50 protein-coding genes (1 of these 50 only partly in view) are annotated in these 57,671 nt (G+C 49.9%); 24 read left to right on the top strand and 26 right to left on the bottom strand.

From position 1 onward, the window contains the following. From IT781_RS04320 to IT781_RS04305, 4 genes are all read left to right on the top strand, one after another. Positions 1-423, top strand: partial view of a sulfite oxidase gene (locus IT781_RS04320; RefSeq protein ID WP_194968905.1) — the 3' portion only. Its footprint begins 897 nt before the window's first position; only the last 423 of its 1,320 coding nucleotides appear in the window; its start codon lies beyond the left edge, outside the window; it ends in the stop codon at positions 421-423. Positions 424-482: 59 nt separating this feature from the next. Further along, positions 483-794, top strand: coding sequence for a hypothetical protein (locus tag IT781_RS04315; protein WP_370526927.1), 312 nt, complete (start codon positions 483-485; stop codon positions 792-794). Positions 795-1,418: 624 nt separating this feature from the next. Further along, positions 1,419-2,027, top strand: coding sequence for a C39 family peptidase (locus tag IT781_RS04310; RefSeq protein WP_228778912.1), 609 nt, complete (start codon positions 1,419-1,421; stop codon positions 2,025-2,027). A gap of 11 nt (positions 2,028-2,038) precedes the next feature. After that, positions 2,039-3,283, top strand: a complete 1,245-nt coding sequence (locus IT781_RS04305; protein ID WP_194968904.1) for a hypothetical protein — start codon at positions 2,039-2,041, stop codon at positions 3,281-3,283. Between the two features lie 181 nt (positions 3,284-3,464). Here the strand turns inward: IT781_RS04305 and IT781_RS04300 are convergent, their stop codons facing one another. The 10 genes from IT781_RS04300 to IT781_RS04255 all read right to left on the bottom strand — a co-directional run bounded on the left by IT781_RS04300 (position 3,465) and on the right by IT781_RS04255 (position 14,150). Continuing rightward, positions 3,465-4,958 (bottom strand): SpoVR family protein, encoded by a 1,494-nt coding sequence (locus tag IT781_RS04300; RefSeq protein ID WP_194968903.1) that lies wholly within the window; start codon positions 4,956-4,958, stop codon positions 3,465-3,467. Next, a complete protein-coding gene (locus IT781_RS04295) occupies positions 4,955-6,217 on the bottom strand; it encodes a YeaH/YhbH family protein (protein WP_194968902.1) in 1,263 nt (420 codons plus the stop codon). The genes IT781_RS04300 and IT781_RS04295 overlap by 4 nt, the downstream gene beginning before the upstream one ends. Before the next feature lie 17 nt (positions 6,218-6,234). Then, positions 6,235-8,157, bottom strand: a complete 1,923-nt coding sequence (locus IT781_RS04290; protein WP_194968901.1) for a PrkA family serine protein kinase — start codon at positions 8,155-8,157, stop codon at positions 6,235-6,237. Between the two features lie 311 nt (positions 8,158-8,468). After that, a complete protein-coding gene (locus tag IT781_RS04285; RefSeq protein ID WP_194968900.1) occupies positions 8,469-8,798 on the bottom strand; it encodes a hypothetical protein in 330 nt (109 codons plus the stop codon). Positions 8,799-8,922: 124 nt separating this feature from the next. Next, positions 8,923-11,334, bottom strand: a complete 2,412-nt coding sequence (locus IT781_RS04280; protein ID WP_194968899.1) for a fatty acid cis/trans isomerase — start codon at positions 11,332-11,334, stop codon at positions 8,923-8,925. Positions 11,335-11,454: 120 nt separating this feature from the next. After that, positions 11,455-12,054 carry an MBL fold metallo-hydrolase gene (locus IT781_RS04275; RefSeq protein ID WP_194968898.1) on the bottom strand — a complete coding sequence of 200 codons (600 nt, stop codon included), beginning with the start codon at positions 12,052-12,054 and terminating at the stop codon, positions 11,455-11,457. Positions 12,055-12,124: 70 nt separating this feature from the next. Continuing rightward, a complete protein-coding gene (locus IT781_RS04270; protein ID WP_194968897.1) occupies positions 12,125-12,523 on the bottom strand; it encodes a 4a-hydroxytetrahydrobiopterin dehydratase in 399 nt (132 codons plus the stop codon). A 63-nt stretch (positions 12,524-12,586) separates the two neighbouring features. Continuing rightward, entirely contained in the window at positions 12,587-12,787 is a 201-nt protein-coding gene (locus tag IT781_RS04265) for a DUF1289 domain-containing protein (protein WP_194968896.1), read from the bottom strand. Continuing rightward, positions 12,784-13,395, bottom strand: coding sequence for a CDP-alcohol phosphatidyltransferase family protein (locus IT781_RS04260; protein WP_228778911.1), 612 nt, complete (start codon positions 13,393-13,395; stop codon positions 12,784-12,786). Before IT781_RS04260 ends, IT781_RS04265 begins: the two co-directional genes overlap by 4 nt. A gap of 2 nt (positions 13,396-13,397) precedes the next feature. Then, positions 13,398-14,150 (bottom strand): endonuclease/exonuclease/phosphatase family protein, encoded by a 753-nt coding sequence (locus IT781_RS04255; protein ID WP_194968894.1) that lies wholly within the window; start codon positions 14,148-14,150, stop codon positions 13,398-13,400. Between the two features lie 190 nt (positions 14,151-14,340). Here IT781_RS04255 and IT781_RS04250 point away from each other — a divergent pair, with 190 nt between their 5' ends. Further along, positions 14,341-15,720: a nodulation protein NfeD gene (locus IT781_RS04250; RefSeq protein WP_194968893.1), complete on the top strand. Its 1,380-nt coding sequence runs from the start codon at positions 14,341-14,343 to the stop codon at positions 15,718-15,720. Then, positions 15,720-16,463, top strand: a complete 744-nt coding sequence (locus tag IT781_RS04245) for a slipin family protein (RefSeq protein ID WP_194968892.1) — start codon at positions 15,720-15,722, stop codon at positions 16,461-16,463. The genes IT781_RS04250 and IT781_RS04245 overlap by 1 nt, the downstream gene beginning before the upstream one ends. 52 nt (positions 16,464-16,515) lie before the next feature. Here the strand turns inward: IT781_RS04245 and IT781_RS04240 are convergent, their stop codons facing one another. Next, positions 16,516-16,779 (bottom strand): DUF2024 family protein, encoded by a 264-nt coding sequence (locus tag IT781_RS04240; RefSeq protein ID WP_194968891.1) that lies wholly within the window; start codon positions 16,777-16,779, stop codon positions 16,516-16,518. A gap of 269 nt (positions 16,780-17,048) precedes the next feature. Between IT781_RS04240 and IT781_RS04235 the strand changes: the two genes are divergently transcribed. Continuing rightward, positions 17,049-17,609 carry a MarR family winged helix-turn-helix transcriptional regulator gene (locus tag IT781_RS04235; protein WP_194968890.1) on the top strand — a complete coding sequence of 187 codons (561 nt, stop codon included), beginning with the start codon at positions 17,049-17,051 and terminating at the stop codon, positions 17,607-17,609. Between the two features lie 256 nt (positions 17,610-17,865). Here IT781_RS04235 and IT781_RS04230 read toward each other — a convergent pair whose 3' ends face one another. The 3 genes from IT781_RS04230 to queF form a co-directional block, all read right to left on the bottom strand. Continuing rightward, on the bottom strand, positions 17,866-18,546 hold the full coding sequence (locus IT781_RS04230) for a PIN domain-containing protein (RefSeq protein WP_228778910.1): 681 nt from the start codon (positions 18,544-18,546) through the stop codon (positions 17,866-17,868). A gap of 468 nt (positions 18,547-19,014) precedes the next feature. Beyond that, on the bottom strand, positions 19,015-19,875 hold the full coding sequence (gene asd, locus IT781_RS04225) for an archaetidylserine decarboxylase (protein WP_194968889.1): 861 nt from the start codon (positions 19,873-19,875) through the stop codon (positions 19,015-19,017). A 116-nt stretch (positions 19,876-19,991) separates the two neighbouring features. Further along, positions 19,992-20,381, bottom strand: a complete 390-nt coding sequence (gene queF / locus IT781_RS04220) for a preQ(1) synthase (protein ID WP_194968888.1) — start codon at positions 20,379-20,381, stop codon at positions 19,992-19,994. 104 nt (positions 20,382-20,485) lie between these two features. Here queF and smc point away from each other — a divergent pair, with 104 nt between their 5' ends. The 4 genes from smc to IT781_RS04200 all read left to right on the top strand — a co-directional run bounded on the left by smc (position 20,486) and on the right by IT781_RS04200 (position 28,112). Further along, entirely contained in the window at positions 20,486-23,995 is a 3,510-nt protein-coding gene (gene smc / locus IT781_RS04215; protein ID WP_194968887.1) for a chromosome segregation protein SMC, read from the top strand. Then, a complete protein-coding gene (locus IT781_RS04210) occupies positions 23,995-24,684 on the top strand; it encodes a cell division protein ZipA C-terminal FtsZ-binding domain-containing protein (protein ID WP_194968886.1) in 690 nt (229 codons plus the stop codon). The genes smc and IT781_RS04210 overlap by 1 nt, the downstream gene beginning before the upstream one ends. A 6-nt stretch (positions 24,685-24,690) precedes the next feature. Next, complete coding sequence (locus IT781_RS04205; protein WP_194968885.1) at positions 24,691-26,637, top strand: helix-hairpin-helix domain-containing protein; 1,947 nt, start codon at positions 24,691-24,693, stop codon at positions 26,635-26,637. A gap of 302 nt (positions 26,638-26,939) precedes the next feature. Continuing rightward, positions 26,940-28,112: an OmpA family protein gene (locus IT781_RS04200; protein ID WP_228778909.1), complete on the top strand. Its 1,173-nt coding sequence runs from the start codon at positions 26,940-26,942 to the stop codon at positions 28,110-28,112. Positions 28,113-28,296: 184 nt separating this feature from the next. Here the strand turns inward: IT781_RS04200 and IT781_RS04195 are convergent, their stop codons facing one another. Continuing rightward, on the bottom strand, positions 28,297-29,319 hold the full coding sequence (locus tag IT781_RS04195; protein WP_194968884.1) for an FAD:protein FMN transferase: 1,023 nt from the start codon (positions 29,317-29,319) through the stop codon (positions 28,297-28,299). 83 nt (positions 29,320-29,402) lie between these two features. Continuing rightward, positions 29,403-29,810: a ketosteroid isomerase-related protein gene (locus IT781_RS04190; protein WP_194968883.1), complete on the bottom strand. Its 408-nt coding sequence runs from the start codon at positions 29,808-29,810 to the stop codon at positions 29,403-29,405. A gap of 113 nt (positions 29,811-29,923) precedes the next feature. Between IT781_RS04190 and soxC the strand changes: the two genes are divergently transcribed. The 6 genes from soxC (at position 29,924) to IT781_RS04160 (ending at position 36,044) form a co-directional block, all read left to right on the top strand. Beyond that, the gene (gene soxC / locus IT781_RS04185) at positions 29,924-31,186 is read left to right on the top strand and encodes a sulfite dehydrogenase (RefSeq protein ID WP_194968882.1); all 1,263 of its coding nucleotides are present in this window, start codon (positions 29,924-29,926) and stop codon (positions 31,184-31,186) included. Then, positions 31,173-31,700 carry a c-type cytochrome gene (locus IT781_RS04180; protein WP_228778908.1) on the top strand — a complete coding sequence of 176 codons (528 nt, stop codon included), beginning with the start codon at positions 31,173-31,175 and terminating at the stop codon, positions 31,698-31,700. Before soxC ends, IT781_RS04180 begins: the two co-directional genes overlap by 14 nt. Before the next feature lie 251 nt (positions 31,701-31,951). Beyond that, on the top strand, positions 31,952-32,641 hold the full coding sequence (aqpZ, locus tag IT781_RS04175; RefSeq protein WP_194968881.1) for an aquaporin Z: 690 nt from the start codon (positions 31,952-31,954) through the stop codon (positions 32,639-32,641). 770 nt (positions 32,642-33,411) lie between these two features. Further along, positions 33,412-34,026: a hypothetical protein gene (locus IT781_RS04170; protein WP_194968880.1), complete on the top strand. Its 615-nt coding sequence runs from the start codon at positions 33,412-33,414 to the stop codon at positions 34,024-34,026. Positions 34,027-34,100: 74 nt separating this feature from the next. Continuing rightward, on the top strand, positions 34,101-34,745 hold the full coding sequence (locus IT781_RS04165) for an FMN-binding negative transcriptional regulator (protein WP_194968879.1): 645 nt from the start codon (positions 34,101-34,103) through the stop codon (positions 34,743-34,745). 585 nt (positions 34,746-35,330) lie between these two features. Next, positions 35,331-36,044 carry a WbqC family protein gene (locus IT781_RS04160; protein ID WP_194968878.1) on the top strand — a complete coding sequence of 238 codons (714 nt, stop codon included), beginning with the start codon at positions 35,331-35,333 and terminating at the stop codon, positions 36,042-36,044. Between the two features lie 137 nt (positions 36,045-36,181). On the opposite strand, the gene IT781_RS04155 is transcribed toward IT781_RS04160, so the two are convergent. The 10 genes from IT781_RS04155 to IT781_RS04110 all read right to left on the bottom strand — a co-directional run bounded on the left by IT781_RS04155 (position 36,182) and on the right by IT781_RS04110 (position 50,342). Next, positions 36,182-37,255: a DUF2135 domain-containing protein gene (locus tag IT781_RS04155; RefSeq protein ID WP_194968877.1), complete on the bottom strand. Its 1,074-nt coding sequence runs from the start codon at positions 37,253-37,255 to the stop codon at positions 36,182-36,184. Next, the gene (locus IT781_RS04150; RefSeq protein ID WP_194968876.1) at positions 37,252-37,644 is read right to left on the bottom strand and encodes a DUF2300 domain-containing protein; all 393 of its coding nucleotides are present in this window, start codon (positions 37,642-37,644) and stop codon (positions 37,252-37,254) included. Before IT781_RS04150 ends, IT781_RS04155 begins: the two co-directional genes overlap by 4 nt. Positions 37,645-37,647: 3 nt before the next feature. Further along, positions 37,648-42,126 (bottom strand): MG2 domain-containing protein, encoded by a 4,479-nt coding sequence (locus IT781_RS04145; RefSeq protein WP_194968875.1) that lies wholly within the window; start codon positions 42,124-42,126, stop codon positions 37,648-37,650. 170 nt (positions 42,127-42,296) lie between these two features. Further along, on the bottom strand, positions 42,297-42,911 hold the full coding sequence (locus IT781_RS04140) for a DUF1175 domain-containing protein (RefSeq protein WP_370526924.1): 615 nt from the start codon (positions 42,909-42,911) through the stop codon (positions 42,297-42,299). Next, positions 42,911-44,638 carry a DUF2138 family protein gene (locus IT781_RS04135; protein WP_194968874.1) on the bottom strand — a complete coding sequence of 576 codons (1,728 nt, stop codon included), beginning with the start codon at positions 44,636-44,638 and terminating at the stop codon, positions 42,911-42,913. The genes IT781_RS04140 and IT781_RS04135 overlap by 1 nt, the downstream gene beginning before the upstream one ends. A 218-nt stretch (positions 44,639-44,856) precedes the next feature. Next, complete coding sequence (locus tag IT781_RS04130) at positions 44,857-46,518, bottom strand: glutamine--tRNA ligase/YqeY domain fusion protein (protein ID WP_194968873.1); 1,662 nt, start codon at positions 46,516-46,518, stop codon at positions 44,857-44,859. 196 nt (positions 46,519-46,714) lie between these two features. Next, positions 46,715-46,960 carry a hypothetical protein gene (locus IT781_RS04125; protein WP_228778907.1) on the bottom strand — a complete coding sequence of 82 codons (246 nt, stop codon included), beginning with the start codon at positions 46,958-46,960 and terminating at the stop codon, positions 46,715-46,717. A 67-nt stretch (positions 46,961-47,027) separates the two neighbouring features. Next, positions 47,028-48,851, bottom strand: coding sequence for a Na/Pi cotransporter family protein (locus IT781_RS04120; protein ID WP_194968871.1), 1,824 nt, complete (start codon positions 48,849-48,851; stop codon positions 47,028-47,030). Positions 48,852-48,988: 137 nt separating this feature from the next. After that, a complete protein-coding gene (locus IT781_RS04115) occupies positions 48,989-49,813 on the bottom strand; it encodes an MOSC domain-containing protein (protein ID WP_194968870.1) in 825 nt (274 codons plus the stop codon). Between the two features lie 118 nt (positions 49,814-49,931). After that, on the bottom strand, positions 49,932-50,342 hold the full coding sequence (locus tag IT781_RS04110; RefSeq protein WP_194968869.1) for a PilZ domain-containing protein: 411 nt from the start codon (positions 50,340-50,342) through the stop codon (positions 49,932-49,934). A gap of 98 nt (positions 50,343-50,440) precedes the next feature. Here IT781_RS04110 and IT781_RS04105 point away from each other — a divergent pair, with 98 nt between their 5' ends. The 7 genes from IT781_RS04105 to IT781_RS04075 all read left to right on the top strand — a co-directional run bounded on the left by IT781_RS04105 (position 50,441) and on the right by IT781_RS04075 (position 57,564). Then, positions 50,441-51,619, top strand: a complete 1,179-nt coding sequence (locus IT781_RS04105) for an ABC transporter substrate-binding protein (RefSeq protein ID WP_370526923.1) — start codon at positions 50,441-50,443, stop codon at positions 51,617-51,619. 9 nt (positions 51,620-51,628) lie between these two features. Continuing rightward, entirely contained in the window at positions 51,629-52,591 is a 963-nt protein-coding gene (locus IT781_RS04100; protein WP_194968868.1) for a PQQ-dependent catabolism-associated beta-propeller protein, read from the top strand. Then, the gene (locus tag IT781_RS04095; RefSeq protein WP_194968867.1) at positions 52,588-53,328 is read left to right on the top strand and encodes an ABC transporter ATP-binding protein; all 741 of its coding nucleotides are present in this window, start codon (positions 52,588-52,590) and stop codon (positions 53,326-53,328) included. The genes IT781_RS04100 and IT781_RS04095 overlap by 4 nt, the downstream gene beginning before the upstream one ends. Then, positions 53,325-54,128: an ABC transporter permease gene (locus IT781_RS04090; protein WP_194968866.1), complete on the top strand. Its 804-nt coding sequence runs from the start codon at positions 53,325-53,327 to the stop codon at positions 54,126-54,128. The genes IT781_RS04095 and IT781_RS04090 overlap by 4 nt, the downstream gene beginning before the upstream one ends. An 88-nt stretch (positions 54,129-54,216) precedes the next feature. Next, the gene (gene cysK / locus IT781_RS04085) at positions 54,217-55,125 is read left to right on the top strand and encodes a cysteine synthase A (RefSeq protein WP_194968865.1); all 909 of its coding nucleotides are present in this window, start codon (positions 54,217-54,219) and stop codon (positions 55,123-55,125) included. A 46-nt stretch (positions 55,126-55,171) separates the two neighbouring features. Continuing rightward, the gene (locus IT781_RS04080; RefSeq protein WP_194968864.1) at positions 55,172-56,749 is read left to right on the top strand and encodes a hypothetical protein; all 1,578 of its coding nucleotides are present in this window, start codon (positions 55,172-55,174) and stop codon (positions 56,747-56,749) included. Positions 56,750-57,039: 290 nt separating this feature from the next. Then, entirely contained in the window at positions 57,040-57,564 is a 525-nt protein-coding gene (locus tag IT781_RS04075) for a hypothetical protein (protein WP_194968863.1), read from the top strand. Positions 57,565-57,671: the final 107 nt, after the last annotated feature.

Here is a 57,671-nt window from a genome sequence, read left to right as displayed (position 1 = left end):
TATAAACTGCCATGCCATCCCGTCGAGCCGGGGGAGAAGGTTATGGAAAAGGATATGTGCATTATCGAATCCATGCCGGTCAAATCGCTGATCACGTATCCAAAAACAGGCGCCATGATCAAGGCCGGCCAGAAACTGCCTTTGCGAGGCCATGCCTGGGCCGGAGACTTGAGCGTATCGGCGGTAGATACTTCGATTGATTTCGGCATGACTTGGCAGCGCAGCAGTCTGCAAGCGCCTAAAAACCGGTTGGCCTGGCAGCATTGGCGGACGGAACTGAATTTTCCCGGGCCGGGTTATTATGAGGTCTGGGCCAGGGCGACAGATAGTGCGGGACAAATGCAGCCCATAGTTGTACCGGGCTGGAACCCGAAAGGCTATCTGAATAATGCCTGTCATCGCATTGCTGTTAAAGTGATTTAGGCAGGCGAGGCATGAGATTATTCATTAGGGCTAAAATTTGCTTCCTGCTGTTATGTTTTGTGCCGCAGTTGATGGCGCAACAGAACATAGATGCTGAAACAGGCTTGATCATCGATCAGGGATTTGAAACGGTAAAAACAGAATGTACCGTTTGTCATTCGGCAAAACTGATCATTCAAAATAGAGCGACCCGCCAGGGTTGGCTGGAAACGATCCGCTGGATGCAAAATACCCAAGGATTACGTCAACTGCCTGCGGAAACAGAACGGGAAATATTGACTTATTTGGCAACAAATTATCCCCCCGAACAACAAGGCCGCCGTGCCAATCCGGTTGTCGAGGAATGGTATTGGCTAAACAGGGATCAATAGTTCTCTGGTTTAGTTACATAACTGACGTTACGCACGAATCGATCTATGTTCTATAGTAGTGTTACTGCAAACATTATGGTATTTGAGTCTCGGAGGGCATGGGTTAAGGCAGTCAATCTACGAAGGGAGTGGAATCGTTTTGGGTCGAATGAATTCGACCCTACAACGGCGTAACATCAGTTATAAAGAAAGAAAATATTGGCTAGTGTTATATAACTTATAGTTTCCATTCTTGGTGTGGGAGCCATGAATTAGGTAGGTAGGTATTTACACCTTATAATAGGATTTAAAGTATTGCAAACCATTTTTCCAGGTAAATTCGAGCTTGAATTACCTATAATGGATGAGCCAATTGACTGCGTAATATTGGGTATAGAAAACAATTTCTCCTAACTCTATCCGAAAGCTAAAATGGAAATAACTCAACCAGATATGGAAATGCTTTTTATATAATTATAAAAAAGCGCTTATTATTCAATTTTTCCCAAGATTATTCCTGTTTCGATCTTTATATTTATGCTGAAGCGTTTTGATTCAAATCTCATTTCCCTTAAAAAAAATAGTATCTCTGGTATAAGCCAGCGCATTAAAAAATTAATCACATTGTCATATATGGATTGTTTAATGGCTAAAAAACTGGGATTGTTGGTGTGTCTGATAGGAAGCTTTTCAGGCGCTTCTGAAGCCCGCTCTGTGAAGTCGCTGATAGAAATGCGGCACGAAAATGTTGTTATACAACAATGGGACCTAAGCTGTGGGGCTGCAGCTTTAACAACGTTATTAAATTATCAGCATGGCGATTTTGTAACGGAAAAAGAGGTTGCAAAAGAGCTTATGAACAGAGATGAATACATCAAGAATCCAATATTGGTCAATATTCGACAAGGTTTCTCGTTGCTGGACCTTAAGCGTTATGCGGATGGTCATGGTTATAAAGGGATCGGTTATGGTAAACTCACGCTCGATGACCTCATTAAAAAGGCTCCAATCATTGTTCCGATAAATGTCATGGGTTATAACCATTTTGTTATCTTTCGTGGGATACAGGACAACCGCGTGCTGCTAGCCGATCCTGCATGGGGTAACCGGACAATGCTTGTTGATATGTTTGAAAAGATGAGAATCGATTTTCCTAAAATAGGCAAGGTCGGTTTTGTAGTTACTAGGCTTGATGGAGCTGAGCCGCCCAATCGCTTGCAGCCTCAGCCACACGAGTTTGTTATGACAAGATAATTAGGTAAATAATGGACCCTAAAAATAATAATAATCGAATGAAAGCATCGGAACGCTCCATTCAACAACCCTGGAGAATTTCACCAGGGCTTATCTTGATGATCGGCACAGGGATGCTGGTATCGAGTTGGGGGTATGCGGCAGATAAAACATCGGACTCTAGCCTGCAGGATCAACTTATACAAAAAATCGCTGAACGGGATCAAGTAATCGCTGATCTTCAGCGTAGAGTGCAACTTTTGGAACAGCGCGCCGCAGCCCCTGAGGCCAATCGGCCTGCTGTCGCCAGCGGTCCTGCCGCCACACTGGCAAAGTCGCCTGCAAATCAGGCGCAAGTTCAAAAAGCTCCGGTCAAGACACAACAAGCCAGTGCGGCACCCGGTAGTTTTGAAATTGATGAAGATGCAGCTCAACGTGCATTGGAACGAACATTGGTTCAAACCGGCGCTTTGCTGTTACCCTTTGGTCAGGCGGAAATTCAGCCATTTGCTACCTATACACGAAGAGAAGATGATACGCCTCTTTTAATTAGGTCTCCTATAGGGCCTGTAACAGCAAATCAACGTATCCGCCGGGATGAAATCGATGCGGGTGCAAATATCTTGGTTGGCTTGCCTTTTGAATCTCAGCTTGAGGTGCGTGTTCCTGGCCGGTTTATTAATGAAGATGCGACTTTCTCAGCGCCGGGATTGTTCCCTAGCAATATGAAAGAGAGCGCTTCAACTTTCGGTGATGTCAGTGTCGGCCTAGCCAAAACTTTAATGCATGAAACGGATTGGCTTCCGGATGTGATAGGTCGAATTACATGGGATTCGGCGACTGGCAGTATTGAAGACAATAATATTCTTACGGGAATCGGATTTAATGATTTCATCGGATCACTGACATTCCTAAAACGCCAAGATCCATTGGCGTTCACCGGAAGAGTAGCTTACAAAACATCTTTAAAGGCAGAAGGCATAGAGCCGGGCGATCAAGTTGAATTTGCTGTCAACGCAATTTTGGCAGCCAGTCCACAGACATCTTTAAATATCGGTTTGCAGCAGGCATTTCTTCAGGAAACCAAGCTTAACAATATTAAAATACCAGGCAGCGATGGCGTTGTAAGCGCCTTTACTGCAGGCGCTTCATCAACCATTGGCCGCAACCTGTTTTTCTCTGTATTGGGTGGTGTTGGGTTGACAGAGGAATCACCCGATTATTTTCTCAACGTAACTATTCCGATCAGGTTTGATGTACCTAGATCAAAAATTTAGAGCGTAAGTTTTCCATAAAAATCACAAGGGCTTTCAGGCCGCAGCAGTACGCGCCCAAGCCCTTTCTAAACACATCCTGATGATTGATCGAGTCATCGCGGCAACAAAGCGTTTAAAAATACATGTAGAGCCAGTGGTTATTGCATTGGCTGGCCAAAGTTGATGCGGGATGGAGCTAAAACTAAAGATTGCATTCAAAGGTGGCAAGTACCGAACCATCCTCAGCAAGTGTTTCAAGCCGGGCATCGAATCCCCAGAGCCTGGCGACATGCTTTAGCACTTCATTTGCGCTTTGGGCCAGCGGCATACGGTGGTATTGAGTATGACGTAAAGTCAGCGAACGATCGCCCTTACGATCGACATGATAGACCTGGATGTTGGGTTCGTTACTGCCCAGGTTGTATTGTTCCGACAATGCCTGGCGAATATATTGATAACCTTGTTCATCATGAATGGAAGTCACCTCGATTTCTCTTTCCCTATAGTCATCCATAATAGAGAACAGTTTAAGGTCGCGAATAACCTTGGGCGATAGATACTGGCTGATAAAGCTCTCATCTTTGAAATTCTGCATGGCGAAATGCAGCGTTTTATTCCAGTCGCTGCCGGCCATTTCCGGAAACCAGTGTTTGTCTTCAGGCGTCGGGTTCTCACAGATTCTGCGGATATCGCTCATCATGGCAAAACCCAGCGCGTAGGGATTAATGCCCGAGTAGTACTTGCTGTCGAAGGGCGGCTGATAAACCACATTGGTATGCGATTGCAAAAATTCAATCATGAAACCATCCGTTACCAACCCTTCATCATAAAGCTGATTCAGAATCGTATAATGCCAAAAAGTGGCCCAGCCTTCATTCATCACCTGGGTCTGTCGCTGCGGATAAAAATACTGGGAAATTTTGCGTACGATGCGAATGATTTCACGCTGCCAGGGCTCCAGGAACGGCGCATTTTTCTCGATGAAGTAAAGGATATTTTCCTGGGGCTCTTCGGGGAACCGTACTTCTTCAGCGTCATGGCGCGGCATTTCCCTGGCGGGTATGGTGCGCCATAATTCGTTAATCTGAGATTGCAGGTAGGCTTCGCGCTCTCTCTGACGGGCCTGTTCTTCCTGCAAGGATAATCTGGATGGGCGTTTGTATCGGTCTACGCCGAAGTTTTTCAAGGCATGGCAAGAGTCGAGGATGGCCTCAACCTGTTCTTCACCATAACGCTCCTCGCAGTCCGCAATATAGTTTTTGGCAAACAGCAGGTAGTCGATAATGGAATCCGCACTGGTCCAGGTCTTGAATAAATAGTTCTTTTTGAAAAAGGAATTATGCCCATAAGCGGCATGCGCGATAACCAATGCCTGCATGGTCATGCTGTTTTCTTCCATGAGATAAGCAATGCATGGATTGGAATTGATCACAATTTCATAAGCCAGCCCCATCTGGCCTCTTTTATAGCGCTTCTCGTTTTTGACGAATTCCTTGCCGAACGACCAGTGGCTGTATCCGATGGGCATGCCGACCGAGGCATAAGCATCCATCATTTGTTCGGCGGTAATGATTTCGAGTTGAATAGGGTAGGTGTCCAAACCGAAGTTATTGGCGATTCGGGCTATTTCCGCGTGATATTTTTCTATCAGCTCAAATGTCCATTCCGATGTTTCTGATAGTGGCTTTCTGTTCATGCGCTTTGCTTTTCAAAAAGTTTACGGAATACGGGATAAATATCGGCTACCCCGGCAATACGTTGCATGGCAAAGTTGCTCCATTGACTTTTCAGAGTCAGGTATTCATGCCAGAGGTTCTGATGCCTGTCTTCGGTGATCTCGATATAAGCGTAATACTGCATATAAGGCATGATCTGCTCGGACAGTATTTTTGTGCAGTCTTTTGAATCATTATCCCAGTTATCCCCGTCCGAGGCTTGTGCCGCATAAATATTCCATTCGGAGGTCGGGAAACGCTCCTGAATGATCTTGCTCATCAGATTGAGTGCGCTGGATACTACTGTGCCGCCGGTTTCCCTGGAATAAAAGAAGGTTTCTTCATCCACTTCGCTGGCTTCAGTGTGATGCGAAATAAAGACAACCTGGATTTTTTCATAAGTGCGGGTCAGAAATAGATACAGCAGCATGAAGAATCGTTTTGCCATGTCCTTTTCCTCAGGCCCCATGGAGCCCGAGACATCCATAACGCAGAACATAACCGCTTGCGTGGACGGTTTGGGCCTGTCTATGCGGTTGTCATAGCGCAAGTCAAAAGTGTCGATAAAGGGAATCTGCTCGACTTTTTTCTTGAGCCGCTTGATCTCTTCGCGCAGTGCAATAACCACCGCATCGGTTTCGCTGTGGCGTTTGAGCAAATCCTCAAGTTTAGCTTCGGCTTCTGCGATACTGTTCAGATGCGGCGCGCGCAAAGCGATGCGCCGGCCCAGTGCGCCGCGCAACGAACGGATGACATTGATATTGGTCGGATTGCCTTCGCTGGTATGGCCAGCCCGCACTTTTTTGGTTTCCTGGATGGTTGCCAGTTTGGTCTTGACCAGATTGGGCAGTTCAAGATCTTCAAAGAAGAATTGCATGAATTCTTCACGGGTCAGCTCAAAGACGAAATCATCCAAGCCTTCACCGGTATTAGAAGCTTGACTGCCTCCTTGTCCGGCTCCGCCTTCGGGGCGCTCAATTTTGTCGCCTTTGCGGAATTCCTTATTGCCCGGATGGATGATTTCCCGATAGCCGCCCTGGCCGTGGTGGAAGAAAGGTTCGGAGGTGTCTCGCGCAGGGATAGAAACCTTCTCACCCTTATCCAGATCGGTCACGCTACGCTCGGTTACAGCGTCGGCAACCGCTTTTTTAATCTGGGTGCGAAAACGGCGAATAAATTTCTGCCGGTTAACGGCACTCTTATTCTTTCCGTTCAGGCGTCTATCTACAATTCGAGTCACAAATTTCTCCTCAAGCGTTAAGACGATTTACGTACTCTTAAATACCATTCGCTGAGCAATCGTACCTGTTTCTCTGTATAACCTTTTTCAACCATACGATCAATAAACTCTTCATGTTTTTTCTGATCTTCAGGCGATGCCTTGGCATTGAAGGAAATTACCGGCAGCAGATCTTCAGTGGTCGAAAACATTTTCTTTTCAATCACTGTACGCAACTTCTCGTAGCTGGTCCAGGCCGGGTTTTTGCCTCCATGTTTGGCACGCGCCCGCAGGACAAAGTTCACAATTTCATTGCGGAAATCTTTGGGATTACTGATGCCAGCAGGTTTCTCAATTTTTTCCAACTCGTCATTCAAGGCGCTTCGATCGAACATCTCGCCGGTATCGGGATCGCGGTAGTTGGTATCCTGTATCCAGTAGTCGGCATAGGTTACATACCGGTCGAAGATGTTTTGCCCGTATTCCGAATACGACTGCAGATAGGCGGTTTGAATTTCCTTGCCGATAAACTCTATATATTTCTGCGTCAGGTAGCCTTTAAGATAGGATAGATACCTTTCTTCAGTATCCGCCGGAAATTGTTCACGCTCGATCTGTTGTTCGATGACATACAAGAGATGAACCGGGTTGGCCGCGACTTCGGTATTATCGAAGTTGAACACCTTGGATAAGATCTTGAACGCAAAACGCGTGGACAAGCCAGTCATACCCTCATCGACGCCGGCATAATCGCGGTACTCCTGATAGGATTTGGCATGGGGATCGGTATCTTTCAGATTCTCGCCGTTGTAGACCCGCATCTTGGAGAAGATGTTGGAGTTTTCGGGCTCTTTCAGCCGGGACAACACCGCAAACTGCGCCATCATTTGCAACGTGCCGGGCGCGCACGGCGCATTATGCAGTGAACTATTCTCCAGCAGTTTTTCGTAGATTTTTATTTCTTCCGAGACGCGCAGGCAATAAGGCACTTTGACTATGTAAATACGATCGAGGAAAGCCTCATTGTTTTTATTGTTTCGGAACGCCAGCCATTCCGATTCATTCGAGTGCGCGAGAATAATGCCCTGGAACGGTATCGCCGGAAAACCTTCGGTACCTTTGTAATTGCCTTCCTGCGTTGCTGTCAGCAGCGGATGCAGAACCTTGATGGGCGCCTTGAACATTTCGACAAACTCAAGCAAGCCCTGGTTGGCCCGGCACAAACCGCCGGAATAGCTGTAGGCATCGGGATCGTCCTGTGAATATTTTTCCAGTTTGCGAATGTCGACTTTGCCCACCAGTGACGAAATATCCTGGTTGTTTTCATCGCCTGGTTCTGTTTTGGTGACGGCAATTTGCCTCAGGATGGAAGGGCGGATGCGCACAACTCTGAATTGGCGGATATCGCCATTAAATTCATACAGGCGTTTGGTCGCCCAGGGGGACATGATCGTGTTGAGATAGCGTCTGGGTATACCGTAATCTTTTTCAAGAATATCGCCATCTTCATCAATATTGAACAGCCCTAACGGCGACTCGAACACAGGCGAGCCTTTAATCGCATAAAAAGGCGTTTTTTCCATTAACAATTTAAGCCGTTCGGCCAGTGAGGATTTACCGCCGCCGACCGGGCCGAGCAGATAAAGAATCTGTTTCTTTTCTTCCAGGCCCTGTGCCGCATGCCTGAAAAACGAGACGATTTGCTCGATGACGTCTTCCATGCCATAAAACTCGCGGAATGCGGGATAAATCCTGATGACTTTATTGGAAAAAATCCGGCTGAGCCGGGGATCATTATGCGTATCGAGCAGTTCCGGCTCGCCGATAGCCGCCAGCATGCGTTCTGCAGGGCTGGCATAAGTTAGCGGATCTTTTTTACAGAGTTCCAGATATTCCGGAAGCGTTAATTCCTCTTCCTTCAATTCTTCAAACTTTGAGGTATAGCGTTCAAATATGCTCATTACAACCCCCACATGGTTAGTTCTGTTTTATCAATACGACATCAATATAGACCATGTGTTCACGCATTATCTCCATCGGCACTATTAATTAAAGCTGAACGGGCAGTGCTATGGTTCAACTTGTGTCATGAAAAATGCTGCAAATTCATGGTAGCGGTTATCTAATACAAGAAACAAATCGTTAAAATTCAATTTTTACAATGGTTTGTTTACATTTAAAACTAAAAAAAGTCCAGTCATTAAATAGACAGCCGATTTAGCGGAATAGCTTAAGTTTTTTTTGATGAAAGGACTTTTCTTCAATAATGCGGCTATTTTTTGTCATCCGGGTGTTCGTCGTCATCCAGATATAAGGCTTTAATCAACTCTCTTTCCTCCGGAGCAAGCGCGAGCCACGGGTGTTCCTTTTCATACTGGCTTCGATCGGGAAGTTCCTGCAGCCTACGATCCTCCACACGCCGGTCCTCATTGCTGCGCCTTTCTCCTTTTCGTCGATCAGTCTTTGGCCATGCCAGATGATTTTTCTTTATGTTTTCTACCCATTCCGGCGAACCGAATTCATGAGGGCAGGTGCGTCTATCAGCTTTGCGTCGTTCTTCCGCCGAGCGCCGTTCCCCCCGGCGCATGTCAATTATTTTCATTTCCTATTGCCTTATACTGAACAATTTTTTCATCAAGGACAGGCTGATACTTTAGAAAGTTCAACTTATCCGGGCACGTCTAGCGCCAGGAATAAGGGAAGATCAGCTTGTCGGTTCTTTAAGATTACAAGTTTTCATAACGGTTCATATCAAATAGCCCGGCTGCCCCAGGCTGTTCTTTCAAGTATTTTTGATTGAACCAGTCATAATATAGCCATATTTCCGGATTATTGCGGCGAATGCCATAACGATTGTAAAAAAATTCTTTCTCGGCTTCAGTTCGGGTATGTTTCAGGTGCTCAATAAATTCCGGGAGCTGCCGTATTGGCACACTCAAAAACATATTGGGGTAGCTGCCAAGAAATCCTGGCACAACGGTCAGTGTATCCTGTTCAGGCTCTCGTCTCAGGCTTTCTGCAAAGATAAACGAGACGTTCGATAGTTTTTGATTTCGGATCAGTGTGTAGACGAGATCCTTGTCAGGGTCGGCCGTTTTTATTCGCAGAAATGACACTTCAGGCAAGGCTTCGATTTGGTAGCCTTTTAAACCGGCCAATTGGCGCATCATGGCATCTGCCTGCTGCTGATCGGGAGAACTGTTCGCTCTCATGCACGATTCTTTCGGGCAACGATTGATCAAATCAGGTTCTCCGCCCGCAAGCCCCAAACGTTGCTGGACTCTTTCAAAAAATTCCTTTTTATAGTCGCTGGTCTGATAGCTGATAGCCGTTTCCTTGTCGATGCCATACAAGGGCTTGTCGAAAAAGCCGAACAGCTTGGCATCGACGCCTTGATACCAGGAATCGCGCATCGCTTTTCGATGCTGCGCCGGAATGAACCGGAGAAAATTATTTTCAGCTTCCATGCGCAATGAATCCATGTACAAGCGCGTAGTCACTTGATGTCCGGCCGTGCCGTAGACGTTAAAGCCGGCGACGAGCAAGTAATGGATGCGCTCGAATAAAGGATAATCGACGACCCAAGCCGTCAGCGGCGTCTTGCCCACCAGTCCTTTTACCACCGTGGCATTGTCAAAATGCCGAAAGACCGTTAACAACGCATTGTCATTATGGCCGTCGCCATCCCATATCAGATTGAAATCGACATCGTGATGCCTTAGCAGGGCTTTATGAATGAAAGTTTCTTTTTTATCGACATATTGCTGTTGCAGTCTGTTAACGTCAAGCCATGAAATTAAACCGATCTTTTCGCCTTCGGAAGCGGGCATGCGCAAGTAGTGATTGTTTTCAGCCAGGAATTCGGTGCTTTCCTGCATAAAGTCATTTTGAGGCTTGATGAAGGCTACCCAGAACTGATCGCGGATAACGTTAACCGCAGCCTGGCCCCGGCAGACAGGCCCTTTAATGAAACCTGAAAAGAAGTATTGCGCATCGTCGAGCAGGAACTGATAGCGTGAAATGGCCGGCAACTGGCTGAAGGTGTTGAACGGGTTGGCGGCCGACTGCGGGTCATAGCCGGGCAGCTGAGTGACCGTGTACTCAGGCTTGAGAAACAGTTCCTGCAAGCGCTGCATTTTGCTGTCGCTTAATTCATAAACAAAATGGTTTTTATCGACGATGGTGGAGGTAACAGGGCGTAGCCGATAATAAAACCGTTCGATGCCGGGGGCGTCGAACGGACGAATACTTTTCAACTCTTCGACAGCTTGCCCCGAAGGCGTTTTGGAGCGGACCAGCTTATAAAATTCGTTGGCCGGATGGTCTTTGAAATGCAGATCGCCGATATACAGATGTTCATAAATATAGCGCGCGACCAATTGCTGCTTCAGTGATGGAGCGTTAAGGAACTGTTCCCATTTTTCAATTTCAGCGGTTGCGGCAGGCGACAACGAAGGGTGAATATCGGCTTTAGCCCCATCTCTGAGCCAGCTTAACAGCGTATCTTCCTGATCTTGAGTAAGCGGCGGCAAACCGTAGGGCATGCCCCAAAGCGGATGGTCGTGCTGGTAGTCTTCAAATTCGTCAAGAGTAGGGCATTGCAAGGAACGCTCCAGCTCAAGTTCTATGGATTTCGGCAATTTGCCGTTCGATGGCAAGGGATTATAGCGCTTTAACTGTATCAGCCGTGCGATCAGCGAGTTGTTCAGGTTGTCCTCAGGTGACGAAAATTGTTCATTCAAAACCGGAAAGAAGCCTTTCAACCTCCAGCCGGCGGTTGTGGTTTCATCGATGTACAGCCTGGACGGCTCCTGCGCAATTAGTCTCTCATGATCATAGACGGTCTTTTTGCTGGCGCCTCGGTCTATACCTTCAAAAGAGCTTAATTTCAGCTGGCAAGGGGAGTCATAGCAGGAATGGCAGGCGACACAACGCGAATCCAGGATGGGCTTGACATCGTTAGAGTAGGAAACCTGGCGAAATGGCCGGTTAAGATCGACAGGCCGAAACGCTTGCGGTTTGATGGCGGCCGGATTGTTCGTGCTTGCAAAATTTATCGTGTTATAAGCAAAGACGAGGCAGCTTGCGAGGATAAAAAATAAAAGACTGTATAGCTTTGAGCCAACGATTCTAATCATTATTAAGTCACTGAATTCCGTTATCAGGGCTATTTTTATAAAGTTTAAGTTGGGTTCCACGCAGGAACGCTTGTTATGGCTGGCTGTATCAGTCTGCCGGAAAGGCCAGGCGTGATATAACTAGAGCGATCTCGCCAGGCGATGCAGCGCTTCACCGCCATGATTAAACAACGGCCAGCCGTCGCCGGTCAATACGGCTTTGATACCTGGCAGATCAGCCAAACGTTTGACCGATTGAATAGCTTCGTTCACATCCATCAGCTTGTTTTCCGGCAACATGCATAATTCACCGCCGATGTGGCAACGAATTAAATCGCCTGTTATCAACGTGCTATGCTCCAGGACCAAGGCAAGCTCTCCCGGTGTTTTGGAGCCCTCGAGCTCAAAAGCTACCAGACCGGGAACGACTTCTTCATTATCGTAAAGCCAGCGGTGGCAAGAAAGCGGGAAAGTGTCCTCTTCGGCGGCAGGGCCACAAAGCAGGGCGCCTGTTTCACTGGCAATATGTTCGGCATCACGGCAATGGTCGCTATTGGTGATGACTATGAGGCTGACGCCGCCAAGTCTTTGCAGATGGCTGTGATCATGTTCGGACAAGGGCAAGGGGTCGATCAATACATTGCCGCCATTGCGCACCCACAGCACGCTGTGGAAATCCAGATTTTTTTCCGGATCAAATACAGACCAGCCAAACAAATCTTTTCGATGCAACTGTTTCATGATGGCGCTCTCATTGATCTCTAAGATTCCGGTTGTTGATGGGGCTTATCTGTCCGGTGAGGGCAATGGTTCACCAGAAGTTAATACCCAGGCCTTCCCGGTATTTGTTAAGTGCGTTGCCCTCATTTGTAGATTGGGTAAGCGTATCAGTTTTGGCGGCCATAATAAAATCATTAAGATGCAGACCTTTGATTTTGCGGGTGCACCAGCAGACTGTTACTTGTCCCCACTCCGTTATAATCGTGGGATGGTGGCCTTCCTGCTCGGCCAAGGCGCCGACTTTATTGGTAAAGGATAGGGCTTCTTTAAAGTCGCTGAATCGGAATGTCCGGGACAGATGCCGGACGCCATCCGTCTGGATTAATATCCAATCCTTCAGTTGCGGCATAAGCTCATCGATCTCTTCTTGAGATAATAAGGGCGCACCGGTTCGGCAAGCTTCACATTTTTTTTTCGCCAATTCATTCATTGGAAGTCCTCTTTTTATTGATGCCACCAATAATGACAAGATGCCGTTATATTTGGTTGCGAATTATCGGAAATGATTGCTGTGTTTGTGCAATTGCCGGCGCGTCTCCGCTTTTTTAAAAAATTGATGCCGGGTTTCCTCATCTACTTTCGTCCAACTGACGATTTCATCGAGCGAACGAAAACAACCGAGACAAATATCAGCTTTATTCAGGCAACATTGCCGGATACATGGCGACGGGATGCTTTCTGGCGCGGAATTCATTTACTGTGCCGGTTAGTGTTCTGTGAGGGTTGAGCCAAATGTTTTAAAACGCTCCAGAGAGACGATATGTTTGAGCGTTTTTCGGTAAGTATCAGCGTAATGGCAATTTCTTCAGCGGCGGCAAGCGTGCAAAAAATGGCGGCAAGCCTGAATGGCCAGGCCGGACCTCCCAAAAATAACACATACAACGTCAACGCCATTGCCGCCGCCGCTAATTTGACCGTCCATGTATGATAACTGGTAAAGGAACCGAATTTGATCATGCCTACGATCGATGGCAGCAGGTAGCTGCCGATAATCAGAAGCACATAAATCAGCTCACGGCTGACCACATCGGGCCACAGCCACCATGCGCTGATTGCGATGACTAAATAAATGATGACATCGGCCCAGCTGTCGAGCGTGGCGCCGAACTGGGTTACTTGCCCGGTCAGGCGTGCGGCGATGCCGTCCAGTGCATCGGAAAGAAAGGATACGGCCAATAAAATCAGAAACGGGTTCTTGTAGTCATGCCAAGCCAGCCACAATAGCACCGGTGCGGCCGCGAACCGAAAGCAGGTCAGCAGATTGGGCAGAGTCAATAATTCCGGATTGATCTTCAGATTCATAGTCATAACTGAAAGGTGGCAGAGAGCGGGGCATGATCCGACAGCATGCGCCAGGGCAGCTGCCCCAGCCGACTACAGGAGACCGGCTCAAGCCCCCGGTAATAAATTCTATCCATTGGTAAAAAAGGCATCCAAGCCGGGAAAGTTCGGGCATGACGCCCATGTAGAGTCTGGAACACCTCTTTTAATTCCAGATGATCGTGGAAATGCCGCTCGATCAGCCCCATCCAGTCATTAAAGTCACCGGCTATGACTAATGGCGCATCATGCGGTATATGGCTGTCTATGCGGTTGCATAAAGTTTCGACCTGGCGCCGGCGTTCAGTGCCTATAAGGCCGAAATGAATGCAGACAATATGTACGGTTTTATTGGCCGCGGGAACTCGAATTACGCCGTGCAAAAGACTGCGGCTGGCCCAAGGATAGGGCGAAACATTCACATTCTCCCAGAATTCCAGATCATATTTGCTGAGAATGGCATTGCCGTGATGGCCTTCGCTGTAGATTGCGTTTTTGCCATAGGCATAATACGGCCAGCCGCCGTGGGCTAAAAATTCCGATTGTGAGGCGTCAGGCCAGTCCAATATCTTTTTCTTGTGCAGGCTGTGAGCGCCTTGTGTTTCCTGCAGGAACAGCAAATCCGCGCCTGCGTCAATCAGCGCGTCGCGTATCTGATGCAGAACAAAACGTCGATTGCCGATATTGAAGCCTTTGTGGATGTTATAAGTCATCACACGCAATTGGTTTTTGGTCATACAAACTTAAAAATTAAATACAATATCTGAACATTTACCCTGATTAAAACCAAAAATCAAGCCGGTATTGATGGGAGTCGGTTATATTCGAACTAACGCTGCTTTTATTGTCCAAGGCATTAATACTGAGGGGCTCGCGCAAAAAAATATTGAATTGATGTTATATGGCGTCTAAAGGCAGAGAAAACCAATGATTATGATGAGACAGGCTTTTTTTGTTTTCCTGGTGGTTTTGGCTTTCACGGTACAAGCCGAAGCAGATGACGACAGGCGGCAAAATAAAGCGGAAACTGTCATTCAGCTTGAGATTAATGGCGCGATAGGGCCTGCCATCAGCGACTATATCGGTAGGCATCTCGATAAAGCCGCCGAAGAAGGCGCGGCTTGTGTAATATTTCGCATGGATACGCCCGGCGGGCTGGATACCTCCATGCGCGACATCATCAAGAAAATCATAGCTTCACCGGTCCCAGTCGTCACTTATGTAGCGCCTGGCGGCGCCCGTGCCGCCAGCGCCGGCACTTATATTCTCTATGCCAGCCATGTTGCGGCCATGGCGCCGGGCACCAACCTGGGGGCGGCCACGCCAGTGCAAATGCCGGGCTTGGGTGGTTCTGAGGATGAAAAGAAGGATAAGGATGCCAAGGGCGCTAAAAAAGAAGCGCCGGCCATATCGGATCCTATGACTGCCAAGGCCGTCAATGATGCCATTGCCTATATACGGGGGCTGGCTCAGATGCGCGGCAGAAATGCCGATTGGGCCGAGCAGGCGGTGCGCACGGCAGCAAGCATCCCGGCTGAAGAAGCATTGGCTGAACGGGTTATAGATTTGGTTGCAGCCGATCAGGCTGATTTATTAAAGCAATTGCATGGCCGCAAAATCAATGTGCTGGGTCAGGAGCGGATATTGCTGACCGACGGGGCCGTGATAAAGAAAATAGGATTGGACTGGCGCGGCGAACTGCTGTCCGTTATTACTAATCCCAATATTGCCTATCTGCTGATGCTGATCGGCATTTACGGATTGATCTTCGAATTTTCCATTCCCGGTTCCGTCGTGCCGGGCACTATCGGCGGCATCTGTTTATTGCTCGCATTGTTCGCCTTTCAGTTATTGCCGATCAATTATGCCGGCATGGCGCTAATCCTCCTGGGCATTGCTTTGATGGCGGCGGAAGCCTTCATGCCCGGCGTCGGCATTCTTGGCTTTGGGGGATTGCTGGCTTTTGTTGTGGGCTCGGTGATTCTTATCGATACCGATCAGCCGGGATTCGGCATTAATCCGGCTATTATCGGCGCCGTTGCCCTGAGCAGCGCCGCGTTTTTTATTCTGGCCTTAGGGCTATTGTTCAAATCCAGGCAGGCGCCCGTTGTAAGTGGCAAGGAACAGCTAATAGGTGCGGCAGGCGTGGCGTTGGAGGACTTTACCGACCTTGGCATGATTCGTATTCATGGTGAAACCTGGCGTGCCCGTAGCGGCAGTCCGGTCAGTAAGAAACAGAGAGTGACAGTAACAGGTCTGGACGGCCTGACTTTATTGATTAGCCCGGTTAAAGAGGAGGCCGAGTAATGTTTGCATACTTCTGGTATATATTCATCAGCATTCTTTTAGCTATTTTAATCAGCGCTTTTAGAGTCCTGCGGGAATATGAGCGCGGCGTCATTTTCTTTCTCGGACGTTTTTATGGCGTTAAAGGTCCCGGATTGATTATCGTGATCCCATTGATTCAACAGATGGAACGCGTTGATTTACGTACCATTGTCATGGACGTGCCTTCCCAGGATGTGATCTCTCTGGACAACGTCTCCGTAAAAGTCAATGCCGTAGTCTATTTCAGGGTAATCGAGCCGGATAAAGCCATTATCCAGGTTGAGAATTTTCTTGAAGCGACTAGCCAGTTGGCCCAGACGACACTGCGCTCCGTACTGGGCCAGCACGAACTGGATGAAATGCTGGCGCAACGCGACCGCCTGAACATGGATATACAAACCATTTTGGATCAGCAGACCGATGCCTGGGGCATTAAAGTCGCCAATGTGGAAATCAAGCATGTCGACCTTGATGAAAGCATGATCCGGGCGATAGCCAAACAGGCCGAAGCCGAGCGTACCCGCCGGGCGAAAATCATTCATGCGGAAGGTGAAATGCAGGCATCGGAAAAACTGATGGCCGCGGCGAATATATTAGCTCAGCAACCACAAGCCATACAGCTTAGATATTTGCAAACCCTGACTGAAATTGCCGGAGATAAATCATCGACGATTGTCTTTCCGTTGCCGCTTGATATAGTGAATAATCTTATGAAACAGTAGAGTCAGAACTGACTTTATGCTTTCAACAGCTTAAAAACCCTGCCAGATATTTTTATCTTGGGCAGCCTTCCAGCTTATAAATTGCATAGCCTTGCGTGTCGATTTGCTGTCTTAAGTCGCCAGGGGCTTCCGCGCTGTGGCAAAAACAACAATTCTCCTGCGTGACGATCGCGTCTTCGTGGCCTATGCTTTGCAGCCATTCTTTGGCATAATTCAGCGCTTTTTCCTGGTCTTTCTCATCAAGAACCACATCAAAGTGCATAATCCTGCCTTTGGCTGTTTTTGCATAAGTGTCGAATACATGAGAGATAGGCATAACTTAAGTCCTGTAAAAAACCGGCGGCATAGCCGCCGGAACAATAACTACTAAATAGGATATTATGATTTTCCTGATGAATTGAAACTCCCGAAAGCCAGTATTCATGTTGCCTGGCGGCACACAACCAATGACTTTTATATCGGATGGCAAAGACTCTGGGAGATATTCTACTCAAATTTATTATGGTATCGATTCGATACGGGAGCAAGAATATGTTAAGATATCTTCCGTTGTCAACTTAATTAACGAATGTTTATATAGGTTCTATGGAAAAAGTTGATGTATTTGAGCTGATCGAACGGATGGCCGCGCTGATCCGTTCGGAAGAGCGTAAAAAATGTACGGAATTAGGCCTTCAGCCGGTGCATTTACAAGTGCTGGACTATTTATCGCGCTGCAACCGTTACAGCGATACGCCGGCCGCTGTAACCAATTATCTGGGTATGACCCGGGGGACTGTTTCGCAAACACTGCTATTGCTGGTGAAAAAAGGCTTTATAAAAAAGACGCCTGATGCCGATGACCGGCGCATGGTGCATCTTGGCCTTTTGCCCGATGGCGAAGCTACCCTGAAACAAGCCAGGCCTTCGGAATTATTCAATCAGGCTTCATCAATTTTGAGAGAGATTGATTTCAATATTCATGAGGAGGTTTTTGTTAAAGCGCTCTCGGCGTTGCAAAAAGCCAATAAATCGCAGTCCTTTGGTCTGTGCAAGACCTGTAAATATTTTACGGAAACTCCGGGAGGTTATAGGTGCGATTTAACCAAAGGACCGCTAAGCCAAAGCGATAGTGAAAAAATCTGCCAGGAGCATACTGTTTTATAAGCTGTGAGGGAGTTGAGTGCTGTAGCCCCGCCATGTTCTGTTAGTGCAGGATGTTGGGGAATTGAATTTTTGATAGGGCTGCTCCTGCTGCTAATTTTTACTGTTTCAGGACTTACGCAAGCCTGTGGGGCGACTTCGCCTAGAGCGCCTACTGTTGGTAGTCGCCTTTTATCTGAATGGGCGACTGAAGTCGCCCCCACAGGTTTTAAAACCACTTGTTTCGGCGGTTGAACAGGCAAACTGCTAAGTTCTGTGTTTAATGGTTTGTATTAGCCAGCCTTACTATTCTTTGTTCGTTGTATATAACTTTGCCATTCTCAATTTTGATAGCAGATTGATTTAGCAATAAGCCTAAAATGTTTGTTGCAATAGATGGCGTATCATTAAACTTACTCTTTATACTGTTGACAAGCGAGGCCTCTTTGGTCGGACGATTCTTGCTGTGCGATATTAAATGAGCGCAATAAGCGCTGAGTGGTCCATTGTTTTCACAGACTTTTGCTTGAATCTCTTCTTTCTTTTTACCTATACGTTCAGCAGAACGCTCCTGGCTAATTAAAAGCCTTACCACATGATCTAAATCGCTGTCATTGGACACAATAACAAAATGGGTTTCCTTAGGCAGGCTTTGCATGAGTACGCCAGCGAAAAAGCAGATTCCAAAATCAGCAGAGTTTTTGCCGCCGTTCTCCATTCTGACTATTTTCAGCTTATTGTTGTTGACTGCTGCCGATAATGTAATCAGCCAGTCCAGAGGAATTTTAGGCGTATGGTTCGCATAGCAAATCATGACTTGCTGAAAAGTCGACAAATCTTCTTGTAACTGTTCGATCTGGCTGGGGCAATTTTCAAGATCTATGAGTAAAACCTTGGGACGCAGGTTTGTTTGATGATTGTTATTTTCGGATTCGGTTGACATAAAATCCTTTTCTATCATGCCATTTTTGTATTTTGTTGGGTAAGAGATATTTTTTAGTGCTTTTGGCAGATAATTAACCTGAATTCGGAATAAGAAGAGAGAAACTGTAGGGTCGAATTCATTCGACCTGACGCCCGAGCTCGAGAGATAGAGCGAGCAGTTGCCGTGCGAATGCCTTGGGGCACAAGTGAATTCGCACTACACGAGCATCGGGTCGATTTATTAACATTTCTTCTAAGACTTAAGCCGAACCGAGGCTAATTATAGTTTAGTCTGAATATTTCGCCACGAAGTACGCGTAATATGCGAAGATTTTGAAATTCAAATACTTGTAAATATTGCCTGATGAGCTTCAAGGCGTTATAAGGAGATGATGGTAAACCCGTGATTTTCTTCAGGGGCTTTATGATTTCGGTGAAGTATTCGGATTAATGATGGGCACTTATTTTTCGGTGCCCACCATTAAACTATTCCACTGACTGATGATTAAACCAAAGCCCTGCCAATCTGCTCACCCAGTCTAACCGTCTTGCCGGCCTTGAATTCAGCATCCCACTGAATTTTATCCTTGCCGAACAAAACAATAATTGTGGAGCCCATATTGAAGCGGCCCATTTCTTCGCCGATTTTCAAAGTCAGAGCATCTTCATTGTATTGCCAGCTGCGCACGGAGGTTATGGTGGGCGGCGATACGACGCCGTGCCAGACAGTTTCAATGCTGGAGACAAAAATCGCGCCAACCAGCACCAGCGCCATTGGGCCCACCTCGGTGTCGAAGATAGCTGCGACGCGTTCGTTTCTGGCGAACAGACCCGGTACGGAATTGGTCGTGGCGGCATTGACGCTGAACAGACGGCCTGGAATGTGCACCATTTCTTTTAGCGTGCCGGACAATGGCATGTGCAGGCGGTGATAGTCTTTCGGCGACAGATAAATCGTCGTGAAGGAGCCGTTGTTAAACGGTTCGGCGCGCTCCGGGCTGCCGCCCAGCAGATCCGTGGCGGTAAAGCTTTTGCCCTTGGCCTGAAAGATATCGCCGTCAGTAATCGCGCCCGCCTGGCTGACGGCGCCGTCGGCAGGGCAGGCAATGGCGTTTCTGTCGGCGCAGAAAGTCCGGACGCCCGGCTTGAGCTCGCGTGTAAAGAAATGGTTAAAGCTTTTGAAGGCATTGATGTCCTGCTCCAGTGCTTCATCCATGTTGACGCCGTAATGTCTGATGATCTGTTTGATGAACAGGTTTTTCCAGATCCGGTTCTCAGAATGCGTCAGTACGCTCATCATCTGGGATAAGGTATGATGAGGCAGAGCGTATTGCGGTAATGTCGTCAGGGCTTCTTTTATGTTCATGAAGGTAGTGTCAGATATTTTGCGGCTTATTGCGCTTTGTCAGTCATTTCCGGAGCGATATTGCCGACGCATCATAAAGCGACGGCAATATCGCTAGTGTAATCAGATTCTTCCGATTAAGGCAGATGGACCAGTTCCGGCGCGCGCCAGTCTCTGTTTCTATGCTCTACGACGACGGTCGTATAAATGCCGCCCCGGACGTTGAATTCGGCGCGGATGCGCATGAAATTGGGCGATATGGCTCTGACGATGTCATTCAGGATTTCGTTGGTGACGGCTTCATGAAAAGCGCCTTGTTCGCGGAAAGACCACATATATAACTTCAGCGATTTCAATTCCACGCATAGCGCCGCCGGTACATATTCGATCGTGATCTTGGCGAAATCCGGCTGGCCGGTCTTAGGGCACAGGCAGGTGAATTCTGGAATGTCAATGCGTATCGTATAATCGCGGTCCCGTTGCGGGTTATCGAAAGTTTCTAGGTCTTTGCTGGGTCGTGTTGTCATCGTTGCTTGGTAGATAAAAGTAAATAAAAAAGTCGAAACTCAGCTGAATATCGTGAATAATAAGCGGTTATTTTAATTCAAATACAGGGATATTCATACCAGTTATGAAACTGGAAAAAATCAAGCTTTCAGGTTTCAAATCGTTTGTCGATCCGACGGTCATCCCGATCAACGGCAATCTGACGGCGATAGTCGGGCCTAATGGCTGCGGTAAATCCAATATTATTGATGCGGTGCGCTGGGTCATGGGCGAGAGCTCGGCCAAACATTTGCGCGGCGGCAGTATGACGGATGTGATTTTTAACGGCTCATCCGGGCGCAAACCGGTCAGCACGGCTTCGGTCGAACTGGTCTTTGACAACAGCGAAAGCAAGCTGGGCGGCGAGTATGCGCAATACGACACCATCGCCATCAAGCGCCAGGTCAGCCGCGACGGTCAATCCTTGTACATGCTGAACGGCTCGCGCTGCCGGCGCAAGGATATTACCGATATATTTCTGGGCACGGGGCTGGGCTCCCGCAGTTATGCCATCATCGAGCAGGGCACGATCTCGCGTATGGTGGAAGCCAAGCCCGAAGATTTGAGGATGCATATCGAAGAAGCGGCCGGCATCTCCAAATACAAGGAGCGGCGTAGCGAAACCGAAGCGCGCATGAAGCATACGCGCGAAAATCTGGAACGGCTGAGCGATCTACGCGAGGAAGTCGAGAAACAGCTCAAACATCTGCAAAAGCAGGCCGAAAAAGCCGAAAAATACACCGAACTCAAAAAGCAGGAACGCCAGTTCAGGCTGGAACTGCTGGCGATGCGCTGGAATGCTTATCATCAGGCCGCGCAACAGCTGGAAACAAGACTGCAGGACATTGCGGCCGAGCATAATCGCTTGTTCGTTCAGCTGCGCGATATCAATAACAGTTTGGAAGACAAGCGAGTAGAGCACAAGGTTCAGCAGCAGCATACCAACAGTTCGCAGGGCGAATATTATCAGGTTGTGGCGGAAGTCAGCGGTCTCGAACAGGCGATCAAGCACAATGAAATGAGCCATGAAGAAACCCAGCTGGAAATCAATCGCTCGCGTCAGCAGGCCGAGCAGGCGCTGAGTGAGCTTCAGGCCGATATGCAGCAGTTGGAAGAAATCAGACAGGCGCTGGAAGAGGCCGAAGAAGCGCTGATTGTTGCGGAGGAAAGGCAGGACGAGGTTGTGCAACTCCAGCAGGAATCGCAGCACCAGAGAACATCCTGGCAGCAGCAATGGGATGCCTACCGGACTGAAAGCGCGAAATATAAAGAACAGGCGGAAGTGCACCGTGTAAAAACCGTGCAGCTGGAAAACCAGAGCCGGCAATTGCAGACACGCCTCGATAAGTTGCACGGTGAGCGCGATGAGCTGTCATCGAGCCAGCTGCAAACCGATATCGAGACGCTGGATGCCGGCATCGAGCTGATTGAATCGCAGCGCGCCGATCTGCACAGTCAGCTGGAACAGCTTCATCAGCAAATTCGAGAGCAGCGGCAGCAGGTCAAGCACCTGCATGATGAACTGCATGCGCGCCGTTCGGAAATGCACAGCGTCAAAGGCAAGATCACATCGCTGGAATTGCTGCAGCAGCACGCCATGGGCAAGGACAATAAAAATCTGAGTGCCTGGCTGGAACAAATGAATCTGGTTAAAAATCAGCGTCTGGCCGAATTCCTGGAAGTGGAATCCGGCTGGGAAACGGCCGTGGAAACCGTGCTGGGCAGCTATCTGGAAGCGATCTGCATCGACAGCGCCGATCAAATCATCCCAGGCTTGCCGCATTTGGCAAACGAATCGTTGACACTTGTCGAAACGGGCCGCAGAAAACCGGCTGAAGCAGGCGCGCCATTTGTACGGTTGGTCGATAAAGTGAGGGCGCCGTGGGACTTAAGCGATCTGCTGTCCGGGGTTTACTGTGCCGATACGCTCGAAGCGGCAAGAAACTTGTCAGCCGAGATCAAACCTCATGAGTCGGTCATTGCGCCAGACGGGACCTGGTTCGGTCCGGGCTGGCTGAAAATCATCCGTACCAAGGACAGCAAAGCCGGCGTGTTGCAGCGCGAGAAAGAGTTGCGTCTGTTGAAACAGCGGCAGGAGTCGCTGCAGTTTGAAATCGCAGATTTCGAAGATCAGCTGGAAGCGACTGAGGCGAGCTTGAAAGAAGCGGAAGTCAATCGTGAAGCGATGCAACGTCAGGACAGCAGTCTCGGTTCGGAGCTATCGCTTAAAAATGCCGAATTCAGCGCCTATTCTGCACGCTGGGAACATCAGCAACGCAGGCTCGCCCAAATCAGCAGCGAAATAGAAGATATTGTCCATGAAAATACCGAAAACGCCGCGCTGATCGCAGAGTCCCGCTTACTGCAGGAAGAAGCCGAACAGGCTCTGGCAGAGCTGGAACAGAAAAGGCAAAGCCTGGATTTGCTGAATCAGGAGCTACAATCGCGGCAACATGACGCCGAACAGTCTGTCCATGAAGCCCGGCAGCAGGTCTACAGTATCAGGGCGCAGGTTGAATCGTTAAAGTCTTCGGAAAGCCTGACTGCCAGGCAGATTGAGCGACTGCAGATGCAGCATCAGCAATCGGTTGCGCGCATCGCCGAGCTGGAGAGAAAGTTACAGCAGACTCTGGCGCCGCTGGATGAAGAGAAAAAGCGACTGGAACAGCTCTATTTAAATAAGGACAAGCTGGAGGCAGATCTTAAAACGCAGCGTCAGGCCCAGGAAGAAATCGAATCGGTGATTGCGCAATTATCGGAAGAGCAGGTTCGAGCCCAAAGAGCGCTGGACATGCAAAAGGAGGCGCTTGATAAAATCCGCTTTGAACTGCAGGAAAGCAAGGTCCGTCAGCAGACAGTCAATGAACAGCTCAAGGAAATCGATGCCGATGCCGAGCAGGTGCTGAAAAATCTGTCCGAGCAGGCCGAAGAGCAAAGCTGGAAAAGAAAAGTCGATGATTTATCGGCTCAAATTGAGCGCTTGGGCACGATTAACCTGACGGCCATAGAAGAATACAAATCGCAGTCGGAACGCATGAATTTTCTTAATGAGCAGCATGCGGATCTGATGGAGGCTCTGCAAACGCTGGAGCAGGCAATCAGTAAAATTGACAAGGAAAGCCGACTGCGTTTTAAGGAAACTTTCGATAAAATCAACAACGGCTTGCAGGAAAAATTCCCTAAGTTGTTCGGAGGCGGCCAGGCCTATCTGGAACTGACTGAGCAGGATTTGCTGGAGACCGGCGTCAATATCATTGCTCGGCCTCCCGGCAAAAAGAACAGTTCCATTCATTTGCTGTCAGGCGGCGAGAAAGCATTGACAGCGGTAGCGCTGGTGTTTTCGATCTTTGAGCTCAATCCGGCGCCTTTCTGTTTGCTGGATGAGGTGGATGCGCCTTTGGATGATGCCAATGTCGGAAGATTTTCACGAATGGTTGAAGAAATGTCGGCATCTGTTCAGTTTTTATATATTTCCCATAACAAGGCCACGATGGAAATTGCAAAACAGTTGGCAGGTGTTACTATGAAAGAGCCGGGTGTCTCCCGGATGGTCGCGGTTGATATTGAAGAAGCAGTGAGTTTGGCGGAAAACTAATGGATAAAGAAATATTGAGAATTGTAATTATTGCAACCGGGTTGCTCGTCATAATCGGCATGTTGCTGTGGGCTTACATCAGAAACAGAAAAGCGCAGCATGACATGGAGGGGTATGAGGGTGAAGATATCTTGAAAGGCGCTGATGAAGCGCTGGCATTCCAAGAGGATGATGACGACTTTGATATTGCATCTTCCGATAAACGCGGCGCTCATGCGGCAAAATCAGCGCAATACGAAATTGATGACGATTATTATGAGTCGGATGACGAAGACTATGGCGAACCTCAGTCCCGCTTTGTCGCGCCCAAGATCATCCAGTTCAGCCTGATCGCCAGAGACGAGGAGGGCTTCAACGGCGTTGATCTGGTGAATGCGCTTGAAATGGTCGGCCTTGAATACGGCAGTCTGAAAATTTTTGAACGCCTGGATGCTAACCGGCTGGTCGATTTTGGCGTCGCCAGCATGGTTGAATCAGGCACTTTCCCGTCCAAGAATCTGGACACATTCTACACGCCGGGCATCGTGTTTTTTATGCAGCCTGAAGCGGTAGATAATGCGCAGGCTGTTTTTGACGATTATGTGCAAACAATTCAGTTATTGGCGGCGGAATTGAATGGCGTGATCCGGGATCATCAAAGACAGCCTTTGACCGAAGCTACAATTCAAATGATTCGGCAGAGTTTGTAAGCGCCGATGCTTAACAGTGAACAACTAAAAATCCTGCATGAAGCGGATTTGGATAAAGTGCTGTCACTCGAATTTATCGAGCAGACCGCCGCGCAGGCCGATGCCAGCCAGCTTACGGATGAGCAACTGCTTGAATTTTTGAAAATCTGCAATGCGTTATATCGCGGCGGCGAGCCAATCATTTCTGATTATATTTATGATTCGGTTTTTCTGGCCGAGCTGCAGCACCGGCATCCGCATCATCCTTATCTGGAAGCGGTCGAGCCGGAAAAAGCTTTTGTCGGCAAGACGGTCACTTTGCCAGAGAGAATGTTGTCCACTGACAAAGCCTACAGTCAGGAAGAGATTAACCGATGGCTGACACGCATTGAGAAGGCTGCTGAAGAAATCAATGTCGATCCTTTCTCATTGATTTTCAGAGCTACTCCAAAACTGGATGGTTATGCAGCTTATGATGACGGCAAAATCTTGTACACGCGTGGTGATGGGCGTAAAGGCACTGATATCAGCCGGGTTTTTGAACGCGGGCTGATCGTTGGCGGCAACGGCAAAAGAGGACAGGGAGCAGGTGAAATTGTTGTAGGCCAGGCCTATTTCAATACCTACCTGGCTGATTATTTCGAAAATGCCCGTAACTTCCAGGCCAGCATCATCCGGGAAAAAGAGCTGGAGCCGCATGCTCTGGAAGCCATACAGAATCACGCAGCGGTCTTTTATCCGTTTTCACAACTGCCCGACTGGTATGGATCTGCTACGGAAATTCGGACAAATTTCCATGATATTGTCGAAAAAGTCCATTATCTGGTTGATTATGATGTCGATGGCGTTATTTTTGAGGTAACGCATGATGCAGTAAAAAGGCATATGGGCGCAACACGGCATCATCATCGCTGGCAGATTGCCTATAAAAACAATATCGAGACAGCTATTGTCAAAGTATTAGAGGTTACGCCGCAAACTTCGCGTTCAGGGCGTGTCAATCCGGTTGCTGAACTGGAGCCTACAAGGCTCAGCGGCGCCATGATTTCCAGAGCAACCGCTCACCATTATGGAATGGTCAAGGCTCAAGGCATAGGCCCGGGCACTGTCATTGAGCTGACCCGTAGCGGCCTCGTTATACCCAAAATTGAACGCGTCATTACGCCGCAATCCCCGCAAATTCCCGATAAATGCCCCAGTTGCGGCAGCGAACTGGTCTGGGACAGCGATTATCTGTATTGTTTGAACACGACGCAATGCCCTGCACAAATTGAAAATACGATTGAGCATTTTTTCAGGACCTTGGCCAATGTCGACGGATTCGGCCTCAAAACGATCGAGAAACTGCATGCCGCAGGGATTAACTCGGTGCATGCGATTTATCGATTGAATTCAGATCAACTGCAGAGCATGGGATTCGGAGAGAAAACCGCTCAGAACTTATTGGATCAATTGCAGCGCAGCCGAACCGAAGCGATAGAAGACTGGCGTTTCCTGGGAGCATTCGGCATCTACAGAATGGGGCTGGGCAATTGTGAGCGGCTGCTGCAGCATTACCATCTGACGGATATCTTCAAATTAACGGTTGAGGATATCACCGCTATTGAAGGCTTCGCGGAAAAAACCGCCGTAGCGGTGGTCGAGTCTCTTAAAAAAGTCGAGCATGACTTTATGCAGATTTATCAATTAGGCTTCAATCTGATCCGTACCGCTTTGATAAGGGAGCAGTCGCAGACAAGTAGTCCGGTTGCAGGCAAGACAATCGTTTTTACCGGCACGATGCAGCATGGCAAGCGCGACGATATGAAAAAAGAGGCCAAGCGCCTGGGCGCCAAAGTTGCGGATTCAGTCACAGGAAAAACCGATTATCTGGTGACAGGCTCCGAGGTGGGCGCTTCAAAAGTCAACGCGGCTATGCAGAAAGGCGTCCGCGTGATCAGTGAAGAAGAGTATCTGGCCTTGGTAAGAGGATGATTTTCAGTTTGCATACCCAATAATATTTCTAATTCCAATCCTCAATTATAAGTCTTGGAATTGCATGCATAAATTAATCAAATAAGTTTTATTTTTGCATTGTGTCGTATTTTTGCAACACAGTTTATGTGTTCTTTTGCGTAATTTTTTGGCTGTTGCGCTTAAACTACACTTTATTATTTTTAAACAACGGTTATACTATCCCACAGGAAGAACTACTGGTCGAGCATCGGCATTTGGAGCAGTGCTAGCCGAATAGAAATTAACGTGCAAACGCAAATCAACATTTAAGGATTAAGTCTATGCAAACACAAGATGAAAATAAAAAACAAACGGCGCAAATGCATGAGTTGAGCGTTAAAACTGACGCTGGAATTGCAAATAAAAATGGTAAGATAAAAACACGTTTACTTGCGCTTGCATTATCAGGCATGAGCATTGTATCGGTTGCGCAGGCCGATGATACTCAAGATTACGACTCTACCGTTGATAAACGCTGGTATATTGCGCCTTTCGGTACTTTTATCAAAACCGGCGGTGATCGAGCTGCGAAAGATGGCTGGGGCGGCGGTATGGGCTTCGGCAAAATGTTGAATGAACATTTTAACATCGAGCTGAGAGGCTTTTATCAGGGCTTTGGCGGTTATTCCAATCCTACGACTGGACAAGGCGGACGTTGGGATCTGACCGGCGGCTCAGCTGATCTTCAATATTATTTCTTCCGCGATAAATTCTCGCCTTATGCAGTGGTTGGTTTAGGCGGCATGAACACCAGCGTTCTAGGCGATAGCGGTGCATCCATTACTGGCGAGACGGGTGTCGGTTTTACCTATGAACTGCACGACAACTTCTTGATCCGCAGCGATGTGCGCTACCGTTACAACAACAATTTCAATGCGCATTTGCTTCCCGGCACCGACGAGTACCATGACATGACAGTTAATGTTGGTTTCGTCATGCCGTTTGGCGCCAAGCCGAGATCTGCAGTGAAATCAGAAATACCTGTGGCTCCGCCGGTTGCGGCAGTTCCAGATTGTTCGACCCAGGATTCCGATGGCGACGGCGTCAACAATTGCCAGGACAAATGTCCTGATACGATGAAAGGCAGCAAAATTGATTTCAATGGCTGTCCAATGAGTATCGAACTGAAAGGCGTAAACTTCGAGCACAACTCAGCCCAGTTGACCGAAAATGCGAAAACTGTTCTGGATGGCGTCGCTGCGAATCTGATTGCCACGTCAGATAAAAAAGACATTGAAGTACAAGGTCATACCAGCAGCGAAGGAACCAGTGCTTATAACATGAAACTGTCGCAGAAACGCTCGCAAGCGGTTGCCAAATATCTCAAGAGCAAAGGTGTGACCAACAAATTATATGCTAAAGGTTACGGCGAAGACTTCCCTGTGGCTGACAACAGCACAGAAGAAGGCAAAGCTCAGAACCGTCGCGTTGAGTTAATCTGGATCGGCGATTAAATAAAGTCTTGAATTCGAAAGTTTAGTTGTCTTTCATGTAATAAAAAAACCCGCTGTTAAGGCGGGTTTTTTTTATTATTCGGGAAAATAAATTCTTCAGAGCCCACCTTCACGCACAAGCGCAGCAGCCGTCAACGCATAAACTCCAGGGATATTGATAGTGCTTCAACAGGCAGGTGCCCGGCTACTTCGGTAAATTAACGAAGTGCTCTTGGCTGAGGGCAGGACTGGTGATTTCCTTTAAATTGCCATTTTCGCCATAAATGAAGAACGCTTTCAAACCTTCCGCCGCGGCCAGCTGAGGCCCTTCTTTTTCACCCAGGCATAACAGCGCCGTGGACCAGGCATCGGCCCAGGTGGGGTCGTCGTGCAGCACGCTTACCGATAGGAGATGATGATCAACAGGCTTGCCGGTCGAAGGGGAGACAATGTGGGAATAGACTTTGCCGTCGCTCTCAAAGAAATTGCGGTAGCTGCCTGAAGTCATGATAGCCATAGCGCGGTCAGTCGGTACTTCGATAATGCGTTGCAGCTCATGCCGTCCTCCGGGCACCGGTTTTTCTATCGCCACACGCCAATGAGAGCCATCGGCTTTCTTGCCGCGTACTTTCATTTCACCGCCAATTTCCAGCAGGTAATTAGTGATGCCGCGGCTTTCCAGCAGGGTCGCCACTTGACCAACTGAATAGCCCTGGCCAATGGAGGAGAAATCGATCTGCATGGCGCCGTCTTTTTTGCGCAGGCGTCCGCCCTTGCTGTCGGCTTCGATCTTATCCAGGCCGACTTTGTTTTTAGCGGCGATAATTTCCTCATCACTGGGCATGCGCTCCTCGTGCTTGAAAAAACCCCAAGCTTCCAGCAACGGTTTGACGGTCAGGTCATAGCAACCGTGAGATTTGCCATGCACCACTTGGGCAATGCTGACCAATTCCGGCAGCGCCGGCGAAACCGTCACCCAGTCAGTGCCTTGCTGCTGATTGAAACGGGATGCTTCCGAGTCATCCCGATAGTTGGAAAGCTGCAGGTCGATTTTCGCCAGCAGTGCATCGATTTCTCGATGCACTGCGCTGGCATCAGTATTTTCGGCCGGGACGAACTTGATATGATAGCTGGTGCCCTGAGCCAGTCCTTCCAGTTCAAGCTCGCCAGGCGCGTTTCCGCAGCCGGCCAGCGATAAAGTCAAGATCAGGTTAAGAATGTATTTCATGGCGTGCACTCAAACTAAATATCAGATTCGTATTTACCCGGCAGAACGGCAGCATGGTTCCGTCTCAGAGAAAGTCACCAAGACTACTTGCTGACTTGCGCAATCCAGTCTTGCAGATTGTAGTAGTTGGTAATACGCGCGACTTTGTTATCGCGGATTTCAAAAAAAGCGCCGGCCGGCAGGCGATATTTCTGGCCTTTTGCTTCAGGCAAGCCTTCGTCGGTTTTCAGGTATTCGCCCAATACGACAAATTCAGCTGCGGCGCGGGTGCCGTCCGCAGTTGCCATGATCACCATATCGACGAGCTCTTCTTTGTAACTGTTGTTCATGCCGCCCATGAACTGCTTGAATGCATCCTTGCCGATTTCGCGTCTGCCTTGGTTAATGTCATGGATGACATCGTCAGTGAGCAGGTTTAGAAAAGTATCCATGTCTCCTTTGTTGAAAGCGGCATAATATTGTTCTATCAGTTTAATGCTGTCTTGGTTCATAGTGATCCTATCGGTCAAGTTAAAAATGCCGCCTATTTTATAATTAAACCGCGTTTTTGACTTATTATTTTGCAATAAATTAGTTTTGATTAATGATTGGCAGGAGTTTTGATATGGCTCGGCAAACCGATTTGCAGCCCGTTGCCGGCGGCGGTTTATTGGATCGGCGTTTGTTTTTAAAGCGCGGACTATCTTTTTCGGTCGCTGTCGCTTTAGCGCCTGAAGCTTTAGCTAGCGATGAGGAACGTTTGCCGTGGATGCAGAAACCGGGCGAGCCTTTTTCCAATTACGGCCAGCCCTCTTTGCATGAGCGCAAAACCATCCGCTGGACCATGGGCAACAGCATGGCGCCCGGCAATGGAGTTTCGTGGACGCCGCTACAGGACCTGGAAGGCATCATCACGCCCAGCGGGCTGCATTTTGAGCGTCATCATAACGGCGTGCCGCAGATTGATCCCGATAAACATCAGCTGCTGATTCACGGCCTGGTGAGCAAGGCGCTGATCTTCGATATGCAAACACTGCTGCGTTATCCGATGCAGTCCTGCTACTCGTTCGTGGAATGCGGAGGCAACAGCAACGCGGGGTGGCGCGATGAACCCATTCAGACCGCCGTTGGCTATTTTCATGGCATGGCTTCGTGCAGTGAGTGGACGGGCGTTCCTTTACGGACACTGCTTGATGAAGCCAAAGTCAAGGGCAGGGCAAAATGGCTGATAGCAGAAGGCGCCGATGCCGCTGTCATGAATATCAGTATCCCTCTGGAAAAAGCGCTCGACGATTGTCTGCTGGCTATCTACCAAAACGGCGAGCGCATCAGGCCGGAGAACGGCTATCCCTTGCGCCTGATCGTGCCGGGTTGGGAAGGCGTGCTGAACGTCAAATGGCTGAGGCGCCTGCATGTCACTAACAGGCCGACCATGGCTCGAAATGAAACGGCGAAATATACCGAGCTGTTGCCTTCCGGAAAATCGCGACAGTTTACTTTTGTTATGGAGGCCAAATCGCTGATAACCAATCCATCATTCGGCCACAAGCTCGATAGGAAAGGTTTATACCAGATCAGCGGCCTGGCCTGGAGCGGCCGCGGCAAAATCGTCAAGGTTGAAGTCTCGGCGGACGGCGGCCAGACCTGGGCCGAGGCGCAACTTCAGGAGCCGGTGCTATCTAAATGTTTTACGCGGTTCAGGATTCCCTGGCAGTGGGATGGCGAGAAAACCATATTAAAAAGCCGGGCCATTGATGAGACAGGCTATGTGCAGCCGGAGCGCGATGCGTTGATCGCCCAGCGCGGCCGGCACGGCTATTTTCATTACAACGCCATTGTCAGCTGGGAAATATCGCCGGAAGGGAGCGTCAGCCATGTTTATGCGTAATTTGCTGTTCTGTTTTTGCTTATTGCTCTGTCATGCAGCACAGTCGGCGAATGTCGGCCCCAATCTGGGCAAGCCTGCGCCCGAGAATCTGGTTAAGAGCTGGAACATCGATGTTTTCCCCGATGGGGAAGGGCTCCCTGAAGGCAGCGGCAATGCCGTCAAAGGCAAACAGGTTTACGAAGCTTATTGCCTGTCTTGCCATGGCGTCGAAGGCTCAGGCGGCAGCGCTGACGAACTGGCCGGTGCCCGGCATTCATTGACCGATAATCCTCCCGATAAGACGATTGGTACCTATTGGCCTTATGCGACGACAATTTTCGATTTCACACGCCGGGCGATGCCATTGGATGCGCCTGGCAGTTTGAGCCATGATCAATTGTATGCCGTCACTGCCTATCTGCTCTATCTGAATGGGATTATCACGGAGATTGATGTCATGAATGCCCAAACATTGCCTAAAGTTCAAATGCCGAATAGAGACGGATTCATACGAGATTGGCTACCTCAAAAATAAGCGGTTCTAATAAATTGCCCGCTTCGTTATGTTTCGCTCTGGATGAATAGAATAAAGTTTGAATCGCATAAATTCGCCAGGGAAGAACTGATGATTAAATTCTTGACTTGTGGCGTCTAGAATATAAACTTGGTTTTATTTTTAAAAATAAAAGCTTATTACATGAAATTTAAGTAAATTTCATTACGTTTTCCTTCGTGGCGGCTTAGTTATTGCGTTAAGAAAAATAATCATAAATTAAGGAGAGGAGTATGAAAAAATATATTGCTGAATTCTTCGGGACATTCTGGCTTGTCCTCGGCGGATGTGGCAGTGCGGTACTGTCTGCGGCATTCCCTGATCTTGGTATTGGCTTTCTTGGGGTTGCGCTGGCTTTCGGTTTGACAGTGCTGACCATGGCTTACGCAATCGGGCATATTTCCGGCTGTCATCTGAATCCTGCTGTTTCCATCGGGCTCTGGGCTGGAGGTCGTTTTCCCGCAAGCCAATTACTGCCTTACATCGCGGCGCAAGTCTTAGGTGCTATTGTAGCTGGAGGCATCCTTTATCTGATTGCCAGCGGCAAAGCAGGGTTTGATGTTTCGGCAGGCTTCGCTTCCAATGGATATGCGGAGCATTCGCCTGGCAGCTATTCTCTGTTAGCAGCTTTAGTCACGGAAGTCGTGATGACGATGATGTTTCTGCTCGTCATCCTCGGTGCGACAGATATACGGGCACCACAGGGCTTGGCACCCATCGCTATCGGTTTTTGTCTTACTTTGATTCACTTGATCAGCATTCCGGTCACCAATACTTCAGTAAATCCTGCACGTAGCACAGGCGTTGCAATTTATGTCGGGGATTGGGCGGTTGCTCAGCTATGGCTGTTTTGGCTGGCTCCTATCATTGGTGCGCTGCTGGGTGCAGTAATCTATCGTTTTATTGGCAGTACGGAAGATTAAAAGATTTAATGTCCAGCAATGGCTTCAACGACGCTATGCGTCGCTGAAGCTGCTTCTAGTTCAGCAAGCTTAAAAAATCCTAATCATGCTTTTACGGATGGCTGTCTTAGTTGAACTGATTAAATTCAGCTTGACTTGGTCCTTGTGCAGTTTATTGAGTAATGTGCCGGTTAGTCGGGCAACAATTCCAAATCCATGATTTTTCTTCTTGAGATCATTGGGAATATAGTTACTGGAAATCTCTGGCCTGATGAGGTGTTTTTATTAAGAATACGACAAACAGAACAAATGCCGGTGAGGCTTTTTGTGCAGAATTGAATAGTTTGAAAAATGCTTTATTGTTTGTCTTGTTATTGATACAGCCATCCAGCCAGAATAGCCTGTAGCATAAGGATGAAATAATCTGAGCCGTAAAGTTTTGTAATTTGCCCGGCAACGTAAGCAATCTTTAAATTTGCATGAAAAATTAGTGCACATCTTTGGGGCCGGTCGTCCCATAATGTCGGGCTTCAATCTTTTGATTAACGGATTTTATAAGAAAGAAAATGAACCAAAAATTATCATTGAAACAATCAAGACTCATTGCCGTTCTGGCTGGAGCATTGATTATTTCCATAGCTGTCTCTGTGTTTTTTTACAGTCGGCAAGATGGTCAAGATTCGGCATTTTTGTCGCAAAACCTGTCTGCCGTGCCTGATCATACAGCAGCCTTGAGCGAGTTATTCGGCATTCCCGATTCAGGCGGGAAGGTCAGAATTTCGGCTAATGAATTGAGCAGCATCTGGTTTGAACAATCATTCAGCTTAGGCAACGATGAGCTTCATGTCATTTTCACGAAAACTCAGGAAATCGACCCACAATCCGGCGCGATCGTCAAAGCGCATGCTCAGGGCGTCAAAGTGGGCGCAATCACTTATAAGCAGGTAGATGGACAATGGCAGGCCGTATCGAGACAACCAAAGTTTGGCGATTTTGGGGAATGGGGCGATGTCCCGGAAGTGAAACAAGCTGAAATACTTCAACTGTCGCCCGAAAATATTGCATTTATGATTGATGCCGGAGGCGGCATGGGCGGGTTTTTCGAATCAGGAAAGGCGCTGTTCGCCTACTCGAAAGACAGCTGGCGCGATCTTGGCTATGTTCAAACAAATGCGGATAATTCCGGCGCCTGTGATGAGGCGCCCTCTGATGAAGGCGGTTCGATACCCTGTTGGCGTTATACAGGAACTCTATCCATCGTTCCTGGCGAGAATGCCGAATATCCTGATTTGCTGGTCACCCGCACCGGCACTGAAAGTGGAGAAAACGGCGTTTCCATAGTTCCCGCCAAAAATGTGACTTACGTTTTTAACGGTGAGAAATATGTTGATGCTTCAAAACTATAAGGAACGAAAAAAAATGGTGCGGCTTGGGCAATATGCTCTTGCCTGTCTTTAATGGAATATAAGGGAAAAAATCCATGTACATACCGAAGCATTTTGATGAGCCCAGAATCGAAGTCATGCATGATCTGATTCGGGCCCGGCCACTTGCTACGCTGGTTACGCTGTCCGCAAGCGGACTGAATGCAAATCACATCCCGCTGCTCGTGTCGGCAGAGCCGGCGCCGTTCGGAGTCTTGCGCGGCCATGTCGCCCGTTCCAATCCCATGTGGTTCGATCTGGCAAAAGATGTTGAGGTGCTGGCTATATTTCATGGTCCGGATGCTTACATTACCCCATCCTGGTACGCTTCCAAGCAGGAGACCGGAAAAGTGGTGCCTACCTGGAATTATGCTGTTGTTCATGCTTACGGCAGGCTGCGTGTTATTGATGATGCCTCATGGCTACGTTCCCAGCTCGAGGCGCTGACCACACATAACGAAGCGGTTTTCTCCGAACAATGGGCCGTATCGGATGCGCCTTATGAGTATACGGAAAAGCTGATCGAGGCGATCGTCGGCATTGAAATTACCGTTACAAAACTGTCAGGCAAATGGAAAGTGAGCCAGAATCAGCCGGAGCGGAATCAGGCCAGCGTCATTTCAGGGTTGAAGGCGTGCGACACCTCTGATGCCGCATCCATGGCAACACTGATAGAGACTTTCGCCAAAAACGCGAGTTGATCCTTCATACACATCTCTTTGAACACCTGAATTTCAAGGCGGCGGTTGTACAATAGGTGCCGGATGAGATCGAAAGACTCATGTCCGGCTCTGTAAAGTTGATAAGCGACAAAATTTCCGAGATTAAAAATCTTAAGCAGAACATTCGTAAGCTGAGCTGCTGTGCTGTAAAAACCATCATGGCGCGCAGCGTCATGCCGGACTTATCAATCTAATCTATGACCCCATGGGTTAAAAAATCTTGAACAAAAATTTCCCGCATCAGTCACATCTTGCATAAATGGTTCAAGCGTTTAATCTCGAGGAAGAGGTTTTCGTCCTGTTTCTATCAGGTTCTGCTCAATAATCCGTCAGAGAGGAGATGCCCCATGAAAAAACAGTTTTTTTCTCATAATCACATTTATAGCAATACTTTTTCCTATTAATCTTCACACTGATCACGCTAAAGCGAACGAAGTGTTCATCGAAGCCAACCATCAAAACCAATCCGATTGAAGTTTCGCATCGTAACACTAGTGCAAAAAAGTGATTGAAAACGTCGGCTTTGGTACTTTTCCTTTAGTACATTAAAACGGTGTGTTTAACATGAACGGAAAAAACGTTGCAATCATGCAGCCTTACGTATTTCCATACATCGGCTATTATTGCCTGGTGCAGGCAAGCGATACATTCGTTTTCTATGACGATGTCAATTACATCAAGCAAGGGTGGATTAACAGAAACCGACTGCTTTTAAATAAAGTTCCATACACGTTTACCATTCCATTGAGAAAAAGAAGCTCTTTTCAATTGATTAAGAATATCAATGTACTTGATATTAAAAAATTCAAATCGAAATTCATTAAGCAATTAGAACAATCTTATAGCAAGGCATGTAACTATCAAGTAGGCATGAGTTACGTCGATAAAGTATTGGATACCGATATTGATTTAATCAGCCAATTGGCAATGAAATCTGTGACTGATTTCTTTGAAATGTTAAACATTGAGAAAAGCTTTCTGGTTTCATCCGAACGTTTCGGTGAAACGAAAGGTATCGACAAAGCTGACAGGCTTATTACGATAGTCAAGTCGCTTGACTCTGAAAATTACATAAATCCAATAGGAGGAACGGCGCTCTACAATAAACAATACTTTTCCGACAAGGGTATAAATCTCTCATTCATTAAAGCGAAGTTGGAGAAGTATAAGCAATTGGGAGGCGAAGGATTCGTGGGCGGCCTTTCCATAATTGATCTCATTATGAACAATACCATTGATGAGTTGAAGCCTCATTTAGTGAACTACGAGCTTGTTTGAAGGCAGTATAGGAACCACTGCAGCATATAACTGTAGTGGTTCTGGCTCAATCTTGCACTGTCAGGCCGGGTTCGAGTGGCCTCAGCCCTTCAGCCGAAAATCTCTATGATGGATGTGGCAATTGTTGACGCTCATGATTAGGGATAACTGAACGAGTACACCAGAGCCAAATCACCTGGATGGCGCAAGGGAACCGTGACGGTTTCCATTTTCTCGTCCGGCGTGCCTTCGCCGGTAATCACGGTGATCTTGCCCGTGGTCAGTTGCTCGTCGCTGTCGTAACCTCCGTAATAATTCACGTAGACCAGATAGGCTCCCGGCAGGATTGCGGGCATGGAAAAAATCTCCGGACCGAAGCCTGTGGTCACGTCCACGTCCAGCGCGCCGCCGTTTTCCAACACCCGGTTGCCGTAGAAGCCATGTCCGCCGTCCGGTGTGATCACATGCAGGTCGACATCGGTGCCATCGCTGTCCCAGGACAGCACAACACGGAGTTTAGGACTCGGCTTTTCGCGGTAGGCTTCGTAAAACTGCGTTCGCGCCAGGCTCCTGCCGTCGGGCGCGAGAATTTCAACGCTATTCGAGCCGGCGCCGAAAGCATACGGCCGCTCGAATTCGCCCTGGTCGGTTTTGAGCGGCATCGAGACGCCGTTGACCACCAGTGTTAGCGGCTGTTCAGCATCACCGCCGGATTTCGGGCTGGCGGCGATGCGGCCCTTGATCAGCCCCAGCGGGCTGTCCTCGTCTTCGGCGTTTACGTCCGAGGCCGGATAGGTGACTTTCTGCACGTAGCGCGTCCGTTCACCGGAGGAATTGCGCCAGCCGCCCAAGGGCGCGTCCAGTTCGGCCCGGCCGGGAGCGGCTGGCGCTGCGTCGGTAAAAGCTTTGATCTGGGTTTCGATTTCAGTCAGCCGGCGGCTATAGGCCGAGGCAATACAGGCATTATCCTGGCAGGGATTGCGTTGTTTTTGCAGCCATTCCCTTTGCCCGGCTGCCAATTGCTGCAAGGCTTTCTTATCGCCTGATGCAAGCCAGGCGAGTTGGTCGTAAAGCTCAGCCAAGGCCTCGTCGGCAGCCGAGAGCGTATTATCGGCACAGATTGCGGTTTCGACCGCACTGGCCGCTTTGCTGCAATCGAAGCCGGCCGCGGCGGCGGGCATACCGCAGGCCAGCAGCGCGGTCCCGGCGGCAATCATCTTGAACAATCTCATACGTCTCCTTCGAGGATTTGTCTTGCGGTGGCTTCGATGAAAGCTTCGTCGAGCGCCCGCGGGGAATGCTTGAACGCCAGATGCAGGTATTCGTGCGCCAGACTGCGGCGATCTTCCTCATAATCCAGATAGCGCAGCCAGATCCGGTTGGCGGTATAGTCCGCGCGGGGACTGCCGGACTGGGCGAGGCAGATTTCGATGCCGCCGGGCGCCTCGAATCCGTCGATTACAGCCAGCTGCCTGTTCCAGCGCGGAGTCTGTTTATCCAGCCATTGCTCCATAAGCCGGTTTCTCTGGCACGGCATTTCCTGAGGATCTGCCCAGGCTCCAGCCGTGAAGGCGGAAAATGCCCAGAGACAAAGGCTGCAAGTGTGCTTCAATCTTTTCATCGTCTACCTGACCTTGAGTGTATAAGCTGCCTCGGTCTGCAGCGCTTGCCGGCTGGGATGGTACATCTCGAAATAGCGCGCCCGGCCAAGCTCGAATTCCCCGCGCTGGGAAAACCGGAGCAGGTGCAGGAAGCGGGCATCGCCATTTAACGCTTCGACAGGGACGGTGTATCGATGCGGGAAAGTCTGGTACTCGGTGTTCTCCAGTTCCATAGGCTGGGATTGCGCCTGATCCTGCCCATCTTCCGCTGCTCCGCCGCCAAAACCCGGCCCCGAAATTTTCATGCCCCACGGTGCGGCTTCCACATCGGCTCCCGAAGGCAAGGGAATGTCCACGGCGCCGTAGCGCGCGCCGCTTTCGCCGCTGACGACCACTTCATCAAGGTAAAGGGCCGAGGAATCGATCTCCGCTCCCGGCTGGATTTCTGTGGCGGCATAGACCGGCCCAGAGCTTTCCTCGGCTTCCCCGTTCTCCTCCTGTTCGGTATCCGGCTTTGGCAAGTCCAGTTTATACAGCTTGCGCGTCACTTGGACGTTGGCAAGCGGATTCTTGACCTCTATCTCATGCAATTCATAGCTCAGATAGGCCGCCCCCGGCTTAGCCGCAGAGACTTGAATAGACAGGGGCGTGGAGCCGGCGTCGCGGTTGCCGGCCAGTTTCCAGACCGGCAGGCCGAAGCGGGACTCAGCGGGCTCGAAAGCCGGAGTCGCGGTGAAATCCAGCTTTTCCGCTGCTGCGTAAGGTTCCGCTCCCGCGGCTTTTTGCGCCATGAGCAGCACCAGCGAGCGTTCCAGCGTCGGTATATCCGGGCCGATATCGGCGAGCAGTTCCGAGAGTTGGCCGTCTGCCGGAGGCTGGCCCTTGCGGGCGGCATCCAGCATCAGGGCGGCTTGTTTCAGCCGGCCAGCGCCGGTTTCGGGAATATCGCCTGCGAAGGCATCTACGACCTTTCGGGCCGCCGGATCATAGGCTCCCACATCGCCCAGTGTATCCAGGATCAGCAAGGCCAGTCGTTCGTCCTGGCCCAGCATGGGAAGCCGGGCGGCGGGTGCTTTCTCGTCAAGTTTATCCTCATGCAGGATGTGGGTGAGCAAACCCGGCGTCACGCTGGGCTTGTTCTCGCTGGGCTGCATGATGCGTCTGACTAAAGCGCGTGTCTGGGTTTTGACCGGCAAGCCCATCACGCTGGTCAGCCACAGTGCGGTAGCCTGAGTCAGGATGTCTTCTTTAGCGGCCTGCTGCTTGTACACATCCAGGAGGCTCAGCCAGATGGCAGGCGGCGCGGCGATGCCCAGCGTTTGCTGGGCGTGCCAGTCGGCGAAATAGGCATACGCGGTCAGCAGCAGATCATCCTTGGATTGATTGCCCCACCAGCCGAATGCGGAATTCGGCCCGGCCATTTTGACCAGCCGCAAGCGGGCGCTGGCGATTTCGTCCCGCAGTTCCGCGGTCGTCTTCTGCACGGACGGGTCAGGGCCTAGCGATTTCAGATGACCATAGGCAAGGCTGAGCGGGATCAGCCGGCTCGCGGTTTGTTCGGCGCAGCCGTAGGGGTAATCCGCCAGCGATTCGGCGATGCGCCAGAAGTGCTGCCAGCCTTTCCCGGCGGGCATGAGCCGGATATTGCTGGCACCCTGGGGCAGAGCAACCGTGCTGCCTTCGGGCTTTAGATCCACCGGTCGCTCGTAACGGGTTTGCCAGCCCTTGGGAACCACTTCGATCGTCGTTTCCAGCGCGTCTTGTATTTGTCCGTTGACGGATAGCGCAGTCTTGAATGCGCCGCTGCTTTGGGCTTCGTAAGGCAGTTCCAGATAATTGGCGCCCGGCTTCAATTCCACTTCCCGGTTAAGGTTGATGCCGCCGCCATTGGCCGTGAATGTTGCAATCTGGTTTTTGGCTGTCCGGTTATAGCCTACCAAGGTGATGACCGGCTTTTCGCCGGCCACGAAAGAACGGGGGCCTGTCCATTTAAGATAAATGTCCTTTGCGGAAACCAATTGTCCGACGCTCTGCCCGAACGCGCCGGCATCGGTCCAGGCCCGGCCGGTGATGCGCCAGCGGGTCAGCGATTGCGGCATCCTGAACGAGAAGCTGGCTTTGCCCTCGGCGTCGGTCGCCAGATCGGGCAGCCAGACGGCCGTGTCGATGGCTTCCCGGCGCGGGCGTTCCAGCATTTTCAAAGGCCGGTTGCTGTAGGAGGGCTGCGGCGGGGCGCTGCGTTCGACGGGCAGGGCCATATCGTAGGCATGGAAATTGAGGCTGGATGACGTCCGCACCTGGTTGCGGCGGAGGTGCTGAAAGAAGTCCTGAATGTTCGGCGCAATTTCGGGTTGCAGGCCGTACACCGCTTCATCCACCACGCCCACGGCGAGACGGCTGGAAACGGGGCGGCCATCCAGTTGCGTGCGGACTTCCACCCGCACTTCATCACCGGGCCGGTAAATCGCTTTATCGGCAGTGAAAGCGATTTCGACGGCAGGAATCCGAACCTTGATGCCTTTGTTCTGGAAGGTGTAGCGGCCATTCTTCACGTACAGCACCGAGAACACCCGGTTGGGCGCATAGCCGGGACGTATCGGGATATCCGCCCGCCATTGCGTTTCGCTGATGCGGGTGAGGCTGGCCCAGTCGGTGCCTTCAGTCATGAGTCCCGCACTCTGCACGGAATCCCGTTCCAGCGTGAGCAGGGCGTTGTCCACCGGATCGCGGAAGCTGATGAGGGCATGGGCGGTTTCGCCTTCGCGGTATTCGTCCTTGTCCAGGTCGATCCTGAGTCCGCCCGTTGCCAGTCTGGCGCCATTGCCGGATACCCAATGTTCGGTCTGGCCGACGACTTCGCCGTCGGCGTCCTTGATTCGCACCGTATAGGCGCCGGCCTGAGCGAATTTCACCCGGAAGCGGTCGTTTTTCGCCTCGCCCGTAGCGCGGCTTTGGTCATCCAGCCGCAGTGACTCCCAGGACACGGCCTGTCCCGGTTCCTGCCGAGTGCCCGCCAACGGTACGGCGGTGAAATCGATGCCCTCGCCGGGCTTGGAGATATGGGCGGAAGAGTTGAGTTGATAAAGTTTGCGGCCGCTCTCGATGATGAATTCCTTGACCGCGGTTACCCGATAGGTCGAGCTGTCGGCGCAGGCGACGCGCAGAATGTAATGGCTGGGTTCCTTGGCCGGCGGCAGGTCGAACTCCACCGCGCCGTCGTCACCGGCGATCCGGCTTTCCTGGGCCAGCTTGACCGGGAAATGCACCTGGGCGCCGGTGTAATAATTACTGTAGCCCTCGCCGCCGAGCAGGTTCAGCGCCTGGGTGCGCAGGTTCAGTTCCACGGTGGCGCCCTTGACCGGCTCGCCGCTCGGATAGCGCAACTGGATGCGCGCATGAATGGGCTGGCCGGTTTTGTAGTCCTGCTCGCGGGTCGTAATCTCCACATCGAAATGCGGTTTGGTATAGGCGGCGACCCGGAACGAGCCCATATAGGCCGCCCCCTGATAGCTCAGGTTCAGAGTATAGCCGCCGGCTACGGCTTCCTTGGGCAGGCGGAACTCGGCGTTGGCGCCCTGTTCAGGGGATGCCTGCAATGCCTGAACCGCGACTGGAGTGCCGTTGGGATCGAGCACGGAAAGGGTGACGCTGCCAGCTGCCAGGGGCGAGGAGTTCAGCGCATCCCGGAAGGTTCTTCCCACCAGCTTGACATGGACTTTGTCGCCCGGCTGATAAAGCGGCCGGTCGGTGAAAGCGTAAAGCTTGTCGCCTTCGATTTCGCTGTCGTAGTAGAAATTCTCCGAAACGAACACGCCGCCCCGACCGTCCTGGCCGATGATGTAGCTGCGCTCGGGGACCTTGCGCTGGATCATCAGGAGGCCGCGCGAGTCGGTCTCGCCCTCCTGCATTACGCCCACTCCGTCCGAGAACAGGATGCGGGCCTGTCCTGCGGGACGCCCGGTTTTGCGCTCGGCGGTCCACACCAGCAACTGCTCTCTGGACACCTTGGCGACCGCGATCACATCGGATACGAATACCACCGTTATGGCTCTCTGTCCGCCGATGGCCGCTTCCACCAGGTACAGGCCGGGCGGCAGTTTACCCAGCGGGATTTTCACATCACCCGGTTTGGCAGCGATGAATTCGCTGCTGCTGCCTTCCATGTTCACGGCCGAGTCCTGCTGTATGGGCTTCGCTGCCCAGATCGGATAGCGGAAGCGATCGACCAGCTCGAAGCCGGGCAGGGGCTTAATTTGCGGATCATGGCGGAATTCGGTGTGGTAGCTGTGCGGCGGCGCCTGCTTGAGCGTCGGGATAGCCTCGACCACCTTGGTTCGCGCCTCCTCGGAAAAAATGCGTTGCCAGGCCAGCCGGGTTTTCTTGTACCACACGTCGAAGACATAGTTCAGCGCGTTGGCGATGCCTTCGGGGCGGGATTGCGCCGTCACCTGGATGCGGTGCAGGTTGCGCTGGCTTTTCAGAAACGCTAAGGGGTCGGGCACGCGGTAGATGAGGATATCTGCGTCCTCGTCCGAAGCGCTCGCTGGTCCGTCTAACCTGACCACCGCCATTTCGTCGGAGCCGAACGGGGTTTCTGCGACTAAAAAGAACCTGTCTCCGACGGCTCGTCCATAGCCGCTGGGATCAATGTCGCCCGCCCACGCGATGTTAATCAGCGTGATAAGAACGAGAAACGGTAGATACCGGCAAAGTTGGGATTGTCGGGTCGTGGTTGCCACCGGGTGTCCTTCCAATTCATGAGAGTGTCGAGGGGAACGGCCCGCAGGCCGTTGTCGTTTTTGGCCTTGGAGCCGCGATGGTAGGCGATGTAATCCCCCATCCACACCATAAGGTGCTGACTGTCGCCCTGATCGTAAAACAACAGGTCTCCCGGCAATGCCTGGTTGATATCCGAAGATATGAAGACGCTGTTCTCCTGAACCAGATCAATGGCCGAGGCGTAGGCGCCGCGCTGGCCATCCGCCCGCCTCCAGTGGTTGCGCAGCTCGGATTGTTCGGGCGTCAGTCCGACTTCCGGCGGGAGGAAGCGGTTAGACACCCCGTTGGCTTTGCGCCAGGCCTCGCCATGAGCTTTGAGCGCTTCGCCCACGGCGAACCGGACCAGACCGGCGCAGTCCTGCTGGGCCCAGCGCGGCGTCGGTCCCTGCCGGAGTTGTTCGCCGACGATGCGCACGAACCAGGCGCGGAAAGCATCGGTCTGCCGGGTGTCCAGCACCGGTTCGGCGCAGGCTGCGGAAGCGCCGAGCAGAGCCAGCGCCGCCAGCACTATTCGGACCACTTGAGCGGTTCCCAGGCAGTTTTTCCGGCCGGCGCCGGCAGACGCATGATCCGTCCGTCCTTGAGCTTTTCCAGTTCCGGCAGCAGGCGCTCGGAGACATTGGCCCGGAATATCGGTTCCCGCTCGCCCGGCAGACTATCCAGCAGGGCAGTTGTGACCATGTTGACAAGGCGGTCGGGATACATGACTACAGCGGATTCGCTATTTTCGGGCAGGGCGTCGCCCAGGGCCGGATAGCGTCCTTCTAGGACCGCGATGGCATCATCCACCAGCGCCGCATCCGGCGAGAACAACAGCGTATCTTGCCGCTCTGCCAGGGCGACAGTGAAATAGCGGCCTGAGCGCATGTCTTCACTGTGCTCGCTGTCTTCTCGAGGCCGGATTCCGTAGGGCGAACTGACTTCACGGCGCCAGACCATACCGTTCGCCTGTTTGTCCTCCAAGACTTCGAACGGCGGGTGATAGATGACAACAGGGGGGTCAGCGGCCTCGTCTTCTCCGGCCTGTTGTGCCGGTTTAGCGGCGGACGGCGACTCGGCTTGGGCTTGTACTTCGCCCGCTTCGTGGGTGCCGATGGCGGTCCTGAACAAGCTCTGCAGGGCCGTGTTCAAGCTGGCTTCGGAATTTTTCCGGATCGCCACCAAAGGAGCGTAGAGCTTGGTTTTGTTGTACCAGCACACGGCGGCAGGCGGCTCGAGGGCGTCCGCCAAGCGCTCGGCGTCGTCCGCAGACACCACTTTGGACAGCAGCGCGGCTGTTCGGTCCGGATCGATTGGAACTGCCGCGCATAAGGTCGGATGGTCGGGCACGGCGTTCCATACTTTGGAAGCCGTGGGGAAAGGGTCCGATGCCGAAACCGCCGCAGTCCAGCCGGGGGCATCATAATCGAAGCGCAGCGCGTGCAACGCCGGGAACAGCGCCTGATAGCCCAGGCTGAGGTAATTCGCGGACACCGCGAAAGTATGGACATGGGGTTGAGCTTCCAATTGGAAACTTTGCGCCCAAAGGTCGGCCGGGTTTTCCGCGTTCAGCAGGCGGTTGACTTTCTCCAGTTCCGCCGCCTCTGCGTGCAGCAGGATGCCGGGATCGGAAAAGACCAGCAGGCGATCTCCAAGGCTGGCGAAATATAGCTTCAGGCGGCGTCCATAGCTCAGTTCGAACACTTGGGGGGCGCTGGGGCCGGGGAGCGCGCCGGCGATGCGCAACTGGCTGTCGGCCAGGGCCGTCTTGGCCAGCGCTTCCAGAACCGGCACCAAACCTTCGCGGCGGACCACCGTCAGCCAGCGTCCGAGCCGGCCGTCGCGGCTTTTCCAAAAGGCGATTTGGGCCGGACGGTCGAGAATCGCGGCAAGGAATCGATCGCTCAGGTTGAGCTCGTGCTCAAAGCCGATCCGTCTTAAAGTACCTTCCAGGCTCAGCCGCTCCTCGTTCTCCTGATAATAGAAGAACAGGTCCTCCAGGGCCAGATGTTGCAGAACCGGGGCCATGAGCAGATCTTTCGGGAGTCTGGACAGGCTTTGTGTGTTGAGAAAGGCATCCGGGTTCAGCAGGTTCACCTCGACCGCTAGCGCCGGCTCGGTCCTCGCCCGCGAATACCAATGATATATGCCCGTACCGATGACCATGATGGCCGCCAGGCCAAGCAGGGCCAGCAGTGAATAGCGCCATTTGCGGCTTGCGGCAAGCGCTGATCCGAGGTTGCGCAAGAGAGTCAAGCAATGAATTCCTTTAGAAGTGGGCGTTAGATTTTAAAGATGGTATTTTTTCACTTTAAGAGCCGCTCCATTCTAGACTAAGAATATGGAATTGTCAGCAAAGGCAGAGCTTCAGATCAAATGACGTTTTGTTGTGCATTCCGAGTTTCAGTGAAGAAAAAGGTTGCCCATATGTCAAATGGGCAACCTTTGATCAGGTCCGGTTAGCTGTTTAGCGATCAGTCTTTTTCCCAGCTATCGCGCAGAGTCACCGTCCTGTTGAATACCAGCTTTCCGTCTGCGCTGTCGGGGTCCAGGCAGAAATAGCCGGTGCGTTCAAACTGGTAGCGGCTTTCAGGCTTTGCCTCAGCTAGGCTGGCTTCGACGCGGCAGTCTGTCAGTATTTCCAGTGAATTCGGATTCAATGCGTCGAGGAAATTCTCTTCATTATCCGGATTGGGCACCTTGAACAAGCGGTCATACAAACGCACTTCCGCTGGCCGTGCGTGCGCTTCGGAAACCCAGTGTATGACGCCTTTGACTTTGCGGCCTTCCGGATTTTTGCCCAACGTGTCTGGATCGTAAGTGCAGCGCAGTTCCGTAATGTTGCCGTCGGTATCCTTGATGATTTCGTTGCATTTAATGATGTAAGCGCCGCGCAGGCGGACTTCGCCGCCTTCTATCAGACGCTTGAATTTAGGCGGCGGTACTTCAGCAAAATCATCCTGTTCAATTAGCACGACTTTGGAAAAGGCGACTTCACGCTTGCCGAACTCAGGCTTCTGGGGATGGTTGCTGATTTCCATGTATTCGGTTTTGTCATCGGGATAATTTTCGATAACGACGCGTAAAGGCCGCAGTACGGCCATGGCGCGGGGCGCATTCTCGTTGAGGTCCTCTCGGATGCAGTATTCCAGCATACTCATTTCTATCCATGAATGCTGTTTGGTCACACCAATGCGTTCGCAGAAATCGCGTATGGCTTTAGGCGTAAAGCCTGCACGGCGCAAACCGGCAATGGTCGGCATGCGCGGGTCATCCCAGCCATTGACGTGTTTTTCGGTGACCAGCTGATTGAGCTTGCGCTTGCTGACGATGGTGTATTCCAATTGCAGGCGGGCAAATTCTATCTGCTGCGGATGGCAGGACGTAGCGAGCTGGTCCAGAACCCAATCGTAAAGCGGACGATGGTCTTCAAACTCCAGTGTGCACAGCGAGTGCGTAATGCCTTCAAGCGCGTCGGAGATGCAATGCGTGTAATCGTACATCGGATAGATGCACCATTTGTCGCCGGTGCGCTGGTGATGAACGCGGCGAATGCGGTACAGAGCCGGATCGCGCATGTTGATATTCGGCGATGCCATATCAATCTTGGCGCGCAGCACGTATTGTCCATCGGCAAACTCGCCGTCGCGCATGCGTCTGAACAGGTCCAGGTTGTCTTCCACAGAGCGGTTTCTGTCCGGGCTTTCCTGGCCGGGCTCGGTCAGGGTGCCGCGATAGGCTCTTATTTGTTCGGCCGACAGGCTGTCGACATAGGCTTTGCCGTCTTTGATCAGCTGTACGGCATAATCATAAAGCTGTTCGAAATAGTCCGAGGCATGGCGTAATTCCGTCCATTGAAAGCCCAGCCATTGCACGTCGCGTTTAATGGATTCTACATATTCGTCGCTTTCTTTTTCAGGATTCGTATCGTCGAAGCGCAGGTTGCAAGTGCCGTTATACTCGCGGGCAATGCCGAAGTTCAGACAGATCGATTTCGCATGGCCGATATGCAGATAGCCGTTGGGCTCAGGCGGAAACCGGGTGGCGACTTTTCCGTTATTTTTGTTTTCCTTGAGATCGTTGTCGATGATATGGCGAATAAAATTTGGTGATGGCAGATTTTCGTTTGTGGCCATGAGGTCTGTATGTAATTGTCGCGTTATGGATGTTGATTTAATAGTCAGATAATGCAGCCAGATCAGCCGTTGAGTGATCGGCAGGCTTTCTATAAGTATTTGGCATTTCAAGCTGCTGGATCATTGTCGAGCATACTACTGTACGTGCCCGCTTTAGTAAAGACCGCACCGGGTGCGAAAATACGCGATAGGGAATTTAGTCGGTCGAATCTTTGTTTTCCCTGAGCTGTTGCAGTACGTCGATGCCTTTTTTGCGCTGCAGGCGGATGATTTCCAGTTCGGTTTGATACAGTTTCTTCAAGCATTCATCATCAGCCTGTTCTATTTTATCCGAGATCTTCCGTTCTTTTTTCTTGAGACTCTTCAGGATCTTTTTCAGCTCTTCTCTGTGGCGTTTTTTCCTTTTTTGGGCGGGGTCAAAAAAGGCTTGTAATTTATGCAATAGCTTTTCTTTATTCATGGCGGGTGGAAGCAAGAATTAAAAAAGTACTGTCGAGTATAATCCTAATCTACGGATTGTCTGTTATGGGCGCATCCACCGCTTGAACGACTTCCTTGATCTCGACTTCATTCAGGGCTAATTGCTGTTCAATGTAAATAGCGTTGATATTGTCATTCACAAATAGCGTTTCGGCAGTTTTAATCAGGTTTTTCTTGATGTTGTACATATATGTGCTGTCGTTGATCAAAGACGAGCCGGTTTCAGGCGTGATTTTTCGCTCCCTGATCAGTGTGTCAATTGAGCGGTTCATTCGCATATCCTCGTCTTCAATCATCGCCTTTAAGACATCCAGTGATAATAACGGCAATTCGTTCTCGGCAATCTCTCGCCTGAACTGTTCAATCTGCTGGATCAGCGACACTATCTGGTAAGCGATTTTTTTATACTCGTCGATTGTGGCCTGATTTTTCGAGGTTCTGGAGCGGGCCCAGTTTTTCTGTAAATGTTTGGTGTCTTTGATCGCTTCAACCAGCGTCCGGTTGGCATCGCGCAGCAAGGCGAGATTGGGCGATTGTTTCATTTCCCATGCGGAATTCGCTTGGCCGATAAAAGCAATGATGGCGCTGTAGATGCCTTTTATTCTTTTCTCATAGCCCGCGTCGATATCGTATTCGACAAGGTCGTTATTTTGTTTTATCAATTGTTTGAGATCGGATTGGTCCGAAAGGCTGCGTTTGCGCAAACCAAACGCATGCAGAATGATATGGATGCCATGGTCATATAAATGGATGGTTTCCAGCCTGACCGATTCAGCGGCGGTTTCAGGAAATCCGATGGCGGATGGATTTAAATATTTGGGCCTGAAAAGGTTGGGGCGTTTCTCTGCGAATATTTTTTCCAGCAGCGCGACCAGATGGTTCACGAACGGCAGCATAACGGCAACGCCGACCAGATTGAACAGGCTATGGAAAGTCGCCAGTTTCAGCGTGTTATCCGTGACGGCAATGCCTAGCGCGGCATCGATCCTGTCAACGGCAATGATAAATTCTCTGATGAAAATCAGGGCGATAATGCCGGTCAGCAGGTTGAACAGCAGATGCGCGCCGGCCAGCCGTTTACCCTGGACATTGGCGCTCAGGGAGCCGATGATGGCGGTAAAGGTCGTGCCGATATTGGAGCCGATGGCCAGCGCCAGTGCATTGTCATAAGTGATCTGATGCACGGACAGCGCCGTGATGATCAGCACCAGCGTGGCATGGCTGGATTGCATGATCATGGTGGCGATGATGCCTATTAATGTGTAAATCAACAGCCCCTTTAAGCCCGGCATGGCGTAATCCGCCAGCTTGACGGTATTTTCAAAAGTTTCGAAACTTTCCTTCATAAAATGTATGCCGAGGAAAAGAAAGCCCAATCCGGTCAGGATGTAACCGATCCCTTTTAGCTGCTTGTCATTCTGAAAACTGCATAAAACGCCGAAAACCAGCATGGGCATGGCATAAGTGGAGATTTTGACTTTCAATCCCAATCCGGCAATCAGCCATGCGCCGGTAGTTGATCCGAGATTGGCGCCGAATATGATGCCAATACCTGCGGCTAAGTCGAGCAAGCCGGCGCTTAAAAAAGAAATGGTGATAATCGAAACCAGGGTGCTTGACTGCATCAAAGTCGTTGATACGATGCCAAAGCTGAGACTTTTCCAGATCGTATCCGTGGTTTTTTGCAGAATCCGCTCCAGCATGCCGCCGGTAAAGGCTTTGAAGCCTTGCTCCAGAGACAGCATGCCGAAGATAAAAATCGCGATGCCTGCGGCAATGCCTTTAAATTCATCGCTTAGCCAGAAACCATAAGACAGCAGCGGAACAACAACAAATAGAAGAGTTTTTGGCATGTTTCAATAAAAATAGGGCAAAGGCTGAGATTTGCTTTGCGAGAGCCATGAAAAAAGGCATAGTTTAAAGGCGGGGATGACTTTCGTCGCCTGTTGGCAGTAAAAAAGGCGGCTTCAGCCGCCTTTATGAATTGCGATTAAATCGGCGGTTGGCTTGGCCCGGTCGATTTGACCTGGACAATATCGCCGACTGTCAGTGCGCCGCACTGATCATGCAGGGCATTTTGCCCGAAGTAGACTTTATTTTGCCATTTTCTGACACGGTTAAGTGTTATCAGGGGTTCTTTGCCTGTTTGCGCAGTTTCGGGATCTATGGTGGGCACCGAGCAGCGCGAGCAGGGTTTAGGAAGCCTGAAATCAATAGCGCCAATGCGGATTTCGCGCCAGCTGTCTTCGGCATAAGCGGGGCAGCCGGCAATGACCAGATTGGGCCTGAAGCGAGCCATCGGAAAATCCAGTCCTATTTCACGATTTAATGAAGCCAGCGAATTTTCTGAGATAATCAGAAAAGGAAAGCCATCGGCAAACGAGACCTGGTCAGTAGCTTGTGCATAATTAGGGTCGACTCGACGGATCTCGTTGTCGGGCTGATATACAAGCCGGCAATCGATGTTTAGAAAACGGCTCAGCCATTGATCGGCTTCCGGTGACACGTTGCGGGCATCACACTGATCGTGCCAGATGGTGCTGTCGATGATCTCGCCGTCTTCGGGCGTCAGCGGCAGTATCAGGTTTTCCATGCCGGGCGCGGACAGGATCAGGTCGTTTTCGGTCAGGGCCGTTTTAATCAAGGCCATTCGCGGCAGTTTGCGCTGACTCAGAAATTGCCGGTCTTTATCGATAAGCATCCATTTTCTGTCATGCAAAAGTCCGGTTTTGGTAACGGGCCAATGGCGCACACTGATGCCCGCCAATGATTTTACCGGGTAAATGTATATATCGCTTAATGTAAAATGTGTCATTCGGATTAAGTTGTCTTGCATGATTAGTACAGGATGTTTGCCAAAGCTGTACAGGAATGGGATTCATTTGAATATTAATTCTTTCTGGGTTTCGAGCAAATAATCCCCGAGTGCGTCATTATAACGCTTGAATTTGATACCATACCGGATATTTGAAAGAGGGGGGTTTGCGGACCACGATGCCTTCGACTTCGAAAGTCTTGCCGCTGTCGAGCTCAAGCTCTAACGTTATTTTGTCCCTGATATTGAGTTTTTTATGGCTGCGAATCAAGACACCTTTGCTGCTGATATCAATTAAATCAACCGGAGTTCCGCAGCCAAAACTGAACAGGCCGTTTTTACTGAGCGTGACTTTGATGTCTTTTCTTATGAAACGAGTGGTAATGCGATTGTTGATGGCTTGATCCCCGGATAGATCAAAGTCAAAAAATTCATCGACAGCTTCTGTATCATCAAAACTCATGGGTATAGTGATTACCGTTGTTATCAAGATGATCCCAAGTATTGTCTGTAAACTGGTAAATTTCAATATAACGGTTTTGCGCGAACTTCAAATGAAAAGCAAAAAAGTCGGTGAATCCGTTAAAATTAATGATCTGTTCGTTTTTATTGCCAGGAAATACCGTGTTGCGTAACCAGTCACTTCGGATAGTTGTTAAATTTTTATTCATTATTCAATTGCTTACTGTCAGTCTGGTTTATGCCGAAGCTAAACAGACGGTTGATATCGCTTATTTGGCGCAGGAGCAAAAAGCACCTCCGCCTCTGTCTAATTTAGATCCTTTTATCGAAAATAAGGGCGTTTTAGGGGCAGAGCTGGCGATTGATGACAACAATACGACAGGTCAATTTACCGGACAGAAATTTGTCCTGAAAAAATTCATCGTGCCGATTGGCGGCAATGTCGCTGAGGAGTTCAACAAAAATATTGCCGGCAAGTTTCAGTTCGTCGTGAGTACGCTGCCTGCCGAGCAGATAATCGGCATTGCCGATTTACCTGCGGCCCAGCAGGTGGTGTTGTTCGATGCGGCTACGCGCGACGATGCCTTGCGCAATGAGCAATGCCGCAAAAACGTGCTGCACATGCTGCCCAGCAGAGCCATGCGGGCCGATGCGTTAGCGCAGTATATGATGAAAAAACGCTGGACCGATTGGTTTCTGGTCATAGGACCCAATCCCGAAGATCGACTGTTTGCCGATGCCATCAGACGGGCCGCCAAGCGTTTCGGCATGAAAATTGTGGAAGAAAAAGCTTGGGAGCATACTTTCGACGCGAGGCGCACGGCGCAATCGGATGTGCCTGTATTTACCCAGGTGGATGACTATGATGTGCTGGTTGTCGCCGATGAACAGGGGCTGTTTGGAGAGTATCTGGATTATCGCACTTGGTATCCGCGGCCGGTGATTGGAACTCAAGGTTTAATTGCCACAGCTTGGCACCGGACACATGAGCAATGGGGCGCCGTGCAGATTCAAAATCGCTTCAAGGAGCAGACCGGGCGCTGGATGGAAGAGCAGGATTATGCCGCTTATCTGGCGATTAGGGCCGTAGGCGAAGCGGCTACGCGGACAAAATCCAATGAATTGAAGCCGGTTAAGGATTACTTGTTGAGTGAGCAGTTTGCGTTGCAAGGCTATAAAGGCAACCCTTTGTCTTTCCGCTCCTGGAACGGCCAATTAAGGCAGCCGATTCTACTGGCGGCCCCGAGATCACTGGTCGCCGTAGCACCGATTGAAGGTTTTCTGCATCCGAAAACCGAACTCGACACTTTAGGGTATGATCAATCCGAATCAACATGTAAATGAGGAAGCTGCATGAAAAAAAATTATTTAGCACTGTTTTTGGCAATGGCATCGATGGGTTCAGTACAGGGGGAGACTGTTTTCGTCACGCTGGAAAAAGATAATGCCCTGGCAGTCGTCGATCCAGTGGAAGGCAAGTTAGTCAAGACAGTGCCTGTCGGCCAGCGCCCGCGCGGCATCGCTATCAGTCCGGATAACAAGTACCTCTATGTCGCCACCAGCGATGACAATACCATCAAGATTGTTGATGCCAATACTTTGGCCGTAGTAGGCCAATTGCCATCGGGCGAGGATCCTGAGACATTCGCATTGAACCCGGCCGGTGACCGGCTTTATGTCTCCAATGAAGATGACAGTAGGGTAACCGTCATCGATACCGCCAGCAAAAAAGCCGTCAAACAGATTCAGGTGGGCGTCGAGCCTGAAGGCATTACGGTCAGCCCTGATAACCGTTGGGTGATCAGTGCTTCAGAGACGACGAACATGCTGCATTGGATCGATACGAAAAGCATGGCGATTGCCGACAATACCCTGGTTGATCCGCGTCCCCGCGCCGTCAACTTTACAGCCGACAGCCAGCAGTTATGGGCGACATCGGAGATGGCCGGCACTTTAACGATTCTGGACGCCAATACCAAACAGATCGTCAAAAACATCCACTTCGAAATACCTGGCGTCACTAACGATAAGATTCAGCCGGTCGGCATCGTGATCGATAAGGACAGAAACAGAGGCTATGTGGCGTTAGGACCTGCAAACCGTGTCGCCGTTGTCAATGCAAAGACATATGAAGTCGAAAGATATCTGCTGGTCGGCCAACGGGTCTGGAACCTGGCTTTCTCGCCTGACCAGAAAAGACTCTATACCACAAACGGTATCAGCAACGACATCTCCATTATCGATCTGGACAGCCAGAAAGTGACTAAATCGGTCGGCGTGGGGCTTTATCCCTGGGGAGTTGCAGTCAAGCCATGAGTGCGCCTACAGCATTATTAGTCAAGGACTTAAGCTTTTCCTACGGCAGCAAAAAAGCGCTGGATCAGGTGAGTTTTCAGATTCAGCAAGGCGAGTGCACGATCCTGTTGGGGCCGAACGGCGCCGGCAAGAGCACGCTGTTTTCATTGATTACGCGGCTTTATGACACTCGGGTCGGGCGCATCGAATTATGCGGCTTCGATATCAAGCGGCAGACGCGCAAAGCCCTGGCAAGGCTGGGGGTGGTTTTTCAACAGACCACGCTGGACATGGATCTGACGGTGATGCAGAACTTGCGTTACCATGCCGCCTTGCACGGCATGGGTCGCAAGCTGGCCACGCAGCGGATTCAGGAAGAACTGGAGCGCTTGAATATGTATGAGCGTCGTTTTGAGCAAATACGAGAACTTAACGGCGGGCACAGACGACGAGTCGAGATTGCGCGGGCGCTGTTGCATAAGCCGTCGCTGCTGTTATTGGATGAGCCTACCGTCGGCCTGGATGTGCCCAGCCGCCACGATATCGTGGAATATGTGCACCGGCTGGCCGGCGAGGAACAGATGGCTGTTTTGTGGGCGAGCCATTTGATTGATGAAATTTATCCGGAGGACCGCTTGATCGTGCTGCATAAAGGCCGTATTAAAGCCCAGGGCGCTGTTGATGAAGTCCAGAAAGTCACCCAATCTGCAACGATTAAAGAGGCTTTCTACACATTGACGCAGGGAGAGCAGGCATGAATATACTGCATTACTGGCGGGCAATGTGGGGCATCATCTGGCGTGAGTTATGGCGTTTCGTCACGCAGCGCGAGCGCTTTATTTCCGCTCTGGTCAGACCTTTAGTCTGGCTGTTCGTATTTGCCGCCGGCTTTAGAGCGGCATTGGGACTGGCTATCACGCCGCCTTATGAAACTTATATACTTTATGAAGTATATATCACGCCCGGCTTGATCGGCATGATTCAACTGTTCAACGGCATGCAGAGTTCATTGTCAATGGTTTACGACCGGGAAATGGGCAGCATGCGGATACTGATGGTCTGCCCGCTGCCCCGAGGGTTTTTATTGCTCAGCAAATTATTGGCCGGCACGGCGGTATCCATCTTGCAGGTGTATGTGTTTTTAGCGATTGCCTGGTTTTATGAAATACAGGCTCCGTGGCAGGGCTATCTGTGGATATTGCCGACATTGATGTTGTCCGGACTGATGCTGGGCGCTCTGGGGTTATTGTTATCTTCATTCATAAAACAACTGGAAAATTTTGCAGGCGTCATGAATTTCGTCATTTTTCCGCTGTTTTTTATGTCCACGGCGCTCTATCCTTTGTGGAAAATCAAGGAATCCAGTGAGCTGCTTTATAATCTTGCTAAATACAATCCGTTCTCGCAGGCGGTTGAGCTAACTCGATTCGCTTTGTACGAGCAGTTTAATCAGGAGGCTTTTGTTTACACATTGGTCGCATTCGTTATTTTTATGACAGCGGCGATCATTGGTTATAATCCATCAAAAGGTATGATGACGAGAAAGGGAGGCGGCTGACAGCCGATTCTCACGTCTAAACCGATTTGCTGGTTTGGTCTAAAATTATCTCAACGTCGGAATCAATAAATTTAATTAGGAGAAAGAAATGACTTACGCTCAGGATATTAGTGAATTGATTGGCAACACCAGTTTATTGAAATTGAGGCATATTGCAGAGGCTGATTCAGCTGATGTAGTGGTCAAACTCGAGTCTCGCAACCCCGGGGGCTCAGTCAAAGACAGGATCGGCCTCGCGATGATCAAAACAGCTGAGCAGGAAGGCAAGCTTAAGGCCGGCGGCACAATAGTCGAGCCAACATCAGGCAATACAGGTATCGCTTTGGCGATGGTTGCCGCAGTGCGCGGCTATCGATGCATATTGACCATGCCGGAAACCATGTCGGTGGAAAGACGGCATTTGCTGGCGTTGTACGGTGCGGAAATTGTTTTGACTCCTGGGCCCGAAGGCATGAGGGGCGCTATTAATAAAGCAGAAGAAATCGTCGCCAATACGCCGGGCGCGTTTATGCCTCAGCAGTTTGAGAATCCCGCCAATCCAGAAGTACACAGACAGACGACGGCAGAAGAAATATGGTCGGCCACTGATGGAAATATTGATGCGTTCGTGTGCGGCGTAGGCACGGGCGGAACGATTTCAGGGGTTGCCGATGTTATCAAAAAAAGAAAAGGCGATTTTCAGGTTATTGCAGTAGAGCCCGTAGAGTCTCCCGTTATATCCGGCGGCACCCATAGTCCTCATAAAATTCAGGGCATCGGCGCCGGCTTCGTCCCCAAGAACCTGAGTGTGGATTTATTGGATAGCATTGAATTGGTGAGCACGGATGAGGCATTCGCAATGCGCAAGCGATTAATTGAAGAGGAGGGCATTCTGGCAGGTATTTCATCAGGAGCCAGTGTCTGCGCAGCTCTAAGAGTGGCTAAAAAATTGGGGCCGGGAAAAACAGTTGTCACTATTATTCATGATACTGGAGAGCGTTATTTGAGCATGGGCTAAATGGTCTGGTCAGTTTTTACAGAGCGAAGTCAAAATCGGTGAATATGTGAAGAATTCTTTCTTTCTGGTAATCCCAGAGCAACAGAATGAGCCTCTGCGCCTTAGAGAATTTTCAACCAGGGCATTGCAGCAGTGGATTACCGAATTGCCGACAGCTAATCCTGGTTTAGCTACGCGTCTGCTTTATGATTTTATTGTAGATTGCAATTCCATTGAGATGGATAGCCAGATGAGGCTGGATGCCCTGGAGCTTGTAAGGCCTAGTCTACTGGTTATTGAGGATTATCTTCGCTCAAGACTGACAAGAACCGGCTTTCCGAAAGAAGAAAACGACAAGAAAATTCTCGATGTACTGGTCGCGATTGAAAAGGAATTCACCATCGGTTATTGGATGGTGCTTAAAGAACTGACTCGGCGCAATGTGAGTTGGTTTCAAGGGAAAAATGCGGCGTTGGCGGTTCAGCGCTGTATTAGAGGATTAAGCAGTCTTGTTGTCAGTCATTTTCTTATGGGGATTTCCATTCCTGATTGGGTATGGATAGATCTCCATTCGCTTTATAAACTCAGCGTCGACATAAAAAAAGACAAGACCAAAATAGCCAATGGTATAAACCAGTCCGATAAAGCAAGTTCGCCCGAAGAATGTTATAAACAGATCCTGTTGCTCAGCCTTGCTGATCCAACAGGATTAGTACAAAAAGAGATTTTGTTGGTTTATAACTTCATAGAAACCATAGATTATTTAGTGAGTCTGAAAAATGAGGCCGTTGCCGGCCAGCAGATGCAATGTATTATTTCAACGGATGAAGATAAACCGCCGCATTATCAGGAGAGCATGGGTGTCAGGCATGACCCGGCCGCGCTATATGTGGATTTCACCAAGTTATTTAAGGCATTACAGAAAAAGAATAAGCTGATCAGCGCGACCGAGGCAAGATTCAGCTCAATGTATGTCTCGAAAAATAACAGTGGGAAGTTATCGCCAGAATTACTTGACTACCTTGGGCAAAGGTGGTCAGGAATTGATCTTCAGGGAACTCCTGTTTTCAGCGACAGATTAGACCGATATATCGCCATTGGTCTGGAAGCGTCTTTTGATCTGCAAAATTCATCGGAAACGAATGCCGAAAAAACGCTGGAGTTTTTGGCCCAGTCAAGCTCCGACCAATTATTATCTTGCGTATTTGAAAAAACAGGCGTTTTGTCCGTCGGGAGTCTGGTGAGCTTCAGAAAAACAAATATGCCGGAACATCAACGCTCCCTAGGGATAGTCAACAAAATCATTGTAGCGAAACAAAACGGAAAGATAGATTTTGGCATGCAATTGATAGCACAGCAATCTATCTCTGTAACTTACAGGCAGTTGGACGCCTCGGTAAAAGATGAACTGCAAAAAGCCTTGTTTTATGCAGGAAATGAACACGAAAGTGAAATGACTTATATCATCACCGATACCAGCATGCTGGAAGGCGATATTATCCGTTTATTTATACAACAGGAAGAATTCCCTGTAGTCCTTAAAAACAGGAAAAATATTGGGTTAGGTTATTGGCAATTTGAATTCCAGCGCATAGCGGAAAAACAAACCCCGGCTCATACTAAAAAAGGCTATGATTTTATTTAAGCTGGCCAAAATAAAGACGCACATAGCGCTTGAAAAGTTTTTTCTTCATGGTAAGTTGATAAATTGATTCGGAAATTTGATAATGGACCTTCAATCTTGAAAAATGCTATGGTTGGGTGAAATGAAAGCGCTTGCCCTAATTGAATGTTAGTTGACTATTTCTTATTTATAGTTTAGTGAATTAGTATGGCAAATCTTGCTTTTGGATTATCTGAGCAAGCGGTTGATGATAGTTTGGGCAGGGTCTCAATAAATATAATAAATAAAATTACATTTCGTGAGGATGAAAAATGAGTAACGAAGAAAGCGTTAACAAAACAGAAGAAAGCGTTAACAAAGCCGAAGAAAATGTTAACAAAAGCGAAAGCTCGGCAAAAAATGCAGCAGGAAACCTGATTTCCTCAATATTGAGTTTAAAAGAAAAAAATCCGAAAGTCTTTTTTGGGGCTATTGGAGGCATAGTAGTTCTTCTAATTATTATTATGGCGAGCGGCGGCGATTCCACCCCCTCTGTTTCCGGACCGGCTGCCAAAAATATTGTAATAGGCCAGAAATATGTTCTGAAGAGCCCAAATACCTATGATAAGTCATCGACAATCCGTTTAGTCGCCGTACCAGGCACTATAGCAGCGTATGATGATACAGAAGAAGATGACAGAAACGGCCTCTGCAAGCATATGCCTCAAGGTACTCCTGTAACCGTTACAGATCTGCAGGATTTTTCTGGTAAGAGAAATGCATTTGCTAAGGTTCAAATGCTGGAAGGTGAGTGTCAAGGTAAAGACGGCTGGGTCTTATCAATTAATCTTCAATAAATAAAAACAAATGTTGACATTATTAAGAAAGACTTTATAATGTACGAATAAATTGAAACGCGGGAATAGCTCAGTGGTAGAGCACAACCTTGCCAAGGTTGGGGTCG

Source organism: Methylobacter sp. BlB1 (genome assembly GCF_015476545.1).
Classification (GTDB): Bacteria; Pseudomonadota; Gammaproteobacteria; order Methylococcales; family Methylomonadaceae; genus Methylobacter.
This window is presented reverse-complemented; position numbering and strand designations above follow the sequence as displayed.

Excerpts from the sequence above, each read along its gene's own strand:
- IT781_RS04100 (WP_194968868.1), top strand. The coding sequence starts at position 51,629 with ATGAAAAAAAATTATTTAGCACTGTTTTTGGCAATGGCATCGATGGGT.
- IT781_RS04255 (WP_194968894.1), bottom strand. The coding sequence starts at position 14,150 with ATGACCAAAAACCAATTGCGTGTGATGACTTATAACATCCACAAAGGC.
- IT781_RS04095 (WP_194968867.1), top strand. The coding sequence starts at position 52,588 with ATGAGTGCGCCTACAGCATTATTAGTCAAGGACTTAAGCTTTTCCTAC.
- queF (WP_194968888.1), bottom strand. The coding sequence starts at position 20,381 with ATGACAACACGACCCAGCAAAGACCTAGAAACTTTCGATAACCCGCAA.
- IT781_RS04235 (WP_194968890.1), top strand. The coding sequence starts at position 17,049 with ATGGAAAAAGTTGATGTATTTGAGCTGATCGAACGGATGGCCGCGCTG.
- asd (WP_194968889.1), bottom strand. The coding sequence starts at position 19,875 with ATGAACATAAAAGAAGCCCTGACGACATTACCGCAATACGCTCTGCCT.
- IT781_RS04245 (WP_194968892.1), top strand. The coding sequence starts at position 15,720 with ATGTTTGCATACTTCTGGTATATATTCATCAGCATTCTTTTAGCTATT.
- IT781_RS04210 (WP_194968886.1), top strand. The coding sequence starts at position 23,995 with ATGGATAAAGAAATATTGAGAATTGTAATTATTGCAACCGGGTTGCTC.
- IT781_RS04155 (WP_194968877.1), bottom strand. The coding sequence starts at position 37,255 with ATGAGATTGTTCAAGATGATTGCCGCCGGGACCGCGCTGCTGGCCTGC.
- IT781_RS04165 (WP_194968879.1), top strand. The coding sequence starts at position 34,101 with ATGTACATACCGAAGCATTTTGATGAGCCCAGAATCGAAGTCATGCAT.
- soxC (WP_194968882.1), top strand. The coding sequence starts at position 29,924 with ATGGCTCGGCAAACCGATTTGCAGCCCGTTGCCGGCGGCGGTTTATTG.
- IT781_RS04120 (WP_194968871.1), bottom strand. The coding sequence starts at position 48,851 with ATGCCAAAAACTCTTCTATTTGTTGTTGTTCCGCTGCTGTCTTATGGT.
- aqpZ (WP_194968881.1), top strand. The coding sequence starts at position 31,952 with ATGAAAAAATATATTGCTGAATTCTTCGGGACATTCTGGCTTGTCCTC.
- IT781_RS04240 (WP_194968891.1), bottom strand. The coding sequence starts at position 16,779 with ATGCCTATCTCTCATGTATTCGACACTTATGCAAAAACAGCCAAAGGC.
- IT781_RS04190 (WP_194968883.1), bottom strand. The coding sequence starts at position 29,810 with ATGAACCAAGACAGCATTAAACTGATAGAACAATATTATGCCGCTTTC.
- IT781_RS04305 (WP_194968904.1), top strand. The coding sequence starts at position 2,039 with ATGGACCCTAAAAATAATAATAATCGAATGAAAGCATCGGAACGCTCC.
- IT781_RS04160 (WP_194968878.1), top strand. The coding sequence starts at position 35,331 with ATGAACGGAAAAAACGTTGCAATCATGCAGCCTTACGTATTTCCATAC.
- IT781_RS04115 (WP_194968870.1), bottom strand. The coding sequence starts at position 49,813 with ATGACACATTTTACATTAAGCGATATATACATTTACCCGGTAAAATCA.
- IT781_RS04075 (WP_194968863.1), top strand. The coding sequence starts at position 57,040 with ATGAGTAACGAAGAAAGCGTTAACAAAACAGAAGAAAGCGTTAACAAA.
- IT781_RS04205 (WP_194968885.1), top strand. The coding sequence starts at position 24,691 with ATGCTTAACAGTGAACAACTAAAAATCCTGCATGAAGCGGATTTGGAT.
- smc (WP_194968887.1), top strand. The coding sequence starts at position 20,486 with ATGAAACTGGAAAAAATCAAGCTTTCAGGTTTCAAATCGTTTGTCGAT.
- IT781_RS04270 (WP_194968897.1), bottom strand. The coding sequence starts at position 12,523 with ATGAATGAATTGGCGAAAAAAAAATGTGAAGCTTGCCGAACCGGTGCG.
- IT781_RS04290 (WP_194968901.1), bottom strand. The coding sequence starts at position 8,157 with ATGAGCATATTTGAACGCTATACCTCAAAGTTTGAAGAATTGAAGGAA.
- IT781_RS04260 (WP_228778911.1), bottom strand. The coding sequence starts at position 13,395 with ATGAATCTGAAGATCAATCCGGAATTATTGACTCTGCCCAATCTGCTG.
- IT781_RS04275 (WP_194968898.1), bottom strand. The coding sequence starts at position 12,054 with ATGAAACAGTTGCATCGAAAAGATTTGTTTGGCTGGTCTGTATTTGAT.
- IT781_RS04200 (WP_228778909.1), top strand. The coding sequence starts at position 26,940 with ATGCAAACACAAGATGAAAATAAAAAACAAACGGCGCAAATGCATGAG.
- IT781_RS04250 (WP_194968893.1), top strand. The coding sequence starts at position 14,341 with ATGATTATGATGAGACAGGCTTTTTTTGTTTTCCTGGTGGTTTTGGCT.
- IT781_RS04195 (WP_194968884.1), bottom strand. The coding sequence starts at position 29,319 with ATGAAATACATTCTTAACCTGATCTTGACTTTATCGCTGGCCGGCTGC.
- IT781_RS04150 (WP_194968876.1), bottom strand. The coding sequence starts at position 37,644 with ATGAAAAGATTGAAGCACACTTGCAGCCTTTGTCTCTGGGCATTTTCC.
- IT781_RS04230 (WP_228778910.1), bottom strand. The coding sequence starts at position 18,546 with ATGATAGAAAAGGATTTTATGTCAACCGAATCCGAAAATAACAATCAT.
- IT781_RS04310 (WP_228778912.1), top strand. The coding sequence starts at position 1,419 with ATGGCTAAAAAACTGGGATTGTTGGTGTGTCTGATAGGAAGCTTTTCA.
- IT781_RS04180 (WP_228778908.1), top strand. The coding sequence starts at position 31,173 with ATGTTTATGCGTAATTTGCTGTTCTGTTTTTGCTTATTGCTCTGTCAT.
- IT781_RS04280 (WP_194968899.1), bottom strand. The coding sequence starts at position 11,334 with ATGATTAGAATCGTTGGCTCAAAGCTATACAGTCTTTTATTTTTTATC.
- IT781_RS04130 (WP_194968873.1), bottom strand. The coding sequence starts at position 46,518 with ATGGCCACAAACGAAAATCTGCCATCACCAAATTTTATTCGCCATATC.
- IT781_RS04265 (WP_194968896.1), bottom strand. The coding sequence starts at position 12,787 with ATGAATTCCGCGCCAGAAAGCATCCCGTCGCCATGTATCCGGCAATGT.
- IT781_RS04090 (WP_194968866.1), top strand. The coding sequence starts at position 53,325 with ATGAATATACTGCATTACTGGCGGGCAATGTGGGGCATCATCTGGCGT.
- IT781_RS04285 (WP_194968900.1), bottom strand. The coding sequence starts at position 8,798 with ATGAAAATAATTGACATGCGCCGGGGGGAACGGCGCTCGGCGGAAGAA.
- IT781_RS04300 (WP_194968903.1), bottom strand. The coding sequence starts at position 4,958 with ATGAACAGAAAGCCACTATCAGAAACATCGGAATGGACATTTGAGCTG.
- cysK (WP_194968865.1), top strand. The coding sequence starts at position 54,217 with ATGACTTACGCTCAGGATATTAGTGAATTGATTGGCAACACCAGTTTA.